Source organism: Oenococcus oeni (assembly GCF_020510245.1).
Classification (GTDB): domain Bacteria; phylum Bacillota; class Bacilli; order Lactobacillales; family Lactobacillaceae; genus Oenococcus; species Oenococcus oeni.
Genome location: NZ_CP084701.1, coordinates 230,686 through 288,356 on the forward strand (window position 1 = coordinate 230,686; position 57,671 = coordinate 288,356).

General features: G+C 37.9%; 55 protein-coding genes (2 of these 55 only partly in view). 35 read left to right on the forward strand and 20 right to left on the reverse strand.

Annotated elements, in window-relative coordinates:
* Together J3U91_RS01205 and J3U91_RS01210 are read left to right on the forward strand one after the other, a co-directional pair.
* On the forward strand, positions 1-484 hold the 3' portion of the coding sequence (locus J3U91_RS01205; RefSeq protein WP_002826792.1) for a dihydroorotate oxidase. The gene continues 455 nt to the left of window position 1, outside the view; the window shows 484 of its 939 coding nt (coding positions 456-939); its start codon lies beyond the left edge, outside the window; the stop codon is at positions 482-484.
* Between the two features lie 240 nt (positions 485-724).
* Positions 725-1,981 (forward strand): MFS transporter, encoded by a 1,257-nt coding sequence (locus J3U91_RS01210; RefSeq protein ID WP_002820201.1) that lies wholly within the window; start codon positions 725-727, stop codon positions 1,979-1,981.
* A 24-nt stretch (positions 1,982-2,005) separates the two neighbouring features.
* Here the strand turns inward: J3U91_RS01210 and J3U91_RS01215 are convergent, their stop codons facing one another.
* On the reverse strand, positions 2,006-2,875 hold the full coding sequence (locus J3U91_RS01215) for an NAD(P)-dependent oxidoreductase (protein ID WP_002817925.1): 870 nt from the start codon (positions 2,873-2,875) through the stop codon (positions 2,006-2,008).
* Positions 2,876-3,139: 264 nt separating this feature from the next.
* Between J3U91_RS01215 and trpX the strand changes: the two genes are divergently transcribed.
* From trpX to J3U91_RS01230, 3 genes are read left to right on the forward strand one after another with little or no spacing between them, the layout of a single operon-like run.
* Positions 3,140-4,159 carry a tryptophan ABC transporter substrate-binding protein gene (gene trpX, locus J3U91_RS01220; RefSeq protein WP_044888980.1) on the forward strand — a complete coding sequence of 340 codons (1,020 nt, stop codon included), beginning with the start codon at positions 3,140-3,142 and terminating at the stop codon, positions 4,157-4,159.
* Positions 4,156-5,049, forward strand: a complete 894-nt coding sequence (locus tag J3U91_RS01225; RefSeq protein WP_002820203.1) for an ABC transporter permease — start codon at positions 4,156-4,158, stop codon at positions 5,047-5,049. Before trpX ends, J3U91_RS01225 begins: the two co-directional genes overlap by 4 nt.
* Positions 5,042-5,812, forward strand: a complete 771-nt coding sequence (locus J3U91_RS01230) for an ABC transporter ATP-binding protein (RefSeq protein ID WP_002817922.1) — start codon at positions 5,042-5,044, stop codon at positions 5,810-5,812. Before J3U91_RS01225 ends, J3U91_RS01230 begins: the two co-directional genes overlap by 8 nt.
* A 127-nt stretch (positions 5,813-5,939) precedes the next feature.
* Here J3U91_RS01230 and J3U91_RS01235 read toward each other — a convergent pair whose 3' ends face one another.
* The 4 genes from J3U91_RS01235 to J3U91_RS01250 form a co-directional block, all read right to left on the reverse strand.
* Entirely contained in the window at positions 5,940-6,638 is a 699-nt protein-coding gene (locus J3U91_RS01235; protein ID WP_002820204.1) for an ATP-binding cassette domain-containing protein, read from the reverse strand.
* Between the two features lie 12 nt (positions 6,639-6,650).
* Entirely contained in the window at positions 6,651-6,986 is a 336-nt protein-coding gene (locus J3U91_RS01240) for a YxeA family protein (RefSeq protein WP_002820205.1), read from the reverse strand.
* 51 nt (positions 6,987-7,037) lie between these two features.
* Positions 7,038-8,966, reverse strand: coding sequence for a DUF1430 domain-containing protein (locus J3U91_RS01245; RefSeq protein ID WP_002820206.1), 1,929 nt, complete (start codon positions 8,964-8,966; stop codon positions 7,038-7,040).
* Between the two features lie 198 nt (positions 8,967-9,164).
* Complete coding sequence (locus tag J3U91_RS01250; RefSeq protein WP_002820208.1) at positions 9,165-10,034, reverse strand: Rgg/GadR/MutR family transcriptional regulator; 870 nt, start codon at positions 10,032-10,034, stop codon at positions 9,165-9,167.
* Between the two features lie 197 nt (positions 10,035-10,231).
* Here J3U91_RS01250 and J3U91_RS01255 point away from each other — a divergent pair, with 197 nt between their 5' ends.
* From J3U91_RS01255 to J3U91_RS01265, 3 genes are read left to right on the forward strand one after another with little or no spacing between them, the layout of a single operon-like run.
* Complete coding sequence (locus tag J3U91_RS01255) at positions 10,232-10,501, forward strand: hypothetical protein (protein ID WP_002820978.1); 270 nt, start codon at positions 10,232-10,234, stop codon at positions 10,499-10,501.
* A gap of 10 nt (positions 10,502-10,511) precedes the next feature.
* Positions 10,512-12,677: a hypothetical protein gene (locus tag J3U91_RS01260; protein WP_002826790.1), complete on the forward strand. Its 2,166-nt coding sequence runs from the start codon at positions 10,512-10,514 to the stop codon at positions 12,675-12,677.
* Positions 12,674-13,309 (forward strand): ATP-binding cassette domain-containing protein, encoded by a 636-nt coding sequence (locus J3U91_RS01265; RefSeq protein WP_002820211.1) that lies wholly within the window; start codon positions 12,674-12,676, stop codon positions 13,307-13,309. Before J3U91_RS01260 ends, J3U91_RS01265 begins: the two co-directional genes overlap by 4 nt.
* A gap of 74 nt (positions 13,310-13,383) precedes the next feature.
* Here the strand turns inward: J3U91_RS01265 and J3U91_RS01270 are convergent, their stop codons facing one another.
* Entirely contained in the window at positions 13,384-13,767 is a 384-nt protein-coding gene (locus J3U91_RS01270) for a PaaI family thioesterase (RefSeq protein WP_310944854.1), read from the reverse strand.
* Positions 13,768-13,804: 37 nt separating this feature from the next.
* Here J3U91_RS01270 and menB point away from each other — a divergent pair, with 37 nt between their 5' ends.
* Together menB and J3U91_RS01280 are read left to right on the forward strand one after the other, a co-directional pair.
* Complete coding sequence (menB, locus tag J3U91_RS01275) at positions 13,805-14,626, forward strand: 1,4-dihydroxy-2-naphthoyl-CoA synthase (protein WP_002820213.1); 822 nt, start codon at positions 13,805-13,807, stop codon at positions 14,624-14,626.
* A gap of 33 nt (positions 14,627-14,659) precedes the next feature.
* Complete coding sequence (locus J3U91_RS01280) at positions 14,660-16,114, forward strand: o-succinylbenzoate--CoA ligase (RefSeq protein WP_002820214.1); 1,455 nt, start codon at positions 14,660-14,662, stop codon at positions 16,112-16,114.
* Between the two features lie 73 nt (positions 16,115-16,187).
* Here the strand turns inward: J3U91_RS01280 and J3U91_RS01285 are convergent, their stop codons facing one another.
* Positions 16,188-17,990, reverse strand: a complete 1,803-nt coding sequence (locus J3U91_RS01285) for a M3 family oligoendopeptidase (RefSeq protein ID WP_002820215.1) — start codon at positions 17,988-17,990, stop codon at positions 16,188-16,190.
* 133 nt (positions 17,991-18,123) lie between these two features.
* On the opposite strand from J3U91_RS01285, the gene J3U91_RS01290 reads away from it, so the two are divergent.
* From J3U91_RS01290 to dltD, 7 genes are all read left to right on the forward strand, one after another.
* Positions 18,124-19,329 (forward strand): PTS sugar transporter subunit IIC, encoded by a 1,206-nt coding sequence (locus tag J3U91_RS01290; protein WP_002820218.1) that lies wholly within the window; start codon positions 18,124-18,126, stop codon positions 19,327-19,329.
* Positions 19,316-20,173 (forward strand): alpha/beta hydrolase, encoded by an 858-nt coding sequence (locus tag J3U91_RS01295; RefSeq protein ID WP_002820219.1) that lies wholly within the window; start codon positions 19,316-19,318, stop codon positions 20,171-20,173. Before J3U91_RS01290 ends, J3U91_RS01295 begins: the two co-directional genes overlap by 14 nt.
* Before the next feature lie 100 nt (positions 20,174-20,273).
* Complete coding sequence (locus J3U91_RS01300) at positions 20,274-20,420, forward strand: teichoic acid D-Ala incorporation-associated protein DltX (RefSeq protein WP_004164847.1); 147 nt, start codon at positions 20,274-20,276, stop codon at positions 20,418-20,420.
* The gene (gene dltA, locus J3U91_RS01305; RefSeq protein WP_002820222.1) at positions 20,410-21,957 is read left to right on the forward strand and encodes a D-alanine--poly(phosphoribitol) ligase subunit DltA; all 1,548 of its coding nucleotides are present in this window, start codon (positions 20,410-20,412) and stop codon (positions 21,955-21,957) included. The genes J3U91_RS01300 and dltA overlap by 11 nt, the downstream gene beginning before the upstream one ends.
* Positions 21,950-23,179, forward strand: coding sequence for a D-alanyl-lipoteichoic acid biosynthesis protein DltB (gene dltB / locus J3U91_RS01310; RefSeq protein WP_002820225.1), 1,230 nt, complete (start codon positions 21,950-21,952; stop codon positions 23,177-23,179). Before dltA ends, dltB begins: the two co-directional genes overlap by 8 nt.
* An 11-nt stretch (positions 23,180-23,190) precedes the next feature.
* A complete protein-coding gene (gene dltC, locus J3U91_RS01315) occupies positions 23,191-23,424 on the forward strand; it encodes a D-alanine--poly(phosphoribitol) ligase subunit DltC (protein WP_002820226.1) in 234 nt (77 codons plus the stop codon).
* Positions 23,424-24,707: a D-alanyl-lipoteichoic acid biosynthesis protein DltD gene (dltD, locus tag J3U91_RS01320; protein WP_002820228.1), complete on the forward strand. Its 1,284-nt coding sequence runs from the start codon at positions 23,424-23,426 to the stop codon at positions 24,705-24,707. Before dltC ends, dltD begins: the two co-directional genes overlap by 1 nt.
* Positions 24,708-24,769: 62 nt before the next feature.
* On the opposite strand, the gene J3U91_RS01325 is transcribed toward dltD, so the two are convergent.
* From J3U91_RS01325 to J3U91_RS01335, 3 genes are all read right to left on the reverse strand, one after another.
* On the reverse strand, positions 24,770-25,216 hold the full coding sequence (locus J3U91_RS01325; protein ID WP_002820229.1) for an Hsp20/alpha crystallin family protein: 447 nt from the start codon (positions 25,214-25,216) through the stop codon (positions 24,770-24,772).
* A 127-nt stretch (positions 25,217-25,343) separates the two neighbouring features.
* Positions 25,344-26,735, reverse strand: a complete 1,392-nt coding sequence (locus J3U91_RS01330; protein WP_004164848.1) for an MFS transporter — start codon at positions 26,733-26,735, stop codon at positions 25,344-25,346.
* Positions 26,736-26,991: 256 nt separating this feature from the next.
* Positions 26,992-27,855: a LysR family transcriptional regulator gene (locus J3U91_RS01335; protein ID WP_002820230.1), complete on the reverse strand. Its 864-nt coding sequence runs from the start codon at positions 27,853-27,855 to the stop codon at positions 26,992-26,994.
* Between the two features lie 236 nt (positions 27,856-28,091).
* Between J3U91_RS01335 and J3U91_RS01340 the strand changes: the two genes are divergently transcribed.
* From J3U91_RS01340 to J3U91_RS01365, 6 genes are all read left to right on the forward strand, one after another.
* Positions 28,092-29,117 carry an amidohydrolase family protein gene (locus J3U91_RS01340; protein ID WP_002820232.1) on the forward strand — a complete coding sequence of 342 codons (1,026 nt, stop codon included), beginning with the start codon at positions 28,092-28,094 and terminating at the stop codon, positions 29,115-29,117.
* Between the two features lie 22 nt (positions 29,118-29,139).
* Entirely contained in the window at positions 29,140-30,396 is a 1,257-nt protein-coding gene (locus tag J3U91_RS01345; RefSeq protein WP_002820983.1) for a hypothetical protein, read from the forward strand.
* Between the two features lie 49 nt (positions 30,397-30,445).
* Positions 30,446-31,678, forward strand: coding sequence for a neutral/alkaline non-lysosomal ceramidase N-terminal domain-containing protein (locus J3U91_RS01350; protein WP_002820236.1), 1,233 nt, complete (start codon positions 30,446-30,448; stop codon positions 31,676-31,678).
* Between the two features lie 73 nt (positions 31,679-31,751).
* On the forward strand, positions 31,752-32,261 hold the full coding sequence (locus tag J3U91_RS01355; RefSeq protein ID WP_002820239.1) for a PTS sugar transporter subunit IIA: 510 nt from the start codon (positions 31,752-31,754) through the stop codon (positions 32,259-32,261).
* Entirely contained in the window at positions 32,251-32,961 is a 711-nt protein-coding gene (locus J3U91_RS01360; RefSeq protein ID WP_002820240.1) for a PTS transporter subunit EIIB, read from the forward strand. The genes J3U91_RS01355 and J3U91_RS01360 overlap by 11 nt, the downstream gene beginning before the upstream one ends.
* 6 nt (positions 32,962-32,967) lie before the next feature.
* Positions 32,968-33,699, forward strand: coding sequence for a PTS transporter subunit EIIC (locus J3U91_RS01365; protein ID WP_004164849.1), 732 nt, complete (start codon positions 32,968-32,970; stop codon positions 33,697-33,699).
* Between the two features lie 103 nt (positions 33,700-33,802).
* On the opposite strand, the gene J3U91_RS01370 is transcribed toward J3U91_RS01365, so the two are convergent.
* The 8 genes from J3U91_RS01370 to J3U91_RS01405 all read right to left on the reverse strand — a co-directional run bounded on the left by J3U91_RS01370 (position 33,803) and on the right by J3U91_RS01405 (position 42,920).
* The gene (locus tag J3U91_RS01370; RefSeq protein WP_002820241.1) at positions 33,803-35,011 is read right to left on the reverse strand and encodes an MFS transporter; all 1,209 of its coding nucleotides are present in this window, start codon (positions 35,009-35,011) and stop codon (positions 33,803-33,805) included.
* A 384-nt stretch (positions 35,012-35,395) separates the two neighbouring features.
* Entirely contained in the window at positions 35,396-36,418 is a 1,023-nt protein-coding gene (locus J3U91_RS01375) for an aldose epimerase family protein (protein ID WP_002820242.1), read from the reverse strand.
* Positions 36,419-36,448: 30 nt separating this feature from the next.
* On the reverse strand, positions 36,449-37,450 hold the full coding sequence (locus J3U91_RS01380) for a LacI family DNA-binding transcriptional regulator (protein WP_002820243.1): 1,002 nt from the start codon (positions 37,448-37,450) through the stop codon (positions 36,449-36,451).
* A gap of 63 nt (positions 37,451-37,513) precedes the next feature.
* The gene (locus J3U91_RS01385) at positions 37,514-38,983 is read right to left on the reverse strand and encodes a UDP-glucose--hexose-1-phosphate uridylyltransferase (RefSeq protein WP_002820244.1); all 1,470 of its coding nucleotides are present in this window, start codon (positions 38,981-38,983) and stop codon (positions 37,514-37,516) included.
* Between the two features lie 30 nt (positions 38,984-39,013).
* Positions 39,014-40,192: a galactokinase gene (locus tag J3U91_RS01390; protein WP_002820246.1), complete on the reverse strand. Its 1,179-nt coding sequence runs from the start codon at positions 40,190-40,192 to the stop codon at positions 39,014-39,016.
* 26 nt (positions 40,193-40,218) lie between these two features.
* Complete coding sequence (locus J3U91_RS01395) at positions 40,219-41,658, reverse strand: glycoside-pentoside-hexuronide (GPH):cation symporter (RefSeq protein WP_002820247.1); 1,440 nt, start codon at positions 41,656-41,658, stop codon at positions 40,219-40,221.
* A 27-nt stretch (positions 41,659-41,685) separates the two neighbouring features.
* Positions 41,686-41,931, reverse strand: a complete 246-nt coding sequence (locus tag J3U91_RS01400; RefSeq protein ID WP_002820248.1) for a hypothetical protein — start codon at positions 41,929-41,931, stop codon at positions 41,686-41,688.
* A gap of 59 nt (positions 41,932-41,990) precedes the next feature.
* Positions 41,991-42,920, reverse strand: coding sequence for an IS30-like element ISLpl1 family transposase (locus tag J3U91_RS01405; RefSeq protein ID WP_002820722.1), 930 nt, complete (start codon positions 42,918-42,920; stop codon positions 41,991-41,993).
* Between the two features lie 294 nt (positions 42,921-43,214).
* Between J3U91_RS01405 and J3U91_RS01410 the strand changes: the two genes are divergently transcribed.
* The 5 genes from J3U91_RS01410 to J3U91_RS01430 all read left to right on the forward strand — a co-directional run bounded on the left by J3U91_RS01410 (position 43,215) and on the right by J3U91_RS01430 (position 52,069).
* The gene (locus J3U91_RS01410; protein ID WP_002818131.1) at positions 43,215-46,700 is read left to right on the forward strand and encodes a PD-(D/E)XK nuclease family protein; all 3,486 of its coding nucleotides are present in this window, start codon (positions 43,215-43,217) and stop codon (positions 46,698-46,700) included.
* Positions 46,700-50,260 (forward strand): helicase-exonuclease AddAB subunit AddA, encoded by a 3,561-nt coding sequence (gene addA, locus J3U91_RS01415; protein ID WP_002818132.1) that lies wholly within the window; start codon positions 46,700-46,702, stop codon positions 50,258-50,260. Before J3U91_RS01410 ends, addA begins: the two co-directional genes overlap by 1 nt.
* A 76-nt stretch (positions 50,261-50,336) precedes the next feature.
* Positions 50,337-51,005, forward strand: coding sequence for a 2,3-bisphosphoglycerate-dependent phosphoglycerate mutase (locus tag J3U91_RS01420; RefSeq protein ID WP_002818134.1), 669 nt, complete (start codon positions 50,337-50,339; stop codon positions 51,003-51,005).
* A gap of 174 nt (positions 51,006-51,179) precedes the next feature.
* A complete protein-coding gene (locus J3U91_RS01425; protein ID WP_002817904.1) occupies positions 51,180-51,458 on the forward strand; it encodes a hypothetical protein in 279 nt (92 codons plus the stop codon).
* 5 nt (positions 51,459-51,463) lie between these two features.
* Positions 51,464-52,069, forward strand: a complete 606-nt coding sequence (locus J3U91_RS01430; protein WP_002818135.1) for a DNA-3-methyladenine glycosylase I — start codon at positions 51,464-51,466, stop codon at positions 52,067-52,069.
* A 3-nt stretch (positions 52,070-52,072) separates the two neighbouring features.
* Here the strand turns inward: J3U91_RS01430 and J3U91_RS01435 are convergent, their stop codons facing one another.
* Together J3U91_RS01435 and J3U91_RS01440 are read right to left on the reverse strand one after the other, a co-directional pair.
* The gene (locus J3U91_RS01435) at positions 52,073-53,116 is read right to left on the reverse strand and encodes an AI-2E family transporter (RefSeq protein WP_002818136.1); all 1,044 of its coding nucleotides are present in this window, start codon (positions 53,114-53,116) and stop codon (positions 52,073-52,075) included.
* 90 nt (positions 53,117-53,206) lie between these two features.
* Positions 53,207-53,500, reverse strand: a complete 294-nt coding sequence (locus J3U91_RS01440) for a GNAT family N-acetyltransferase (RefSeq protein ID WP_002818137.1) — start codon at positions 53,498-53,500, stop codon at positions 53,207-53,209.
* A gap of 103 nt (positions 53,501-53,603) precedes the next feature.
* On the opposite strand from J3U91_RS01440, the gene J3U91_RS01445 reads away from it, so the two are divergent.
* The 7 genes from J3U91_RS01445 to gltX all read left to right on the forward strand — a co-directional run.
* Entirely contained in the window at positions 53,604-53,795 is a 192-nt protein-coding gene (locus J3U91_RS01445; RefSeq protein WP_002818138.1) for a hypothetical protein, read from the forward strand.
* 73 nt (positions 53,796-53,868) lie between these two features.
* On the forward strand, positions 53,869-54,324 hold the full coding sequence (locus J3U91_RS01450; protein ID WP_002818139.1) for a dCTP deaminase/dUTPase family protein: 456 nt from the start codon (positions 53,869-53,871) through the stop codon (positions 54,322-54,324).
* Positions 54,324-54,794 (forward strand): NUDIX hydrolase, encoded by a 471-nt coding sequence (locus tag J3U91_RS01455; protein WP_002818140.1) that lies wholly within the window; start codon positions 54,324-54,326, stop codon positions 54,792-54,794. Before J3U91_RS01450 ends, J3U91_RS01455 begins: the two co-directional genes overlap by 1 nt.
* A gap of 35 nt (positions 54,795-54,829) precedes the next feature.
* The gene (gene radA / locus J3U91_RS01460) at positions 54,830-56,242 is read left to right on the forward strand and encodes a DNA repair protein RadA (protein WP_002817898.1); all 1,413 of its coding nucleotides are present in this window, start codon (positions 54,830-54,832) and stop codon (positions 56,240-56,242) included.
* Positions 56,243-56,260: 18 nt separating this feature from the next.
* Positions 56,261-56,932 carry a beta-phosphoglucomutase gene (gene pgmB / locus J3U91_RS01465; protein WP_002818141.1) on the forward strand — a complete coding sequence of 224 codons (672 nt, stop codon included), beginning with the start codon at positions 56,261-56,263 and terminating at the stop codon, positions 56,930-56,932.
* 95 nt (positions 56,933-57,027) lie between these two features.
* The gene (gene rdgB / locus J3U91_RS01470) at positions 57,028-57,642 is read left to right on the forward strand and encodes an RdgB/HAM1 family non-canonical purine NTP pyrophosphatase (RefSeq protein WP_002818142.1); all 615 of its coding nucleotides are present in this window, start codon (positions 57,028-57,030) and stop codon (positions 57,640-57,642) included.
* Positions 57,643-57,664: 22 nt separating this feature from the next.
* Positions 57,665-57,671: the 5' portion of a glutamate--tRNA ligase gene (gltX, locus tag J3U91_RS01475; RefSeq protein ID WP_002818144.1), read on the forward strand. It continues 1,490 nt past the right edge of the window; 7 of the gene's 1,497 nt are visible here — the first part of the coding sequence; the start codon lies at positions 57,665-57,667; the stop codon falls past the right edge of the window.

A 57,671-nucleotide genomic window follows, 5' to 3' on the forward strand; every position in this document is an offset into this window, starting at 1 on the left:
CGTTTTTGCTTTTTATTCAAAGCCGCTTGGCATTAAACTTCCACCCTATTTCGATATTGCACATTTTGATCAAATTGCCGCTATCTTGAATGATTATCCCTTGGCTTACGTTAATGCGATTAATTCGGTTGGTAATGGACTTGTAATTGATCCAGAAACAGATACGGTTATGATTAAACCCAAAGATGGTTTTGGCGGATTAGGTGGGAAACAAATCAAAGCTACTGCTTTGGCAAATGTTAGGGCTTTGCGCCAACGCCTCCATCCACAGATTAAAATTATCGCTACCGGTGGAGTAACTAATGGTAGAGACGTTTATGATCATCTTTTATGCGGAGCCGACCTGGTTTCGGTTGGTTCTCAATTAGGAATCGAAGGACCGACGGTATTCGCTCGATTGGAAAAGGAACTTGAAGAAATTTTTGCTGATAAAGGAATTACTGATTTAAGACAAGTCAGGGGTAAACTGAAATTAATTGCATAAATTCTCGACAAGGACCAAATATCCTGCTATCATATTGATCAGTGTGATTTTTTAATAAGTTAGAAGGAGAAGAAAGTTTGCGTTTTTTCAAAAAACAACTGGATTTTTTCAAAAAAATTATCAGCCTTTCTTATTTCTTTTTTACTTTTCTGATTCACAGTTTAATAAATTGTTACTGCCCATCAAATACCTCAATTATTTCTAATTGAGGTATTTTTTTGGCTTTTTTTGGAGGGAAAATTGGAAAATTCATTGGTAAAAACAAAAGGTAATGTGTTGCAGCCAAGCGGCGTTGCGAGTTATCAAAAACAAACACTTTGGTCATCGATTATTGGTTATGCGATGGATGGGCTGGATATGATGCTGCTTTCCTTCGTCCTTCCTTTGATCATGGCTGATTTTCATTTAACGACTGCTCAGGCCGGAGGAATTTCGACAATTACAATGTTTGGTGTGGTTATAGGTGGAACTGTTTTTGGAATTCTAGCTGATCATTTTGGAAGGGTAAAAGTTTTCACCTGGACAATTTTGATTTTCTCTTTATTCACTGGCCTCTCGGCTCTTTCTCCATCGGATGGCGTTTTTATCGCGATGCGTTTTATGGCCGGTCTTGGTTTGGGTGGAGAATTCGGAATTGGAATGACACTTGTTTCTGAAAGCTGGCCAACAAAACTTCGTACAAAAGCAACTTCCTGGGTTGCACTTGGATATCAGGCGGGAACTTTATTAGCAACTCTTTTGGCTGGGTATGTTTCAACCAATTTTGGTTGGCGAGGTGTGTTTGCGATTGGAATTTTGCCGGCTGCTTTAGCTTGGTGGACACGCAGGAACTTGGAAGAACCAGCGATGTGGGTTGAAAACCGCAAGACCGTAAAAAATAATTTTGCGATCAAACAATTATTTATTAATAAAAAGATCACCCTAACCACAATTGGTTTGGTGATCTTAACTTCCGTTCAAAATCTTGGTTATTTTGCGATTATGAGTTGGATGCCGACAATGTTGGCTAGCCAACGCCATATCGCAATCAGTGGAACAATGTTCTGGACGCTTTCGACAATTAGCGGCATGGTAGTCGGGATTATTGTGTTTGCTTGGGCGGCGGATAAATTTGGTCGAAAACCGGCTTTTATTACTTTTCAAATTTCGGCAGCCGTTATTGCTTGGATTTATTTTCGGATTTCAAATCCTGTTCTTCTGGTCGCTTTAGGTTCAGTTCTTGGATTTTTCGTTAACGGAATGATGGGTGGCTATGGTGCTCTGCTTTCCGAACACTATCCAACCGAAATTCGTTCTACAGCGGAGAATTTGATCTTTAATTTTGGTCGTTTTGTCGGTGGCTTTGGCCCCTTGTTTATTGGCATCGTCGCTTTGCATAATTCTCTTTCAGCGGCTCTTGGCATGATTTCGGCAATCTATATTGTTGCTGCTTTGGCCATGTTGTTCCTTATTCCAGAAACCAAGGGTCTTGATTTAGCTTCTATCAAGGAGATTTAAATTTAAAAGTTTAGGCCTTTTTCGTTAGGACCACTGATCCCACAATTTTACAATTGCTTGTGTACCGAGGTTGCCAAGCTTTTTTTCGTCAGTCAGTTCTGCGTACATTTTTTCGGCTAATTTTGTTTCCGGTAAATCAAGTCCCATTTTATTAGCTTCGTCCAAAGCGATTCGCAGATCTTTTAAAATATGCTTTGCATAAAAACCCGGTTTAAAATCTTCTTTTAAAATTCTTGGCGCATAAGTATCCATCGACCAATTATCTGCCCCTCCGGCTGACAGGGTGTTCAACGTTTCCTGCAGGTCCAATCCGGCTGCTTTTGCATAGGTCATCCATTCGGCCAAGCCAAGCATCGTTGAAGCAATCATAATTTGGTTGGCCATTTTAGCGTGCTGGCCTTTGCCGGCCCCGCCAAAATAATTGACTTTTTTAGAAACAGATTTCAAAAGCGGCAGAGCTTTTTCAAAAGCATTTTTATCTCCGCCGACCATTGTTGTCAATTTTCCATCGCGAGCGCCGACATCTCCACCGGATACTGGAGCGTCGAGGACTCCGACTCCTTTTCTTTTGCCTTCGGCAGCAATTTTCTCCGCTAGAGTCGGTGTCGAAGTCGTCATATCGATTAATGTTTGTCCGGGTTTTACGGTCGAAAAAATTCCTTCTTCGCCAAAATAATTTTCCTCGACATCCTTTGGAAAACCAACCATTGTAAAAACAAAATCATTTCCTAAAGTTGCTTTGGCAGCCGAATCAGCCCACTTGGCCCCGTGATCCAAAACCCCTTGGGCATGTGCCTTAGTCCGATTATAGACAGTCACATCTTCGCCATTTTTTAAAAAGTTGTTAATAATGCCGGTTCCCATAACACCGGTTCCGATAAAGGCAATTTTCATCTTGAATCCTCCCTTAACTAAATTTTATTCCTAAAATCTATTGTAATTTTTTAAATTTCCTGTATAGTTTAAAGCAATTAGTTATGAATGATATTCAGGTTAACAATCAAGCATGGTGGTGGCTCGTCTAGGCGGGCTGTTTAATCGTGTAACGATTGTTCCGGCTCGCTGATTTGCGGGCCTTTTTTGTCTCTTTGGGAGAAAATGCTCGCTGATTTGCGAGCTTTTTTTATTCAACTAAAAAGAGAAAGAGGGAATCAATTTATGAAAAGGATGTATGGCTTGATCGTTTTATTGGCCGGTTTTCTGATTTTTGCGTTTTTTTACGGCGGCTCGTCAAGCGAAAAGACAGATGCCAGTACAAAAAGTAAAACTATCAAAACTTATAAAGTCGGAATTCTGCAGTTAATGACACAGCCGGCTTTGGACCAGATTCACAAAGGGATTGTTGCCGGCTTAAAAGCAGAAGGTTTCAAAGTCGGCACAAATCTCAAGATTGATTATCAAAATGCTCAGGGCGACCAGTCGAATTTACAAACAATGTCATCGAAGTTCGCTAATGAAAATGATGATCTGACAGTCGGAATCGCTACTCCGGCAGCTCAAGCTTTGGCAAAAGCAGCCAATGGTAAAACGCCGGTCATTTTGGCCGGGATTACCGATCCTGTCGGCGGCGGTTTAATTAAATCAAACGCAGTACCTGGAGGCAATATCACCGGTACTTCTGGTGAGTCGCCACTTAAGTCTCAACTGAATTTGATTAAAAAAATTCTTCCAAAAGCAAAAACGCTTGGAATTATTTATACGACTTCCGATCATGGCGGTACTTACAATGCCAAGAAGATGCAAAAAATTGCTGCAGCAGCTGGCTATACAGTCAAGATGTACACAATTTCGTCAACAAATGATATGCAGACGGTTGCCGAAAAAATGGCTTCCGAAGTCCAGGTTGTATATGCTCCTCAGGATAATGATGTCGCAAGTGCCATGAAGACTTTAGTCAGTGTCACGAATAAAGCAAAAGTTCCTGTTTTTCCGGCTGTCGACACAATGGTTAAAGATGGCAGAGTTGCCACGCTATCCGTTAACCAGTTCAATCTTGGCAAGACTTCCGGAGTAATTGCCGGTAAAGTTTTAAAGGGTAAAAAAACTTCGACTTATCCTTTGACTTTTATCACAAAAGGCGAGATGACAGTTAACACTACTGAAGCAAAATTATTAGGAATCAAATTACCGGCTTCGGTTCTTCACGAAGCAAAGACAAAGGGGGAAATTTTCAAATGAATATGATTGTATCTGCAATTGGACAGGGGCTGTTATGGGGAATACTTGGAATTGCCCTGTTCCTAACTTTTAGAATTTTGAATTTTCCCGATATGACTGTTGAAGGAACTTTTCCTTTAGGCGCGGCAACGGCTGTCAGTTTGATTACACGCGGCGTCAGTCCGATCTTGGCAACTTTAGCGGCTTTTATCGCTGGTGCCTTGGCAGGTGGAATTACCGGTCTGCTTTATACGAAAGGAAAAATTCCAATTCTATTATCCGGAATTTTAGTCATGACTGCTTGTCTATCGGTTAATTTACGAATTTTGGGTTCTTCCAATGTTTCTTTAATTGACAAACGGACGATTTTTTCACCCTTCGCCGGTTTGCCGGAATACTTTGATGCCGTTTTTATCGGTTTGACAATGGTTTTTATTGTCACATTGATAATGATTTATTTCCTGCAGAGTAATCTCGGCCAGGCCTTCATAGTTACCGGCGATAATCCGATTATGGCCCAATCGATTGGTATTAGAACTGATCAGATGACTAACATGGGTTTGATGTTTTCCAATGGTTTAATCGCGATTGCCGGAGCTGTAATTGCTCAAAACAACGGTTACGCGGATATTAATATGGGAATTGGAATTATTGTAATTGCTTTGGCATCGATCATTATTGGCGAAGTGGTTTTTGGAGAATTGACGATGAATCAGCGCCTGATTGCAATTACTTTAGGTTCGATTATATATCGTTTTGTTCTTTTAATTGTTTTGCAGTTTGGTTTTTCAACCAACGATCTGAATCTTTTATCAGCGATTATTTTGGCTTTCTGCCTGATGTTGCCACGATTCAGCCAGGCACTGCATTTGGATCGAGTAATGAAGAAGGGACTTTTTGTCAATGACTGAAGTAATTTTATCTTTAAAGGATGTCACCGTTACAGTTAATAAGAAACAAAATAACGAAACAAGAATTTTGAAATCTATCAATCTGGATGTTCACCCGGGCGATTTCATTACGATACTTGGTTCGAATGGAGCAGGTAAATCGACAGTTTTCAATGTGATCAGCGGTACCTTGCCGGTCGATTCCGGGAAAATTTTGCATGCCGGTCAGGATATCAGCAAAGAAAGTCCGGAAAAACGAGCCAAGTTTTTAAGCCGGGTTTTTCAGGATCCGAAGATGGGTACCAGCCCTAGAATGACAGTTGCCGAAAATTTGTTGCTGGCTTCCAAACGTGGCGAAAAAAGAAGCTTGGCTCCCCGACACATGAAAGCAAAAATAAACGAGTTCCGCCATTTGGCATCGAAAATGGGCAATAATTTGGATCATCGTTTAGATACGCCAACTGAAAATCTTTCCGGTGGCCAACGACAGGCGCTTAGTTTTTTAATGGCGACTTATAAGAAACCCGATGTTTTATTGCTTGATGAACACACGGCGGCACTTGATCCAAAGACAAGTGCCGATCTAATGGAAGCAACTGCCCAACGAATCGAAGCCGATCATTTGACTTGCTTGATGATCACACATCATATGGAAGATGCTTTAAAATATGGCAACCGCCTGATTGTGATCGAGAACGGAATCGTTTCACATGATTTCAATCGTCAGGAAAAAGCCGCTTTGACAAAAGAAAAACTGCTTTCTTTCTTTGATGTAATAGCATGATATCTTTTTTAAATAAAAACCATTTTCTATCTTTACAAAATTGCTTTTTAGACATTCTGTAAAAAATAAAAGATGGTTTTTAATTTGGCGATTTGTTTTAGTTTTTGTGGTCAGGATCAAAATTTTACTAACGATTTTGTTTGAAATAAATATTGCAAGGCAGTTCAAACTTGAGAAAACAAATTATATTTTGGCTTTTTTTGAAGTCCTCGATATTAATTCTTTGATCGCATTTTTCAGCGACTGCAGGATCATGAGTGGCAATGATGACGGTTGCGCCTTTGCCAGCCATTTTTAATAAATGAGTAATAATAACCAGACCGTTATCTTGATCCAAGGAGCCGGTTGGTTCGTCAGCCAAAACAACTTTAGGGTCTTTTAAAATCAGTCGTGCCAAAGCGACTCGCTGTTGCTCACCACCGCTTAAAGTCGATATGCGCCGATACAAATCTACTTTAAGATTCAAATCTTCTAGAACTTGTTTTTTGAGAGCTGATTTTTCTTTAGCAGGAATCTTTCGATAGGCAAGTCCGATATCAAGATTTTCTTTAACATTTTGGTTATCGATTAAACCATAATTCTGAAATAAATAGCCGAGTGTTTGCCGGAAATAATTTCTTTTATTAATCTTCGATAAAGGCTGGTCATCAACACGGATTTCACCCGAAAAATTTTCCAGGCTGCCGATACAATTCAGGAAAGTTGATTTACCGGATCCGCTGTGACCGACCAAAGCATAACTTTGGCTGGTTTGAAGAAGTAAATTCACATTGGAAAAGATTGTTTTTCCAGCGATAATTTTTGAGACATTTTCAACTTTAATCATTTAATCATTTAATCATCTAACCTTTCTTGGAGCGTTTTTTGCTTGGACGTAAATAACTCGTTTGACATATTTTCCTTTATGAGTGATTTTTACGTATTGTTCGTCGGGATCATAGCCACCAAAGTCGAGTGTGTAGGACAATTTGCGCCCTTGCTCTGTATAGGCTGTGACATTTCGATATTTCTGGGTTCCTTTCTTGACTTTGGCGTAAGACTGTTCGCTATTAAGAAAAGGATTGTAGCGATCAGTGAGTGGATTACGAAACGAAAATATCGTTGTCAGTATAAAAACTGGAATCAACAGCGCGATGATTTTCGTTAGTTTGAAATGGGATTTTTTATTTTTCATTCTTAGAGTTCCTTTACTTGAGTGATTGATTTACTATCCAGAAAATAAATATTAACCAGAGAAACCAGAAATTCGCCGATTAAAGAAATAACTGCAATTGAAAGTACTAAGTTGCCAGACAGGAGTAGAAATTAGCAAAGCGAACATTAATCCACTGGATCCTAATGAAAGTGACAGGTGCGTGCCATGCTGTTTTATCAACGAATATCCATGAAGTTTTCTAATTAAAATCAGTTTTTTATTTTGCTGAAAATATTCACCTATATCCATAATGATTGACAAGACCAGAACGAAAATGACCAAGATGATTGTAATTGTTAAAAGAAAAATCTCTTTATCCAAAGAAGAAATTTGATCAGCAACATCGTCTTTAAAACTTGTTATTCCGGAAATATAATGCGATAGACCATATTTATCCAAACTATTGCGCAGATGTTGATAGTCTTTGAAGATAATTCCTCCGTTAGTGGCCGCTGCATAATAAAAATATCTTTGAACCGACTGGTTTTGGATCAGCGCAATTAAAGGTGAATCCGCATAAGGCTGATCAATGGAAGCACGACTATTAAAAGCGAATATGTAATAGTCCTTGTTCATATTTTTGGCGGAAAAGGAAACTGCGGCTGATTGATTCGGATCGCCTTTTTCAAATTGAAACAAATCGATAAAATTTTTTTCGATCGCAGTTTTTTTACGCTGAGCCTTTGTTGGCAAAAACAGATTGATTGTTTTTTGCTGATTTATTCTCTTACCGGCAAAAATATTTTTATCGAATTTTCTATAAAGTGAAACGAAATTGTTATTGACGATTAAAACATTTCCGTTTGTAGGTTCAAAATTGTCTTTTTTTGGATTAGAAGCATTATTATTTTTAATTAAAATTGCGCCATATTTTTCTTCTTCTGCAAAAAGTCGGTTAAATTTTTCTGCTACGTCGCCATACTCTTTGTTTCCGGTAATAAACGGAGCGAAATAAAGCGAATAATAATTATCGACTTTCCGCCAGATTTCATTATGCTTCTGAATTTTCTTCAGGTCGGATAAACTAGCAACATTTTGTATCAGTAATAAGAAAACGATGAGGATCATCGCAAACTTGCTTCCCAAAGCGATTGACCTTAATATTTTATAAGGACGTTTGCCTTTGACCATTTGCGAGACATCGATCAGCGATAATGATGCATAAGACAAAAGATTAAGCATCAAAAGCAGAATAGTCAGAACCGAATATGCAATTATCAGCCATTTAAGAAAAAACAATAATTGTCCATGATAAGGGCTGATTAATAAAAACAAAAAAGTGACGATGGCAGCGCAACTTGGCAGCAACAAAAAATAGATTGTTGATTTCTTTAAGTCATCAATGAATATCTTAAAAATTGAATATCCGTGGAGTCTTTTAATTGCATATGCTTTGAAATTAGCGCTGCGTTCGTGTAAGAAGATCAAAAAACTAATTAACAGCAAGGCAAAGATTGAAAGCAGGATCCCTTCCTGGCACATATATGATGAAAAGAACCTTGGAAAATTCACGTTGATAAAGTTTCCACTCAGACCAAGTTTCTTTAAGATTTTCAAAAACTTTTGTTTGTTAACCTCGCCTCGAACAAAATATTCGCCTCGAATATCTCTTTTCTGCAACTGAGAAAAAGAAATAATTCGATTCTTTTTGGAAATATCGAAATTATGAAAATCGTTTTTAAGTTTTTTATCGCCGATAAAAGGATAAATATATTTAATTGTATTGGATTGGTCAACACTACTGGTTGATTTATAAAGATTAATTTTTTGTTTTTTGGTTTCTTGATCAAGGCCTTTAAAGATTGTTTTTTTATTGCTTTTCTGGTCCCAAGTCGATATCGTCAAAATTTGATCGGTATGGTACAAAAATTGTTGGTCGAGCTCTTTAAAGAAACCGACAAGCAGGAAAGATAAAAGCAAAAAACTTATTAAAGCAAAGAAATTTTTAATCAGTTTCATGGATCCCCTCAAAATTTATCGCAATAAAAAAGGAGCTGTCAGCAGCTCTTTTTTATCATGAATAAATAAATAGCTTTATGTAGATTTTTTTACAATGTTGGCTAAAGCTGAATTTAAGCGTAGCATGCCATTTCCGTTTTGGAGAAAAGTTGATTTTTATTCCCATTTTGGCCTTTTTTCCGCATTTTTCGGAATATATTACGAATTATCGGGGACCATATATTTGTCCATATAACTTTCATAGGAAGAAGCCAGATAATTTGAATCGATCGATCTTAGGCTTTTTATCAATTGCCGGTTGGCTCTTTTGGCTTTTTGATTAGTCAAAGTTAAAAGGTTTCTCATGAAAGAGATTTTGAATTTAATAACTAATTGATCCTGATTTAACGATATTTTTTCTAAACAAAAAAGCAGCTCTTTGGCGCTTTGGTAATCCTCTCTGCGATAGAGAATATCAACCATATTTGTGATAGCACTCAAAAAATTATCGGAACGATTCCGATCATTTAGTTGAGCGCTTAAATAAATCAGTTCTTTGGCAAGAACTTTAATCATTGGACAAGTCAAAATAATTAAACAGTTTTTTAAAATGACCAGTTCGAATGAATTCCAATATTCGACGCTCATTAAATATTGGCTTATTTTTTTTACTATCATATCTTCAACCAGATAATTTGAATCGATTTTCTTGATGAAGGAAATCAAGCTGGCTGTTTTTATCAAATTGATAAATTCCTCATTGTTTTTTGACGTTTCTTCTTTGGCGATTGCTTTTAATGTCAGCAAATCATTGCCTTGATAAATTGGTTCGATTTTATTCAGAAAATGGTTATAGGAATCTGATAATGTTTCCGATTCTATCTGCTCATAGTAATCATCCAAACTGATATCCATTCGTTTCAAAAGAGAGCCGAGCTTAAAAAAAGATAATTTTGTTTTTCCTGTCTCGAATTTGTTGACCGAAGAAACAGATAAAATTCCCTTAGCTAGTTTTTTCGTTGACAGGTGTCTTTGTTTTCTAAGTTTTTGAAAAACTATTCCGGCTTGATTGACTGTATTTTTATCCATCCAAGAAAATTATTGCATAAATATTGTTTAATGGTTGTCAAAAAATGGGTTTCTGAATTCTTAACAACAAAGGGGATTATTTGAATTTTTAAAATAATTTTTGCATACAATTGTTAAACGTTACAAATATATGTTACTTTTTTATAGGCTCTTAATAAATGAATTAAATCACTTATTGAGATTTGTTAATTTGTTTGATGTGTACTAATAATTTAAAGGAAGAGGAAAATGAAAAAATTTTGACCACTGCAAGTGCGTCAACAGTTAGAAACCCTGTTAACGGACACATTGCGTCATGGACACACGGCCATGACTGGAGAGTTATTGTGACTTATTCTGAAACAGCTTCAAGTTTCTATGCTCATTCAGCTTCTGTTGATAGCACTGAATCAGGATTGAAGAGAGCCGGTGTTACGGCTCATGCTGAAAAAATTGGTGGATCATGCTATTACTGGTATGTTAGATAACTGATTTTCTATGAAAATAGCAAAATATGTGTCATTAATTGTCGCGAGTATCACTTTAATGTTTGCGGCAATTTTATTAATACAATTTAATGATTCGGAAAAGTGGTCGATCGATGCCCACCAGTCGGGCCTATTTTCCCAAACAATCAATATTAATTCGAACGATCAACCGGCAACACAAAAGAAAATACTGACGGCTTTGGCAGAAACGGCTGATCATTATTCGCTCGGGGTAATTCGTGTCGATGACCAAGTTGGTGCCACTGGGGCTTATCGGATTGGTGTTTATGACCCAGAAGGCGTTATCAAATTCGTTAATCGCAAAAACCAGTTGAAGTCATCGGGAATCACGAGTTTATCTTCAAAAAGACTATGGTCAACCAAAAGTATGGATACCCGCCATCTTTCGTTATTTAATCTTATGAATTCCAGCTCGGTTGTTGTCACTTCTTTGGATAGTCTGCTAAACCACACGGAAACGATCAATGGTCAATACCAAATGGCCACCATCAAAAAAACGAATTTTCAGAATATGTTGGATTTTTTTTCCAAACGAAGTGGAATCAAGGAGAAACAACTTTTAGCCCAACATAGTTTTAAACAACATACTATTTCAATTGCTTTTAATCTTTCGTTGGTCTTGTTTGCCTTGCTTTCGGTCGTTTCGATTGTATTTGGTATTTTTTCTATTTATGATAAAAATCAGTTGGTTGGCGTTCAAAAACTATTGGGCTATTCAAGTTTTCGGATTGTCTGGTCACATGCGGTCAATAACTGGCTGGTTGTGTTTGCGGCTTTTTCCTTAGAAATTCTTATGTTGAGGATTGCCTTTTCCCAGTTGGGTAATTCGATTTATCCAATCCTGTTTTTATTTCAGCTGCCCTTACTGATCGTCCTGTCTTTGGATACGTTAATCCAGTTTTTGTTGGTTCATCGCCAGAAAGCCACCAATTTCATCAAGCAAAATCTTCGTTCAAGACTATTAATCTGTGTTGTTTGCGGCTTATTTATCTTTACCAGTGGTTTATGTGTCTATATGTTGAGAGTGATTGATTATCAATCGATTCAAATTTTTTTAAATGCCAAAAAGATGCAGCACTGGCAGCAGCGGAACGATAATTATGTTCTTTCGGAGATATCTGCCGGTAATGATTCAGCCAGTTTTACTTATCAGTCAAATAAAATCGATCACGATCTGCAAAATTTTTATACGCAAATTGCTGATAAAAAAGGCGTTTTCCTAGCCGCTTCGAGTCATTTTGATCAATCTAAAGCTCAAAGGCAGCTTTATCAATTCTGGGGTCTCCCTAATCTCCCCAGTTTTTCGCTTTTGCAGTTGTCACCCTCGGCTTTAAAGAAATATCATATTTCAAATAACCAGGGACAGTCGATTAAGATCTCGAACCAAGATAAGACCAAGTATTATCTGATTCCGGATAAATTTCGCAATAATTTAAAATACCAGCGTTTCTTTAAAAAATTCGCTTTGATCAACAGCACAGTGAACCCGTCCAACAAGGCTCAGGTTAAGCAATTTTTGGATAGTCATCCTGTTCAAATTGTTTATTATAAAAATACCCGCTCGTTTGCTTCATGGGACTCCAGCGATTCCCGCTCTTTGAAGCTGCCCATAATCGAAGTAATAACAGCGGCTGGTCTTGACACGGACAATACTTCGAATATGCGGGTGGTCGGTTTGGATAATCTTTTAAAATTAGATCGAAAGGTTGTCGCCTCTACTGCTTTTAAAAGAGCTATTGCTAACAGTGATTTAAGCGATAATCAATTGGTTTTTCGGAGTATCAAAGACAGTCTCCTGTCGGATCGAAGCAATTATTTTCAATTGTTGGCGGCTTGGGGAAGCTTTCTGTTTATTTTGCTATTGGCGATACTCCAATCGATTGTCTCTTTGAATCTAATTTGGCAGTCATCCCATGAAAAACAGCTTTTCGTGCAGCGCTTATTGGGTTATAGCAGCTGTCATAAATACCGCTTTATTTATTTGCTCATTAGTATTTCGGATCTGATTGCTTTTATTTTTGGAATTGCGTTTCGTTCGTCCTATATTTCATTTGGATTCGTTATCTTGTTTGCCCTCGAGATGCTGGTCATTTATCACAGCGTACGTAAGGTTGAATTTAAAAAAATTAGTGAAGAATTGAAGGGACTTTCATGAAGTTAGAACTGAATCATATTACCAAGTCATTTAGCGGCAAGAAAATTCTTCGGAATTTTAATCTCACTGTTCAATCCGGTGAATTCGTTGGAATAGTCGGCAAATCGGGATCCGGCAAATCGACCATTTTGAATTTGCTTGGTCTTTTTGATGATTATGAACAGGGCGAGTATTTTATTGATGGAAAAAAAGTTCCACGAATTAATACAAAGGCTGCAACCAAATTGATTCGTGAGAAGATTAATTACCTTTTTCAAAATTTTGCGCTCGTTAATGATTTGACAGTTGGAAAAAATTTGGGATTGGCTTTGAAATACACAGAAACTTCCAAAAAAGAAGCAGCCGATAAAATCGCCCTTGTTTTAAGGCAGGTCGGGCTGGCAAATCATGAAAAAGATATTGTTGCAACGCTTTCCGGTGGCGGACAACAACGGATTGCGATTGCCAGAGCGATGCTTAAACCCGGAGATTTACTTTTGGCCGATGAACCAACTGCGGCTTTGGATAAAGAAAATCGCGATCTGGTTTTTGCTCTTTTGATGGAACTCAATAAAAAGCACAAAACGATCGTTCTTGTTACTCATGATCTCGAACTGGCAAGTAAGATACCAAGGACGATTCAAATAAATTGATAAAATAAAAAATTCAAAGGATTTTAATATTTAAAACCGCTCCTGATTGGCAGCGGTTTTTATTTTGTTTAAGTTTATTTGTTCTTCAAAATAGTTGTGACATCGCTTGTGCTGATTATTTTTCTGCCTGGATATTGGAAAATTTCGACCTTCCATAGTTGGGTTGTATCAGAGATTGCAATCGGTTCGGCGAATGCCTTTAAAAGACCATTTTTAACCGTCATAAAATGATTTGTGTTTACGCTCACTCCGACTGCAATTTGGCCCTTTTTAGCAAGACAGTTGGCGGAAATACTGGCAGCCGTTTCGGCTAAAATACTAGTGAAACCATCGTGCAAAAAACCGGACAGATCTTTTAATCTATCGGTCACTAATATTGAAGCGAGTGTTTTTTGTTGACTGGCATACTCGATTTCAATGCCTAAGTTTTCCAGTAAGCTAATTTTTAAATCCTCAATAGTGTTATGTTCATTTTATCAGAAAGGAAACAAACTCATGGAAGCAGCTAGTTGGAAAAAAGTAAAAGATTATTCTGAAATCATTTTTGAAAGAAAAGAAAAAATAGCCAAATTAACGATTAATCGTCCGGAAAAAAGAAATTCCTTTACTCCGGTTACGATTAGCCAATTAATAGAGGCTTTTGCCATTTGTCGTGATGATAGTTCGATTGGCGTCATCATTTTAACCGGTGCCGGTGATGAGGCTTTTAGTTCCGGTGGTGATCAGGGAGTTCGCGGAAATGGCGGTTATGTCGGACCCGATCAAATCGCTCGCCTGAATGTTTTGGATCTTCAACACTTGATCAGAATTATTCCCAAGCCGGTGATTGCGATGGTTAAAGGATGGTCGGTCGGCGGCGGCAATGTTTTACAATTGGTTTGCGATTTAACGATTGCTGCCGATAATGCAAAGTTTGGCCAAACCGGACCGAAAGTCGGTAGTTTTGATGCCGGCTATGGCTCCGGATACTTGGCAAGAGTAATTGGCCATAAGCGTGCCAAAGAGGTTTGGTTTTTAAATCACTGGTATACGGCTGACGAAGCCTTGTCAATGAATTGGATTAATAAAGTTGTAGCTTTAGCAGACGTTGAAAAAGAAACACTGAAATGGTGCGATGAACTATTGACAAAATCTCCGACAGCCCTTCGTTTTATCAAAGCCGCTATGAATGCCGATACGGACGGATTGGCCGGTTTGCAGCAATTTGCCGGCGATGCGACGATGCTCTACTATACAACTGATGAAGCCAAAGAGGGTCGCGATGCTTTTAATGAAAAACGTCGTCCCGATTTCGACAAATTTCCTAAATTTCCGTAAAATCGTATTTTTTACTGATTGGGGGTAGAAAGAGTGCAGAATTGGTTGACTAAACAAGCTGATTTGTTTCCGGAGAGAATGGCATTATTTTATAGGGGACAAAGTTGGACTTTTGCCGAATTAAAAAAAGAAGTCGAAAGAATTTGCGGACATTTGGCAAGTCTTGAAATAAATTCTAATAAAAGAGTTGCTATTTTACCTGGAAATACAGCTGCCAGTTACATGACAATCCTGGCGATTCAACAAATCGGGTTGCAACCGGTTCTCTTGAATTTCCGTTTATCAAACGATGAACTTCAAAGTCAGCTTGTAGATGCCGGCCTGCAAAATGTTCTGATTGATGATTCTTTAAAGAGCCGTTTTAAAGAGGGACAAAAGCTGAATGTCTCTTGTCTTTTTATTTCGGAACTTGAATCCTTGAAGATTGTTCCTCCACAAATAGTTGAGGATTTCCCCAATCAGAAAATTGCTTCTATTATGTATACTTCCGGAACGACAGGAAAAGCTCATGGAGTATTGCAGACCTATGGCAACCATTTTTATTCAGCGGTCGGCTCGGCTTTTAATTTAGGATTCGATCCTGAAGACCAGTGGCTTTGCGTTGTCCCGATTTTTCATATCAGCGGTTTTTCAATTATGATGCGCAGTTTGGTTTATGGAATGGGAGTTGTCTTGCTTTCTCATTTCGATCCGGAAAATGTCACTAAGTTGTTGTCTTCTCATGCAATTTCATTGGTTTCTGTTGTACCGCTTATGCTCAAACAACTTTTGCGGCTTTATCCAAAAGATGGCTATCAAAATAGTTTCCGCGCCTTCTTACTCGGAGGGGAACCAATCGATCAAAATACGCTTGATATCTGTCTGCGAAAGGGAATTAAGGTCATTCAATCTTACGGGATGACGGAAACCTGTTCTCAAGTCGTAGCTTTGAACTTTCAGGATGCCACGCGAAAAATCGGTTCGGTTGGCAAAGCTCTTTTTCCAGTCCAATTGCGTATCGCGGATGATAAAACAAACGAAGTTCAATTAAAAGGTCCCAATCTTGCCAAAGGCTATCTTAACGATGATCAGCGATTCAAATCTAAATTTACCGGAGACGGTTGGTTTAAAACAGGTGATGTTGGTCTTATTGATGAAGAAGGATTTTTGTTTATTAAAGGTCGTTTGGACGAAATGTTCATTTCTGGTGGAGAAAATATTTTCCCTAATGAAATTGAAAATGTTTATGCAAAATTGACAGGAATTAAAGAAATTGGGATTATTGGAATTTCGGATCAGAAGTGGGGAAAAGTTCCTTGCGCTTTTATTGTTCCAGCTTCGAGCAAACTGCCCGATCAAGAAGAATTATTGTCTTATGGAAGAAGACACATGGCACATTACAAAGTTCCAAAAAAATTTATTTTCGTTGATAATTTACCACATACTGCCAGTGGAAAATTACAACATTCAAAGTTGCATACTATTTATTTAGAAAATTATAATCGATAATTTTTTCCTTGTTTTTAAAATAATGTTATATAAAAAAGGTGCTCTAATAGGCACCTTTTTTATATAATCCAATTTATAGCTTTTCGGTCAAACTCAAGAATTGATCGACATCTTTTTTGATCAGATCGGCACCGGACTGCCAGAAGTCGGGTTTGGTCAGATCGGCACCCAAGTGTTTCTTTGCTAATTCTTCGGAATTCATATTCGCTGTATCGCGTAGTAATGAAATATAGGCCGATTCAAAATCGGTTTGCTTTTGAGCCCAGTCGAAGATTCCCAAACTGAACAGATAGCCAAAGGTATAAGGAAAATTGTAAAAAGGAACATCGTCGATATAAAAATGCAGTTTGGAAGTCCAAAAATGGGGATGGGTACCATTTTCGGCCAAAGCTCCGGAAAAGGCTTCTTTTTGGGCTTCTGCCATCATTTTATTTAATTGTTGTGGTGTTAAAACACCCTTTTGCCGTTCTTTATAAAAATTGCTTTCAAAAATATAACGAGCACGGATATTCATGAACATTGCCGTAGCATTGGCAATTTTGGCGTCCAGCAAAGTAATTTTTTCAGCATCTGATTGAGCAGCTTCCACATTGGCAGTATTAATAATCGTTTCTGCAAAAGTTGAGGCGGTCTCGGCAACATTCATCGCATAATTTTGCCGCCATTGAGGCAAATCATACAAAACATGTGAATGAAAAGCATGACCCAATTCATGGGCGATTGTTGCGGCATCGTTAACCGAACCGGTGAAAGTCAGAAAAATCCTATCCTCTTTTAAAGTTGGAATCGATTCATCCCAACCGCCAGGTTGCTTTCCGGAACGGTCTTCGGATTCGATCCACTGATTTTCAAAAGCCTGTTGTGCGAAAGCTCCCATCTTTTTAGAATATTTGCTGAAATTTTTGACGATAAAATCGGCTGCTTGATCGTAATTTAAAGTCCGTGCTTTATAGCCGGGAACCCGAACCGGAGCGGTTTGATCCTGCCAGGAAATCTTATCGGAAGCAAGCCCCAGTAATTTTGCTTTTCTAGCAAAGAATTTAACGAGCATGTCTTCGTTTTTGGCAACTGTATTCCACATTGCATCCAAAGAAGCGCGCGATAAACGATTTAATTCCAGGGGTTTCTCCAAAAAATCGGTAATTCCGTGGGCTTTGTATTCGGTTAAACGAGCTCCGGCCAAATGATTTAAGGTATCAGATGAGAGCCTTTCGGCCTTGCCCCACATTTTTTCGTAGTTTTGCATTAAATTGGCTCGGGCGTTGTTATCACTGATTCCATCAAGCAAATTCAGAGCCTGTCCGGCGGAAACCTTTTGGATTCTGCCATTTTCATCGGTATAGCTGGTTGATAATCCGGATGAGATTGTGTCGTAATGTGCCGACCAGGCATGCAGGCCATCAACCTGGAATTCCTTAATTAGTTTCTCGGTTTTTTCGTCGAGCAACTTACCTGCCTGTTCCCTTGTTTCCTTTAAGATGAAGGCAATCGGTTGGGCTTTTTTATCAGATAAGAAATCGTTAAAACGATCTTCTGGCAGAGCAGCCAAAAATTTTCCCCATTTTTGTTCCTGAACACCGTAGTTAATTAAAATCTTCGATAGAAGGTCAAACTTTGGTCCGGCTTCTGCTTTTCCATAGTTAGTGGAACTCCAGGCTGTAAGATAAAAAGCAATTGTATCCAGTTTTGCTTCGGCCGTTTGCAAGGCATCGGCCGCTTCGATTATTTTTTCGTTACTTGAATTCTTTTTTAACGAGGCGAGGATTGCGGTCAAAGCCTGATTTTTGTTTTCGGTTTTTTTAAAAGCCGTTTTCAATTCCGGCGAATCAATTCCGGGAAAGACAACATCGATATTCCAATTTTGTGAATACTTCATTTTTTCTCCTTATAAAATTTATATTACAGTTCCTTACATAATCTCATTTTTGAACTCTATGTTTTAGAATTTTTTTAATGATTTCCAGAAATTTTGTCGATGTTGTAAGATAAAGGAAACTTGGGAGAGTTTTTTGGGAAAATTAGGGAATTTACAAAAACGAATGGAAAAAACTTTATTTTTTTCAAGTTTTTATATCAGCTTGAAGAATTTTCTGCCGATTATAGTTTTAAGTGTTTTCCTTCAGCTTTTTATCAATATTTTTTTAACGCCCAACAGTTTTTTTCTTACTGTTTTTCATTTAAAATTTTTCGCTTTTTTAGAGCCCCTGAATCGTCTTGCAACATTTGCCGACATTTCCTTTCGGCGCCTGTTGATGCCACTTTTTGCCTATTTTTTTTCAAACCAAATCGAGAATCAAAAGGGAACCAATCTGCCTCTAATTGCCTTGTCGAATTTTATTGTAATTTGGCTGTTTTCCAATAATCAGTTCCTTCTTCAAGGTTCCGGACAAAACCTTCTGCCGGTCAGTTTGATTGTTTTTGCTTTGACTATTTTGATGATTAAAATTTCCAATTGGCATAAAGCATCATCGATCAGTCAAAGATATCTGCTTTCTTTTTGTATCCTTATAATTGCCTGTGTTTTTGCGATAACGAATATCTTTTCGAATTTTCAATTTGTGAATGCTGGTCAGTGGCTTAATGACAATCTTATCAGCGATTTGTCGACTAATTTTTACGGTGTCGCACTGCTGACCGTTTGTGCCAGTCTGCTGCTTTGGATGGGTTTGCCGCTTCCATCGTGTTTAAGACAAACAAGCTTTTCTCTTCCAGCGGCGGTCAATAATTTGGGTGCCTCGCTCGACAAAAAAACTTCGACAATACCAAATCCATTGAGTTTGCATACCCTTTATGATTCATTTGCCATTTTTGGCGGTGTATCGATGAGTCTGGCCCTGATTATTGTTCTTTTAATTCGTTCCAAGAATTCGCAAAAAAAGCTTGCTCAAATTGCTTTGATCCCAAGCTTTTTGAATAATAATCAAATTCTTAATTTTGGCCTTCCTTTTTTCCTGAACCCCTTATTGCTGATACCGGCAATCTTGGCGCCTTTGTCAGGAATTCTGCTTTCCGGACTTGCTTTAAAGTTGAATTTGATCAATCCGGCTGTTTATCAATTGCCGAAAAATACTCCGAATATATTTACGGCTTTCTTATCCAGCAATGGTGACTGGAGAACTATCTTACTGGTTTTATTAATTTTGGGAATCAGTTTTTTGATATATCTTCCTTTTGTTAATCGTTTGTTAGAAGGGACCAAAAATGAGAATAATTAAAAATATAATTTTAATCAGTCTGTTATTTGCGATTATCCTTGTTTCTCTATTTTTCGGCGAAAAGTGGGTTAGGACCAACGTTAAAAACCAGGCAATCGTTTATAATTCTCAACTTAATCCAACGGTTATGATACCGGGGTCTTCTGCTAATAACCATCGTTTCGATAATCTGGTTGCGATTCTCAATCGTCAATCGACGACACATTCTTTATTAAGAGTTCAAGTGAATGAAGACAATTCGATCAGTTATTCCGGTCGAATCCGTCCTAACGACAGTCAGCCCTATATTGTAATCGGATTTCAAAACAACAGCGATGGCTACGCAAATATTAAACGGCAGGCAAAATGGCTTGAAATTGCCATGAAATTTTTGCAAAAACGTTATCATTTTAATCATTTCAACGCCTTCGGCCATTCCAATGGCGGCTTGGATTGGACAATTTATTTGGAAAAATATTTTAACCAGAAAAGTTCAACAATTGGAACTTTGATGACGGTTGGATCGCCTTTTAATTTTTCTGAAAAATCGGAAAGTAATCGCACACAAATGTTAACTGATTTAATTAAGAATCGAAGTAAATTGCCAAGGGATATGACAGTTTATTCGATTGCCGGTACAGAGACTTACAACGACGATGGAATTGTTCCAATCGAAAGCGTTTTGTTGGGGAAATATGTTTTTCAAAAGAATGTTCATTCCTATACGCAAATTACCGTTTCCGGCAATGATTCAGAGCATTCTGATCTTCCGACTAATCCGCAAATTGTTCAATTGATTCAACGAGACATTCTTGACGGCCGAGGTCAGAAGCAATCTTCGAATCCCGTTTTTAACAATCATTGAATAGAAAACAGAATCATTTGTGAACTTATTTTTTGCCACTAATTTGCAATAAAAATGTAACTAATGTAACATTATTTGAGATTTATGAAAGGGATGACGTATGAAGGCTTTTTTAATTTTGTTTCATAGCCCAACCGCTCATTTTATTGGTCGTACATTTTTTTATTTTGCGATCCTTGTAGTGCTGCTTTATTTATATAGCTATACAGGTGTCAGCGATGGCGGCTTTATTTATAATGGATTTTAAGTGGGTGAATATGATTAGAGATATACTTTCAAAGATTGATGAAAACGCAATTAATGATCCAAATGCGATTGTTTACGATAATTTAGGAAAACAGAATAATTACGCTGATTTAAAAGAATATTCAGATTCCCTGGCAGCTTATATAGACCAACTTGGAATCGCGACCGGCAGTCCGATCATGATTTTTGGTGGCCAGGAGTTTGAGATGATTGCCAGTTTTTTGGCCGCAGCAAAATCGGGCCATCCATATATTCCGGTTGATATAAATTCATCTGAGGAACGTATTGAGTCGATCATTAAGATTGCTAATCCGGCACTGATCATTGCAATTAAGGAATTACCGGTTAAAATTTCCAATCGTCCGATCGTCGAATTGAAGCAGCTACAGGATATTTTTACTGAAAATTCAAATTATCAAATTGAACATGCCGTTTCCGGGGAAGACACTTTTTATATTATTTTTACATCCGGAACAACCGGAGCACCAAAAGGCGTTCAGATCAGCAGCGATAATCTTTTGAGTTTCGTTAACTGGATAATTGGCAAGAAGTTTAATTTGCCCAAGCAGCCGATCACACTCTCGCAACCGCCATTTTCTTTTGATTTATCAGTGATGGATTGGGTACCTACTCTTGTTTTGGGTGGCCAGCTAAAAGCCGTTTCAAGGGAGCTCGCCGACGATTTTAAACGCTTGTTTCAAACACTGCCTGAATATAATCCCCAGGTTTTTGTTTCAACTCCTTCCTTTGTTGACTTATGTTTGATTGATCCTGATTTCAATGAGAAAAAAATGTCTAACGCCTGTTATTTTCTTTTTTGCGGTGAAGAATTAACAAAAAAGACCGCTTTAAAATTGATTGACAGATTTCCAAAGGCAAAAATCTTCAATACTTATGGGCCGACTGAAACGACTGTTGCGATTTCTCAAGTGGAGATTACGAAAAAAATTATCGAAAAATCGGATCGTCTGCCGATCGGTTATCCGAAGGAAGACACAGGAGTTGCGATTTTTGGTAACCAGCAGCAATTACTTCCGGAAGGGGAAACCGGCGAAATTGTTATATATGGTCAAAGCGTTTCAAAGGGTTATTTGAATAATCCCGAAAAAACCCAAGCTGCTTTTTTTTCTTATAAAGGTCAGCATGCTTATCGGACCGGCGATTTGGGGACGCTTGATGCCAAAGGACTATTGCATTATTGTGGACGAAAGGATTTTCAGATAAAACTTCACGGATATCGAATTGAGTTGGAAGAAGTTAATCACGCTTTGTTGAAGAGCAGATTTGTCAAACAGGCTGTTGCGGTTCCACGTTATGACGATGATCATAAGGTGAGCCAACTCTTGGCTTGGGTTGTTCCAAGAGAAAACGATTTTGCCAAGAAGATTGATTTAACCAAAGCACTTAAAGAAGATCTAAAAGAGGTGATGATGCCATATATGATTCCAAGCCGTTTTGTCTATAAAGAGAGTTTACCAATTTCGGCCAACGGAAAAATCGATGTGAAGAAAGCGGTTGCCGAGGTAAACAATGGTTAATTTTTTTGGGAATGCCATTCCAAATCTTCAACCTTATTCTGATCCCCAATACTTTGTATATCTATTAATTGCGGTTATGCCCTTAGCAATCGGCCTTTACTATGGAAAGCGTTTTAAGATTTATGAAACGATTTTCTCGATCGTTTTTATCGTCTTAATGTTCACTAATGACAAACTTGGCCAAGGAGTTGCTCTAATTGCTTATATAATCTGGCAATTGCTTGTCGTTGGGGTTTATCACCAATATCGAATTAGGAAAAACAATAGTTTAATTTTTTATCTGGCAACTTTTTTATCGATTGTTCCTCTAAGCATAGTCAAGATTATGCCGACAGTCGATCATGGAGCCCAGTCGATTATTGGTTTTCTTGGCATATCTTATTTAACTTTTCGAGCAGTCGGCATGATTATGGAAATGCGTGATGGCGTTCAAAAAGATTTTCATTGGTGGCCTTTTCTTAGGTTTATGGTTTTTATGCCAACGATTTCTTCTGGGCCGATTGACCGATATCGACGTTTTGAAAAAGATTATGATCATGTTCCTGATCGTGATAAATATGTCACGATGGTCGGAAAAGCGGTTCAATATATTTTTCTTGGATTTTTATATAAATTCATTTTGGCTTATTTCCTCGGTACGATCATGTTGCCGGAAGCAAAACAAATGGCAATTTCGGCTGGCAAAGGCCTTTCTTGGCCTTTACTTTATGTAATGTATACTTACGGTTTTGATCTCTTTTTTGATTTTGCTGGTTATTCATTGTTTGCCGTTGCAATTTCTTATTTAATGGGAATTGAGACGCCGATGAACTTTAAGCAACCTTTTAAATCAAAAAATTTAAAAGAATTTTGGAATCGTTGGCATATCAGTTTAAGTTTTTGGTTTCGGGATTTTGTTTTCATGCGGATGGTTTTCGTGATGAAAAAGAGGCGCTTGTTTAAAAAATCAACAACCTATTCAAGTGTTGCCTATGTTTTAAACATGTTGCTGATGGGATTTTGGCATGGCGTTACCTGGTATTACATTGCCTATGGTCTTTTTCACGGTTTGGGTCTCATGATCAACGACTGGTGGCTGCGCTTTAAAAGGAAACATTTGAAATGGCTCAAACCGAATTGGTTTACCCAGGGAATTGCAATTTTTTTAACTTTTCATGTTGTGATGATTAGTTTTCTGATATTTTCGGGATTCTTAAACGTTTTATGGTTTGTTAAAAAATAAGGAGATTAATAATGGAAAAAGAAGTTTTAGCAATTTTAGAAAATATTTTGGGTGAAGATTTATCAAATCAAATGGATGACAACTATTTTGATAACGGTTTGATGGATTCGATGGCAACGGTTGATTTGGTTTTGGCCTTACAGGATAAATTCGGAATCAATGTGCCGGTTTCGGAATTCGACCGTAGTAAATGGGATACGCCGAATAAAGTAATTGAGAGAGTTAAGGAGTTAGCTGACAACTAATGAAAAAAAGATTATGGCAAATTTTTGGACCCGTCATTGTCGCTTTTTTGGCTCTTTTGATTTTATTGTTTGCACCTCTTAATTATTCGCATTTTTCGGTTAAGGATGAAAAAAAAGCTGCGGTTGCGTTGAATTCCATTACTTTTAAGAACCAGCAACTAAAAAAGCAAGCTCTTTCTGATAAAAAAACGCGTTATGTGCCTTTTTTTGGATCATCGGAGTGGGAGAGGATGGATCAATTTCATCCTTCTGTTCTGGCGATTAAATATCACCGAAATTACCGGCCTTTTTTGCTTGGCCGGCGCGGAACACAATCTCTTACCCAGTATTTTGCAATGCAGACAATTTTGCCGGAATTAAAAAACAAACAGGCGGTTTTTGTTATTTCTCCGCAATGGTTTGTTAAAAAAGGTGTTGATCCGGCGGAATTCAATTATTATTTTTCCAATCTTCAAGGAACTGAATGGCTTGATTCCAATACTAATTCAAGGGCTGATCGTTATGCGGCCGATCGCCTTTTAAAACTTCAAGGTGAGGATAAAAAAGGTATTTTGACAAATATCTACAAACGGGTTGCCGAAGGAAAAAGTCTTACCAAACAGGAAAAATGGGAAATTTACCTTGAAAAGGTCGTTCTCGAACACGAGGATCAGCTTTTTAGCCGCTTTCAAGTCAATGACAATTATGACCGCCGCATTTTGCCGAAAACAAAATATCTACCAAGACAATTTAGCTATCGAAACTTGACTCGTTCTGCCAACAGAGTTGCTGCAAGGCAGACCACTAATAACCGTTTTGGTATTTTGAATAGTTTTTATAGCGGCAGAATCAAGCCCTTTGGCCTTAAACGCTTGAAAGGAGCACAAAGAAATATTAGTTATGTACAGTCCACGGAGTATTCCGATTTTCAACTTGTGCTTAATGAATTTGCCAAATTGAAGGTTAACGTGATGTTCGTTATTCCTCCTGTCAACCGTAAATGGGCAGCTTATACCGGCCTTGATTTGAATAACTATCAGGAAGCTGTTAAAAAGATTAAATATCAATTGAAATCTCAATCTTTTAATAACGTTGTCGATTTATCCAAAGATGGTGGCAAGCCGTATTTTATGCAGGACACGATTCATCTCGGCTGGTGTGGCTGGATCGCTTTTGATAAAAAAGTAAATCCTTTTTTGAGTCATCCGACTAAAGCACCAAAGTACAAGATTAATAATAATTTTCTTTCGAAAAAGTGGCAGCGATTAAAACCAAATAATGCCAATCTCAAGGAATTTAAATAATTTTTACTAAAAAATCCCCACTTTAAGAGAAGTGGGGATTTTATTTTATTCAAAGATTTTAATTATTGGATTTCAATATGATGAGTTTGACTTTCGTCAGATTTTGGTAGAATCAGGTTTAAAATACCATTTTCGTACTTGGCACTAATCTTGTTTTCATCTACGCCGGGTACGTAGTAACTGCGGGAGTAATTCCCATAGCGACGTTCGCTGCGAACGACATTATTTTTCTTGTCTTTTTCCTCGGCCTTGGAACTCAAAACTCCTGATACCGTTAGATTATCATTTGAATAATCAATTTTAATATCTTTCTTATCCAAGCCTGGAAGTTCGATTTTCAGGCCGTATTCTTTATCGTTTTCAGAAATATCAGTCCGCATAATCGAATTATTATGCCGGGCACTTTCCCACAAGCCATCGCGTGGTCCGAAGAAGTTGTTCATCAAGTTGCCCATCATATCGGAAACATCCATTAATCCATCATTTCTATCCATTAATTCATTTGCCATATCAAATACCTCCTATTAACTAAGTGATATTACATACCGCTTACAGTTATTATAATAGTCAGTATTGGTCAGAAAGTCAAGAAAGGTCAAATAAAAAAATAATTATTGTCAAAAGGCTTCGATTAATTTAATTGTATTTATTCTTTTTCCTTTGAATCGAAAATATTAAAATGACGACAATTGCGCAACTGATAAAATTCAAAATGAAAATGTGCCGACTGCCTGTGTAGTTGCTTTGTTTGCCATCTGTTCCAATACCATTCGCTAAAAGTGCCGAAGCAACAGATGTTCCCAGCGAACCCGCATATTGCTGAAGAGTATTAAAAACGGCATTTCCATCGGAAATTAATTTCAACGGCAGTTTTTGCAAGGCGTATGTTAGCGAGTTATTGAATACAAAACTAAAACCGATCATATAAATAACATACAGAGCTGCGATTAAAAAGACCGACAAATATCTTTGAAAAATTGTAAAAGAAATTGTCGATGTTATCAGAAAAAAAGCACCAATTACGAGTGGAATTTTTACGCTGAAGCTATCAAGCATACGGCCGGTCAAAGGCTGGAGGATAGCAGAAATCAAACTTCCGCAAAGCAGCATTATACCTGATATCGTTACGCCTTTTTTAAGAATTAATTGGGCGTAGTTTGGCAGAAGAAAAGTCAGAGACAATTGGATAAATTGGATCAGAAAATAAATTAAAAGAGGGCAGACGAATTCCCATTTTTTAAAGATCGAAATACTGATTAATGCTTGTCTGCTGTTTGTGGAAAGCTTGATAAATACAATTAACAAAATAACCGCTATTAAAAGGAAACCGTAGAATTTGATTGAAGTCCAACCATATATTCCAGCATTATTAACAGCAACTGTAATTGAAAGCAGGGCCAGGATCAAACTGATAAACTGTTTCCAAGCGAAAGGGATTTTGCTTGGCGAGCTTTTTTGTTCGATAAAAGAAAGCCCGATCAACCAAGCAATCAAACCGATCGGAAGTACAAACCGGAATATAAGTCTCCATGATAGGTCCTGAGTAATGACGCCTCCATAGGTTGGCCCGAGCGAAGATGCCAAAGCAATAACCATTCCACCAATTCCCATGTAACTTCCCTGTTTCTTTTGAGGTATTTGCTGCATTATCTCTGTAATTAAGAGTGGGATTGCCAGTCCGGTGCTCAGAGCTTGAATCAGCCTGCCGATGAGCAAAATTAAAAAATTTGGCGCAAGCGCCGAACAAATAACACCAATTATAAAAAGTAGCCCTGCCCAAAAGAAAATCTTTTTAAAAATAAATCTTTTTTCAATGAAGGCGGCAATTGAAATTGTTGCCGCGACAAGTAATAAATAAGCTGTTGTCAGCCATTGGACCTTATTGAGACTTATAGAGAATTGTTGCATGAGTGTTGGAAAAGTTACATTCATGGATGTTTCAATTAAAACATCGCAAAATGCTAATCCTGCTAAACCCAAAATTGCCAATTTGACATGAAGGGAGACTGGTTGATTATCTTTTTGCATAAAAAACTCCAATTTCTGATAATACTTCAATGACTATTGCATTTTTTAGACACAACAGTACTTTTTCTCAGAATCGGAGTTGACTTAATTTGGCTTAAATTCATTTTCTCTGGTTATTAAATAAGTTTCAACATTCCTAAGAATATACAAGTACAAAAGCCACTTGTTTATGGTTTCTAGTCACCTGAGTTGTTAATTTTATGATGTTCACATGGGATTATAACAGCAAAAGGAAGGATTTTGCAAACGAAATCGCTTACCTGTTTTTTATATAGGCAATGAATTTTCTCTTCAAATCGGTTAAATTTTCATCTGACATGTAGCATAGCGATATGCTTGTCGATACAGTTGGTTCGACTGGTATTGCAACGATTCTCGATGACTCCTTTGGAACAAGTTTACTCATTAATAGAGATATTCCCATTCCATCAGCTACCAGATCAACAATATTTTCGATCTGTCTATCGGTATATACAACATTTGGAAGAAAGCCGGAACTTTTGCATAAATTTACGCAAAGATTATAGGGACGCGATCCTTTCGGCTCCAATAGAAAGAACTCTTTTTCCAGTTGGGATATTGAAATTTTTCTTAAATTAGCTAAGTGATGATTTTTCGGTAAAACAGCCATCATTTGGTCTTTTGCATAAGGTATTCGCTTGAAATATTTTCGATCTTTAACTTCACGAATAAATGCAAAATCGCACTGATTGGAGTGAAGCAGATTTTCCAATTTTCCGGACGGCTCGGTAATTATTTTGATTTCAACTCCGGTATCTTTTATAAAGTTGGTAATTTCTTTAGAAATACCATACTGTCCAATTGAAGGAATCGAGCCGATGATTAAAGAGTTGTCATGGACGACTGCCTGATCGATTTTTTTAAGGCATTCTTGTTCTAATTGAAGAATTTTTTCGGCGTATTCTAAATATATATAACCGTACTTACTGAGTTCGACAGATTTCGTATTTCGATTGAACAAGTTAACGCCTAATTGCTTTTCGATTTTTTGAATTCTCTTTGTTATCGATGATTGCGAAATGTAAAGCGAATCCGCTACCTGTGTATAGTTTTTTTCTTTTGCCAAAGTTACAAATGTTTTCAGATATTCCGAATCCATTGATTCCCTCCGTAAAACATCTATTTCTTGTTAAAAATAATTATAGTCAAAAAAAGAAGGAAACATTTTTCCTGGATTATATATTAACCATTTAAAGGAATTGCTGATCTGCTTCATTTATTCGTCTCAGGAATAAGTATCGGATTAAACGGAAATGGGACGAATTCTTTTGCGACCTATAATATGTAGTGAAAGTAAGCGCTTACTTTCAATGTTTAGAATAGGAGATCCATATTTTGATTATTGATGCGAATATCTACTGGCTTCCAAATGAAATTTTTGTTTCAGAGGAAATGACCAATCATTTCCTTCGGGTGGTGCCAAGAGAATATGGTGTTTATGCTTATAAACGAGAAAAAAATAAAAATGAACGCGAGTTTGTAATAGAAAAGCCGGAAGGTTCGGAAAATCTCAATTATTTTCAAGGCGATTATGATTTATCAGTTCAATTGGAAAATATGGATCAGGCCGGAGTAGATACTGGCGTTATGAAGCTGCCGGGATGCCAAGAGTGGTTAGATTTGGATTTATGTATCCAGTTCAATAATCAAATGGCTGAAACCGTTAAAAAAAGCAAGGGTCGTTTTAGAGCTTTAGCTGTTGTACCACCATCCGGGGATGCTGATACCTTACGGGAATTGAAGCGCTGTATTAAAGAACTTCATATGAATGGTTTACAACTTTCCGCTCATTACGGTAATAAATATTTGGATGATCCGATGTTCAGACCTTTATTAAAATGTGCCAGCGATCTTAATATTCCTGTGTATGTGCACCATACACCCGTACCGGTTGAATATAATTCTTTGGCAGGCTACAACAATTTAAGAAGATCATATGGTCGCTGTGAGGATCAAACGATCGCTGTCACGCGAGAAATTTTCAGTGGGATGTTTAAGGAGTTGCCGAATTTAAAAATGATACATTCGATGCTCGGAGGTGGTTATTTTGCTTATAAGAACATGTTTTTCCCAAACGATTCGGGTCATGGCCGTTTCGATGCAAACACTTCCGATGTAGCACGGTCTTTAAAAGATAATATTTATTTTGAAATGTCTCATGCTCAGCCATGGGGAAAAGCCGAATTAAAATGTGCCGTTGAAGTTTTGGGAGCTGACCATATTATCTACGGTTCTTCCTATCCTGTAAAAAAGGATTGGCTAATCGGTGGACCACAATATGTTGGCGATTTGCCAATTAGTCAAGATGAAAAGGATATGCTTCTATTTAAAAATGCAGAAAGGATATATGGCATTAAATAAAAAATTGAAAGGAGATGGTGAAGTGCTGAAAGATTCTTTTCTAGCTGGTGCCGGAAAGGCCAAAATAGTTTTTTCTCAAGACGACTTTCCGATTAAACAGTTCACAGGAATTCATGACAATTTATATATCAGGGTACTTTTGATTGATAGCAATCAGCGTTTTGCATTCGTATCGATTGACCTGACTTCTTTAACAAAGGACAGAATTGATTTTTATAAAAGCTTGATTCATCAATTAACAAGTATTGACGAAGGAAACATTTGGGTTTCCGTTACTCATACCTTTTCTGCTCCACATATTCCTTTGGAATCGCAAAAGGATGATGAAGAGAAAATTATTTCCATGATGCTTTTTAAAACGTCGGCAGCTTTAAGAGAAGCAATCAATCAAGCGCTCTTGTCTATGAAACCAGCCGATATAGGTTTTTCCTATAGCTCCTGTCCCCTTAATATCAATAGGAATATACCAACACGACTAGGCTGGTGGCTTGGTCGCAATGATGATGGATATTCAAATCATGATGTAAGAACAGTCACTTTAAAACAAGAAAATAATGAGATTATTTCGATTCTTTATAATTTTGATGTTCAAGCATCTGTAATGGATAATGTTTCGACTAAAAGTGGAGAACTTTTAATTTCTTCGGACCTGGTTGGTAAGGCCTCCAGTGATATCGAAAATACTTTTGGTAAGAACTCAGTAGCAATTTTTCTGCCTGGTTCGGCCGGCGATCAAGCTCCAATTTTTAAGGGATCAAACTGGAAGATTACGAAGAATAATCGTCTTGTATGTTCGAGCATTCATGAAGAAGCGTATTCTTTGGTTGATCAGCTTGGGGTAAAACTTAGTCAAAGTGTTCAAAGGGCAGTGTTCAAAACAGAGAAATTTGCTGATAACTGTGAAATAAAAATTAATCATTATTCAGTTTATCTACCGGAACAAAGAGTCAAATATTCAACTAAAGCCTTGCGGCCTTCAAAAAAATATCAATTTGAAAAAACCGGTAATTCACTTTTTGTCCCTATTGATATTCTGTACTTGAATAATTTAGCAATGATTGGGACCATGCCTGAGCTCAACAGTTCTTTTGGCCAAAAGTTGCGAGAAAAGTTTAATAATCAAAATACATTTGTTTGTACCCTTGTAAATGGGGCAATGAAATATTTGCCGGAGGATGTCGATTTTATTCGTCGTACTTATACGGCTATGAATACTAGGCTTGGGCAGGGATCCGATCGACTTTTTCTCGATCAAATTGTAAAAGCCCTGCAATCATAAGAATTAAGCTCGATTATGTTTATAAAATATAAAAATAGAGGTCGTTAATATGAGAATTGGAACAGCACGTTACTGTATTTCGCCTGAATATTGTAAATTTTATTTATTAGGCTACAAAACTCCGGTTCGGAACAATCCAGCTGCCGGTATTCATGACGATATTTTCTGCAATGCATTGCTTTTCGATAATGACAATCATAATCGTGTTTTTCTTCTTTCTGCCGACTTATTGGAACTTGAAGATGACATGGTCGAAGAAGTTAAAAGCAAATTAAATGAGATTTACGGTATTTCACGTGATCAAATAATTATTTGTGTTACCCATGATCATAATTCTATTAGAGATTTTCATAAGCACTGGGAAACAGGCCAGTTCAATCAGCAATACTATGATTTTCTGATTGAAACAATTATTAAGGCTTTTGAAAAATGTTCAGAAAATCTTCAAGATGCAACTGCTAAATACGGTAAAAAAGTAATTACCGGTTATTACAGTAATCGCAATCATCCTGGAGAATTGGCCGACAACGAAATAACTGTCATCAAATTTTATAACAAGCAAAACAACGTTTTTGCCTGTTTGTTGAACTGGGCGACTCATTCTACTGTTCTTGGTCCGGATAATAATCAATTAACGGGTGATTTAGCCGGTCAAACCTGTCAGAAACTTGGAAATCGATGGGGTTGTTTTCCGGTAATGGTTGTTGGTGCTGCAGCAGATTCCAGTAATCGAAATAATCGGCAGGGAAAAGATTTTGCCGAGTTGGAGCGGGTTAGCTCCGGCCTTGCTGAGAAAATTATCGATATTCCTGTCACGAAAAAAGTTGAGTTCGGACCGGTGATTTTTCAGACCCTCAGTCATTCGATTCACCCGAATATGAAAAAATATCATCGTCAACTCCAGCAAACTATTGATGATATTAAATCCGGAGAACTCAATCTCGGGGAAAGCGTGCCGGCTGGAGCGCTAATCGGTAAATGCCAGGAGCAGTTGAAGCTCAATGATTACAATTTATTATTGCAATTTGAGGTTTTGGATATTGGCAATTTGCGTTTTTATATTTTCCCAGGCGAGCTCGGATCTAAATTTGGACTGTCTATGAAATCATCGACGAATAAAGTTGCGATTATTGCCGGTTATGCGAACGGATTTCATTATTACTTTTTGCCGAAAGAGGAATATGGACTTTCCTTTGAAACGATTGGTAATCCGGTTCCATCGGGAGAGGCTGAAAAAATCGTTGCTAAGTTAATTCGATCCGGCCAATTGATGGACAAGTAAATTTTTTTAAAGATAAATGAAAGCGCTTTAGTAAATTTGTTTTGAAAATTAATCTAAATTGAAAGGAAAAAATATGTTTGCCTTTTTAAATAAAAATAAACATCCCGATAAACGAATCCTTGCACCGGTTACAGGAAAATGTGTTGATTTGTCAAAAGTTCCTGATCCTCTATTCGCTAAAAAAGTTATGGGTGACGGAGCGGCTTTCATCTATGACGGAGATACAATTTTTTCACCGTGTCAGGGCAGTGTTTCGATGATCGCTTCCACAAAACACGCGATTGGTTTGATGAGCATTTCCGGGATTGAAATATTGCTTCATGTTGGTATAGACACAGTTAATTTGCATGGGGAAGGTTTTACGACTCTCGTTTCGAAAGATGAAATAGTTAAAATTGGCAGACCTTTGTTAAGAATTAATCGTAATTTGATGCAGGAAAAGAAAATAGATTTAATTACCTCGCTTGTTGTTACTAATGGTTCTTCTGTAGATATAAAGATTGAGAATATCGGTACGCAAGTCACGCAAGGATTATCCGAGATAATCGTTGAAAAAAATGGAGATAATAATTATGGACTATAAAGAATTAGCCACAAATATCTTGAAGAACGTGGGCGGAAAAGAGAATGTCAATGATGTAATTCATTGTGTTACTCGGTTACGTTTTCATTTAAAAGATGAAAGTAAAGCTAATGATACTGCGATTAAAAACATGGATGGCGTAATGGATGTTATTCATGCCGGCGGACAGTATCAAGTTGTCATCGGTCCCCAAGTCGATGATGTATATGATGCTTTAGTAAAAGTTGGTTGTTTTCAAAAGAAAGAAGAAGTTTCCCTTGACCAGGGACAGAATGATGAAAAAAAATATGGTGAAAAAGATCAAAAACAGGAAGGATTATTTTCTAGATTTTTAGGTCTGATTAGTTCGATTTTTCAACCGGTGCTGGGAATATTGATGGCAAGCGGTATGTTTAAGGCACTTGTTTCATTATTTACAGTTGCGGGAATTATGTCTAAAACAAGCGGAACATACGTTATTTTATATGCTCTTGGCGACGCTTTGTTCTATTTCTTCCCGGTTGCCCTAGGTTGGAGTGCTGCAAAACGATTTGGCATGAAAGAATTGTATGGAATAACCCTGGGAGGAATTCTGGTTTATCCGACATTAGTCAGCGCAGTAACTAGTAAAACCTTATATACTTTGTTTGCCGGAAGCGCATTTTCTCTACCAGTACGATTAACTTTTTTGGGAATTCCGGTTGTTACGCAAACATATTAGACTACCGTGATTCCGATTATTTTAATTGTTTGGGTAGCCAGCCATATTTATAAATGGTTGAATAAAAATTTGCCGGCTATTTTACGGGCATTTTTCGTTCCGTTCTTCACTTTGCTAATTGCAGCCCCTTTGGGACTTATTGTTATTGGACCAATCGCGATGGTTATACAGGATAGTTTGAGTAAATTGGTCATTGCAATGATTGGTTTGAATGCAGGTATTGCAGGTCTGTTCCTGGGAACATTTTGGAGTATTCTCGTTATGTTTGGTTTGCACTGGGCAATTATCCCGCTGTTTGCGATCGACATTGCACAACATGGATATGATGTTATTAATCCGTTAATATTTGCCGGTGCCTTAGCTTCGATGGGTTCTGTTCTAGGTGTTTTTCTTCGGACTAAATATCCTAAGGAACGCAGTATTGCCATACCGGCTTTTATTTCATCGTTCTTTGGTATTAATGAACCATCTCTTTATGGAGTTTTAATCCCACGTAAAAAGGTTATGATTTCCAGTTTTTTGTCTGCTGGGATAGGTGGCGCAATTGCCGGTTTTTCTGGTTCGAAATTGTATGCTTTCGGTGCCAGCGGACCATTAGGACTACCGTGTTTTATTAATCCTAAAGGCATTGATTTTGGATTCATCGGACTTTGTTTGAGTGGAATCGTAGCTTTTTTACTGGCTCTTATTTCCAGCATGTTCTTTGGAGCTAAAAAAGACGTTAAAGATATTAAGTAATTGAACCGGATGTTCAATTTATTCTCGTAAGCAATTGCCGTTTAAACACCGGTGATTGTTTTTTTATTTTATTTTTTAGTGGTTTAAGGATTTTTTATGCTCTTTAATTATCGATTCTTTTCAAAAGAGACATCAAGCAGGCTGCGATAAATACAATCGCTCCTGCCAAAAACCATGCATCTTTAATCGAAGCGTAACTAATGAAGTTTCCAATCACAAGCGGACTGACTACATATCCGGCTCCGGTGACTATCGGAATAATCGCGCTAATTCTTCCCCTATGAGAAAGCGGAGTATGATCAGCGATGAATACCGAAGAGTTAATTGAAATCAAAATTTCGCCAATCGTCATAATGAATAAATCAAGATAGAAGAGGAACAATATGTGAACAAAAGCCAGCGAACCAAAAGAAAGAACATAGCAGAAACCGCCAATCGACATCACTGTAATTGCAGGAATTTTTTTTGTGACTTTTGTTAATAAAGGCGTCAGGATAATTACGAGAATTCCGTTGAAACTGGCGAGAGTTCCGTATAGCGCAGCTCCGTTTTTACCAAACAAATCGGCAAGCTGTAAAGGAAGCGCAAAGCCCCACTGTGCGTAGACGAAATCGTAGCAAAATAGAATTAAAGCAAAGAAAATAAGTATTGGTCTTTGAAACAATATGTGAAAAACGGATCCTTCTTGACTAATTTCAAGCGGTCGTTTTTCGGAATTTATTTCCTGGTCTTTCTTTCCTTTGGTTTCCCCAATAAAAGTGGCCACCAATATCATAGATATCAGAGTTGCTACTCCATCACCGAAAAATAGGAAAGGCAAAGCATTTTTAAACAGCAATCCACCAAGTATCGGACCGATTGCATAACCTAAATTCCAGCCCATATAGGAAAGCGAATAAGAGGCTTGACGATTTTTCGGAACCGTTATATCAGCTAAAAGAGCATCATAGGCAGGTGAGGAAATTGAATAGAGGATCGAAGACAGAATTAATAAATAGACCAATAGCATCGACGAGCTTTTAATTGAAGCACAAAGCATCAAAACCAGCGCCCCAGGTATTTGTGATAAGAGAATAATTTTTTTACGACCGATCAAGTCAGTGAGTTTTCCGCCGATAATCATGCCCGGAGCGGATAAAGATCCTAGAATTGTAATATATAACCCCGATTCAGCAGCACTGAGACCTATTTTTTCAGTCAAAATCAAAGTCAAAAGAGGCTGAACAAAGGAGCCTGCTGCATCGATGATCCGAGAAATAAACAGAATGTATATTTCTCTGGGAAGATTGCGGTAATTACTAAAATAGTCCATTTTCCTCCCTTGATCCCTAGTTTTATTCCAGTTTCATCCCTGTGTTTTCACACTCTGCCCGGTTAAGTTCCAATCGATCTGCCTTTTGAAACATTTTAATAATAGGATATCACCTGTCGGGATGAACGGCCAATTATTGAAAACAGATCTGAAAAACAATTTTCCCATAGTTCTACCTGACTTGATATTGTTGTTGAAACTCTTGAAAATAATTTTTTATAATAATGGAATTGTATATATTTATCTACTTATGCTGCTGTTGCTTAAATTGATTGGTAATAATTTCTAGTTCTTCTAGTTCTGAAAACTTTTTACAAATGGCAATTTTAAATGTTTTTTTTGCTATAAAAAAGCACTGCTTTTCGCGGCGCTTTTTAAACTGTTTTAGTGCTCGTATTGATAAGCAATATTATAAACAGCTGTTTTGCCAGCTGATAAAATGATATCACCGAAGTTTTGATGGTGAATTGCATCAGGCAAAGTTTGGCATTCAATTGCTAACGCATTGAAATCGTGTTGCTTCTCACGCTCTGGATCGAGCGGATTAGTCGTGAAAACAACAACGGCATTTCTTTGCGAATAGATTTTAATTCTTCGTTTATCGGCAGAATCTCCAATCTCAGCAACTGGTTCCTGGCTGTTAGGAGTGACCAAAAAAATATCATCCAATTCAATAATGCTTTGATCTTTTTTTAGTTTATCCAAAACATCCTGAAGATTTTCTTTTTGCTGGAAATCATAATTGCTTCCCTTAACCGGCAGAAAATTTCCGGTAGGAATTTTGTTAGTATTCAATTCCAGTCTTTTACTACTATTTATTTTTAGCCATTGCTTTCTCAAGTCATGCTGGGAATCGGTTACATTGAAATAGGCATGCAGAGTTGGATTGAAGAGAGTTGTTTGGTCGGATTTTCCAAGAAATGTAACAGTTACGCGATCATTTTCAGTCAGGGTGTAAATGATTGTTGCTTCTAAATTCCCTGGATATTGGTCATCGCTTGATTTAATATAGTGCTTAAAAATCACGCTGGCCTGTTTTTCATCCACATGGCTTTCTGCTGACCAGTTGATAAAAGAAAAGCCATGGCTGCCGCCGTGCAAAGCGTAATCTTTTTCGTTGTTTTCAATATGATAATCTTTACCGGCGATTGAAAATTGAGCGCCGGTAATTCTTCCGGCAACTCGTCCAACTGCTTTGCACAAATAATAAGGGGTCTTGATGTAATCTTCCAAATTATCAAAATTAACTAATAGTTGGTGGCGTCCATCTGTTTCTTTAACCGAAAAGTCCTGCCATGTCGCTCCGAGAGTGATTAGAGATATTTTTGTTTCATGCTGGTTAATCAAAGTATATTTGGTTACCGTTTCTCCATTTATTTCTCCGAATTTTTTTGTTTCGATTTTCAAAATATTACCTCGATTCTTTTAAGTAATCGATCATAAAGTACTTTGGCGAAAAATTAAACGAGTTTCCAATTCGACTCTTTTTGCCAAGGGCTGTTTGCTGGCCGTCAGCTGGTCTTTTAGCATATTGATTGCTGCCATGCCCATTTCTTCGGTTCCAACAGCTACCGAACTCAGTTCCGGATAGACGTAACTGGCAAGCGAAGTATTGTTGAAGCTAAAAATACTGACTCTTTTGGGAATTTCGATTTTTGCTTCTCTGAGCGCTTTTAGGGCTCCGGCTGCCATTGGATCGTTGGAAATAAAGAAGGCATGCGGGAGACGGTCCTTTAATTTCCTGATTGCTTCTTTCATAACTTGATAGCCAGAGTCATTTGTAAAATCGCCCTTAAAAACCAGTTTTGGGTCGTAGGCATGTTTTTCGCTTAATTCTTTTTTAAAAGCTATATAGCGCCGGTCGATAATTTTTCTCAAATGGTCGGTTGTTTCTTCTTCACCGTATATTAAGCCGATATCGCGAATCTTTTCCTTCCAAAAAAAATCAACGATTTTTTTCATCGCCAGGGAAATGTTGGTTAATAAGCTGTCAAAACCCTTAGCGAATTGATCATCATCGACAAAAACAATTTTGTCGGTCACCAAGGCAAGGTCCTTTACTTGCTCGGGACTGAATTTACCAACTGCGATTATGCCGTCAATGTCGGTTTCTAAAGTACTGGTATCGTTTTTGAATATATTCATAACTTCGATACCCAATTGTTGACCGCGCTTCTCAACTCCTTTGCGGATCATTAAATAGTACAAATCATCCTGTTCTTTTTCCTCTGAATACCATTGAACCAAGGCGATTTTTTTTGTCGAAATAGACGATGAACGATGATGACTTTTAATATAATTTAATTTTTCCGCCACCGAGAAAATCTGATCCCGGGTTTCGTCGCTGACGGAAAGTGTTTTGTCGTAATTAAGGACTCGTGAAATAGTGGTTGGCGAGAGGCCGGTTTTTTCTGCAATATCTTTTAATGTTGTTGCCATTTGCCATCCTAACTGTGTTTAATCAGTCCCTGAGGAATAAATACGATTTGATCTCTTTAACCATTATATAGACTTTAGGTTTTTTACAAAACGATCGAAAGCCAATTGTCCTCGTTGGTTCCATTTGAAAACGCCGGCATCTTCGAGGACTCTAGCAAATGTCAGTCCGACTTCTTTATTCAAAATTGTATCGACATTGTCTTTTTTGAAACTATATTGTTTTTTTAAATTATCGGCCCATTTGCGATGATAGTCAGCTATTTTATTCGGCTCTTCAAGCAGGTACGAAGAAACTTCTTTTAGTTCCTTCTTTAGGCGAGCTGGTAAAATTGCTCTTCCCATAACTTCAATCAGGCCGATATTTTCCTTTTTAATGTGCTGAACATCCTGGTGAGGATGAAAAATCCCATCTGGATATTCAGCCGAGGTCTGATTATCTCGTAATACGATATCAAAGATATATTTTCCATTTTCAAAATGAACGATTGGCGTTACTGTGTGGTGACGCACACCTTTTGTATATGCTCTAAGGTCGACTGTTTCATCCGAGTAGTTCATCCATTTTTCATGGATCAAGTTAACAGTTTTGGCTAACTGTTCCTGATTTTCACTGATTAATCGAATTGTCGACATAGGCCATTTAACAATTCCAGCGGTTATACCGCTAATTCCCAGATCGATTGGACGATCGATTTTAGCCTTCATCATCGGGAAAAGATGCCTCCCCCCTTGGTAATGATCGTGGCTTAGCATTGATCCACCAACGATTGGCAGGTCGGCATTACTGCCGACAAAATATTCCGGAAAAATGTGAACAATTTCCAGTAAGTTGCTGAAAGTGTGTCGATTAATCACCATTGGACGGTGAATTTTTGAAAGAAAAATCGAGTGTTCCTGGAAATAGGCGTAAGGAGAATATTGGAATCCCCAGGTTTCTCCACCAAGAGTCAAACGGATTATCCGATGATTACTGCGGGCTGGATAATCCAAGCGACCTAAATAACCTTCATTTTCAAGGCAGAGCTGGTCTAGCGGGTAACTGCTCCGGTTTTTTTGTTTGGCAGCGGCAGCAATTACTTTTGGGTCTTTTTCCGGTTTCGACAAATTGATTGTAATTTCTAAATCCCCATAGTCACTTTTAACCGGAAAGGAAATATTTTTCGCGATTGCCTGCGTTTTGATATAGTCATTTTCGCGACTAACCTTATAAAAGTAATCTGTTGCTGTTTTGGGACTCTTCTGATAAAGATTCCAAAAGGTTGCGTTGATAACGGAGGGCAAAGGAGTCAGCAGGTCCATTAGCTCTGCGTCCAAAATGTCGCGATCTGATAGGCTGTTTTCGATTTTGCCGTTCCTGATTGCTGTCTCAATCAAAGCAGTTCTCAAGTTTAGTAACTGATCGTCTTTTTCTTTTACCGTATTACCGTCTCCGATTAATGCATGAATTCTGTTTTCAACATAAATACGGTCCAATTCTTGATAATTTGAATCAGATTGGATCACTGCAGTAACAAATTTGTCCAATGCCGACATTAATTTTTTGCCTCCTCCAATACTTAAATATTACTCGACTATTTCTTTCGGCCCATCCGAAATCTTGGCGATATAGAAATCAGCCGGGTAACCAATTTTTTCTTGATAACTTTTACCGACTTTTGTCTTGAAGTCATCGACATAATCTTTTCCGACAATTGCTATTGCACAACCGCCGAAACCGGCACCGATCATTCGAGCACCGAGGACCCCGGGCTGTTTCCAAGCCGCCTCTACCAAAGTGTCCAATTCCTTACCGGTCACTTCATAGTCGAAATGCAGTGAAACATGCGAGGCATCAACTAATTGGCCAAAAGTTGTCAGATCATTGTTTTTTAACGCATCGAAAGCTCTTAAAGTCCGCTGATTTTCAAAGACGGCATGGCGCGCCCGGCGAATCAATATATCGTCATTAATTAAATAAGATGCTTGGTCAAATGCTTCAATTGAAAGATCGCCAAGTGATTTAATCGCTAATTTTGTTTGGAGGCGTTTTAAAGCTTCTTCGCACTGTGAACGACGTTCGTTGTATTTGGAATCCTGGAGTTCGCGGCGCTTATTAGTACTCATGATGACAATTACATTGTCTCCGAGTTTAACCGGGGCATATTCATATTTCATTGTATTTGTATCAAGCAGAATAGCTTGCTCAGCTCTTCCCATGCCAACGGCAAACTGATCCATAATTCCCGAATTAACGCCGATATATTTGTTTTCAACTTCTTGGCCGATCTTGACAAGATCTAATTGCGAAACATCCAGGGAAAAAACATTCTTTAAAATCGTTCCCATCAGAAGTTCGATTGACGCTGATGAAGAAAGGCCAGCGCCATCAGGCAAATTTCCGTGGATAAAAAGGTCGAAACCGTGATTAATTTTATAGTCACGTGAAACCAAACTAGCTAAAACGCCCCTTAAATAATTAGTCCAGCCGTCTTCTTTATGATATTCAAGATCGTTTAACTGAAAGCTGACGACTCCCTGGTCGGGAATATTAGCAGAGTACATTCTGATCGTTTGGTCATCGCGGGATCCATAAACACCAAAAGTACCGATACTGATTGCGCAAGAAAAAACATTGCCTCCATTGTAATCGGTATGCTCGCCGATTAGGTTTATTCGTCCCGGTGAAAAGAAAACTTTTTCTGCGGTCTTTTTGAATTGCTCTTTAAATTCTTTTAATAAAGAATTCTTGTCTAAAGTTTCCAAAATATTACTCCTTTTATTAATATTTACTAAATTCCTTTGGTTGTAATTTTTTTATCATCCTCATGGGACAACTTATTTTCCAGTTCGGCAATTACTTTATCGTGTTCTTTTTCTGTCAAAGTGATTTTGAAGAAATAGACTAATGCAGCAATAATCAAAAGTACCATCGGACCGTAAAACATATAGAACTTAAAATTAAATAATTCGTGAGCACTGATACTACTTGGCTTGGCGTTACCGGTCATACCGGAGAAGATTGCAGTAATACCAACGATTCCATTCGCGAAAGCTCCACCGAGTTTATCAAGCAAAGGACGAACAACTAAAGTAACCGATTCATTTCGATTACCACTCTTTAACTGGCCGTATTCAACACTGTCGGCAATTGTCATTAAAGCGGCCAAGAAGATCAATGGATAAGGGAAATAAAGCAGAGAAATTCCAATCAAAACAGCAACGACATTGGTACCGGAAAAAATAAAGATTGTGTATCCAATCAGCATCATGACAATTCCACCAACGTAAATTGCCTTTCGGTGAATTAGTTTTTCCAGAGCCGGGAAAAGCGAAACGGAAATGATTCCCAGAATCGCAGTGATAATGCCGACAATGTAGAAGGAACCGGATTTTCCCATGACATATTTGAAGTAGTAAATGAAAAGAGAGTTTGTAACAGTGTAAGAAAAGGCAAGCATGAAGTAGGACAAAGCCAGCCACATTAATTGATCGTTTTTAAAAATTACTTTGAAAACATCGACAAGATGAATTTTCTCGGTATTTTCACGAATAATATTGTGTTCCTCTTTGGTACCAACCGAAGTTGCCAAAGCTCCAAGGAAGGAAATCAAACCAATTACGATCGCAAAACCCAACCAACCGGCTTGGTTCTCTTGACCACTTTTCGCTCCAAACATTCCCGAAAGAATTGTAACCAAGGGAACAATAACGATAATGACACCCTGTGAACCAAGGGTCGATCCCAAACGAGCGATACTACTGAATTTCGCCCGTTTTGAAGAACTCAATGTAAATGCCGGAAGCATTGACCAAAAAGCGGTGTCTTTGAACGAGTAAAAAACATCCAAAATAACAAAAACAATTCCAAAAAGAATTAGATACAAAATTGGATTACTGTAGTTTAATCCACCAAAATTTGTAAATATAAGAATTAAACCAATCGAACTGATCGTCGCTCCAATCATAATCCAAGGCTTGAATTTTCCCCAACGCGTTCGGGTATTGTCAACAACTCCTCCGATCAGGGGATCAAAAGCGATTTCTACTAAACGAATCACAACTATCATTGTTGTGATATAGCCAATCATTTTGTCATCAAGCGAATGATTACTCGACGAGAAGAGTTGGCTGGTCACGAAAATCATGAAATAGGTACTTAATGTCGCATAGAATGCATCGTGTCCGAATGCACCAAAGGCATAGGATATATATTGTTTGATTTGTTTCATTTATTTTTCTCCTATTTTTATTTTTGCTTAGTGGTAGCGATGCTCGATAACTTTTTCAAGAATTTCGTCACGCTGGGTAGCCTTCGATAAAGCGAATTGGTTCTTTTCCAAGTCGTTGAAGTCCTGAACTAAGAATAGCGCTTCGAGGTATAAAGTTAATTGACGCTTGATATACTTTTTGTTTTCCTCGTCCGGTAATTTTTGATTCCCACCAATAACATTTAGAGCGAACTGTTGAGGATTAATAATTATCTTTTTATTTTTATCTACCATACGTTTGTCTCCAAATCATTTTATTCATATTTTTACTAATAAAAAGGTAGATTGCAAATTTAATCCGAATTTTTGGACAAATTTGTCAGCATGACCTGATAAGGTGTTTGCCAGTCAAGTATTTTAAGTGGTCTCTGATTAATTTCGAGTAAGGTGGTTTTCAAGCCTTGAGCACTAATGTGCTCAAAATAAGTCCCTTTAGGATAAAAATAACGTAAATTCCGATTAAAGCGTTCATTACTACCACGTTCAGCTGGCGTATAAGCATGGCAGTAATAGGTCTTAATACCATATTGTGATTCAAGTGATACTAGCCCACTAAACTCAGTGCCACGGTCCACAGTAAAGCTGTGCACCGGACCATTAAAAGTGGTTAGGAACTTAGTTAGTGCTTCATTAACAGTCGCTGTCGTCCGATCTTTTAACCGGTATGCCCAAAGGAACCGTGATTTTCGATCGATTAAAGTTAATAAAACTGCCTTACTATGCCCACGAGGACCAACGACTGTATCTAGTTCAAAATCGCCGATGCGATTACGTTGATTAATCATCATGGGACGCTGTTCAATTGATCGCCCCAAAGATTGATTATATTTGGATTGTTGGTCAACGTTACGCCGTTGGCGTACGCCATGTTCAGGTAGATCATTCAAGGAGAAACCAATTCTCCCCTGATTTAGCCAATTATAAATAGATTTAGTAGCTAGTTTAAATTCGTGAGCAATCATTCCTGGTGACCAGCTTAGACGTAAATGGTTGAGAATTTTTTGCTTTAACTCATCGCTCAGCTTAGTTTTCCGACCACATCGTGATCGCTTGTATTCGGCATCTGTTTGTGCTAATTCAGCCTGATAAGGTTGACATCGAGATAATTCATAAGAAATTGTTGACGGTGATCGGTTCAGCCGAACGCCCATTTGGATATTGGACAGCCCTAGTTCACAAAAAGTTTCGATTTTAATTCGTTCGGAATAGGTTATACTAGACAAAAGATCAGCTCCTAAAAGATGGGTTTGTGGTAAACACCATTTTAAAGGAAGCTGATCTTTTTTGTCCGAACAGCGTTCGGATTAATTTTACAATCTACCAAAATAGTTATTGAAAATGTTGGAACTGCTTTAATTTATTTCCACCACTTTCTTTAATAAATGTTACAGCAGAAAATACTAAATAGAAAGCGATTTCAGTAATAAATTTACTAAAATCTTTACTAAAATATTTTTTTAATTTTTAAAGCTTCAACTTATTCAACAAGCAGTTTTTTACGATGATAAAATTGATTTATGACTTTAGAAATCGTCAGGGGTTTTGCTGATAGGGATTTTCGCAGTGAATTATTAGAACGAATTTATGAAAAATACCGGATCGATCCCCAGGCGCGTTTTTTTTATATTGTTCCAAACCATATTAAGTTCTCTGCCGAAGTGGACGTTTTAAAGAAATTTGGTTCTTTGTTGGGGAAAAATGATCAAGAAGCCCAAGCTTTTTCTCGTCTACAGGTTTATTCGTTATCCCGTCTCGCCTGGGCTTTGACCAAAGAACGCGACCAAAAAACAATTATCTCCAACCAGTCTGTTTCAATTCTGGTTGGACAGGTTTTAAGAGAACTTCCGATTGAAAAACTGAATATTTTCGCCCGTTCGGCACGAATGCCTGGTTTTGTTGCTAATGTTGCCGAGCAATTGTTGGAGATTTGGCGTTCGGGCCTGACAGCAAGCGAAATTTTGCCCCTTCATCAATTTGATGATCGTTTATCGGAAAAAATTAAAGTACTTGCGTTAATTGAAACAAAAATATTGCCGAGTTTGAAAGATTATTCTTTACCTGACGATGCTCTCAGAAATTTTGCCACTCAAATCAGCAAGATTGATTTAAAAAATTGCAATTTTTACTTCGAGGGCTTTTCCGGTTTCACAGCAAGTGAATTATCACTCGTCAAGGCTTTGATTTCAGCAGATAGAAAAACACAATTGGGCAAAAAGTCCGAAATTGTTTTTTCATTGACAGGGGAACAGCAGAGCGATCAATATGGGGAAGGGAATTTATTTTATAGAGCCAATCAACTCTTTAAAAACGAATTTTCTTCAGCACGAGTCTGGATCGTTTCCAACATCCGCCCACTATCCGAGTCGCAGCTGAATTTTGAGCAGAGTTGGCGCGAGTTGGAAACACAGGGTTTTACAAGTCAAAAGCGTTCTTTCCCACAGACTAAGATTGTTGTCAGCAGCGATCAGGAACATGAAATCGACTTTGTTGCTCGCTCGATCAGACAACGGTTAGTTGATAACCCGAAATTACGTGCAAAAGACATTCTCGTACTTGCTCAAAGACTTGACGGATATAAAAATATTATTCCAAAAATTTTTGATCGTTATGATTTGCCTTATTTTCTTGATAAAGATACGCGTATGTCTGATCATCCGCTTGCTTCTTTAGCCGAGAACTTATTGGGGTCTTCTAATGAGTTTGCCTATGAACGAATTATGAAAATTTTCCGAACCGGTCTTTTGTCTTGGCAGCTAGAGGACAATTTTCAAACGGCTTTGGATTATTTGGAAAATTATTTATTGGCCAACAATCCAAAAGAAAAAAATTGGCGCCAAGAAGAATTCCAGCTGATTCAGATTTCAGATGAGCAGGATTTAAATGACGATCACAAAATCGACCGGCAAATTAATGCATTGATTAATCGAATGCGTCTTTTTATAATTAAGATTCTTGACGATTTTCAAGAAAAATTCGCAAAAGTCGAAAATTATCATCAAGCCGTTAAAACACTTTATAACTGGCTGACCGATCAACAAGTTGACCAAGTTTTGCTCAATCAAGCTAATGATGGAGACGATCGCGGCCAGCAAACCTGGAAATTGCTTCTTTCGACTTTAGACGAAGTAGATCAACTAATCGGTGATAAAAAATACAGCCAAAAAGATTTTTTGCAAATTCTAAAAGACGGTTTTGCCGCTGCCAGTTTCTCCGGTATTCCTGCCAGCCTTGATCAAATTACCGTTTCCGAAAGTGGAATTGTTCAAAGAAATGATTTTAAAGCGCTTTATTTTATTGATGCCAGCGATGCTAGTCTTCCCGCTCAAACTAATTCCAGCAGTTTAATCGATGATTTCGATCGTTTGCAATTAATCGATGATTTCTCAAAAGCACAAAAACCTTACTATCTTCAGGATACTAGCCGGCAGGAAATGACTGCTGAAAATTTCCGTTTTTACTCTTCTGTTTTGTCGGCGACTGATTCGGTTACTTTCTCCTATTCGAAACTGAGACTTGACGGAAAGCAAAATGAGTTATCACCTTATTTAAGGCGCCTTTCTTTGAAAAATGTTTCTGACCTTAAGATTGAAAAAATTCCCGATCTGCCTCAATCACAAGCCGATTTGGTCGATTATTTGGGAACAGCAAATAGTTCGGCTGCCATTTTGAGTCAAACTGCGCAAAATTTTGGTGAAGATTTTATTGACGGTCTGACAGATTTGCTGATTAAACGCAATCCCTATTTTCAAAGGATACTTCAGGCCCTTCATTACAACAACCAGCCGGTTACTTTGCGGCCGGAATTAATTAAAAAGTTATTCGGTGAGGATTTAAGACTTTCTATTTCCCAAATTGAAAAATATTACAGCAATCCTTATGAATATTTTCTCCAATACGGTCTGCGACTGAAGAAGCGTAATCAGTTCACAGTCGATGCCGCTTTGTCCGGTACTTATTATCATTCAATCTTCGAACAGGTTATTAACCGTTTAATAGGTAAAAGGACCGATTTTCATGATTTAAGCGATCAGGAATTGAAAAAACTCAGCCAAGAAAGTGCCCAGAATTTGATCGAATTGCCTGATTTTCAAATTTTGCAGTCCGATGATCATTTTCGCGCAGTTGCTCGGAGCCTCACTGGTGACGTTTTGTTAACACTGAAATTAATGCACAGGGCCAATCGATTAAACAACTCTCGTCCAATTAAAACAGAAGCCGTTTTTGGAAAATTGTCTTCTGACCAACAGCGGGAGCAATCTTTATCCGGTCTTGATTTTACGTTGGCAAATGGTCGCAAGATTTATTTGCGCGGAAAGGTTGACCGAATTGATCAACAGGATCTGGAACATATATTTGGCACGATTATTGATTACAAATCGAATGGAAAAGTATTTGATTTTCGCGATGCTTATGTAGGCACAGAATTGCAGTTATTGACCTACTGGCTTGCTTTGTCAAAGAATAGTTCACGCATTGGAATCAATCAGCCTGGCGGAGCCGTTTTTGTACAGATAAGAAACAAACCGGCTGACATTTCCCAAGCGTTGGCTCATCAGATCCAACTAGATCAACTTATCGGTGATCGGGCCAAACAACAGGTGCCGGATTTCCAATTTCATGGTATTTTACTTGATGATCAGAATTATTTAGCTAATTTGCAAACGGTCTTGGCCGGTCAAAAAGCCAAATATTATAATTTCGGTTTAACCAAAAAAGGTCAAAAAACGGCACGAAGCGATTTGGTTTCCAAAGAAGATTTGACCGTCTTACTGAAACATGACGAAAAAAAATTAGTGGAAGCCGGTAACAAAATCATTCATGGAGAATTTCCGTTATACCCGATTAAAAAGAATGAACAAAGAAGCGCTTTAACATATTCTGATTACACGGAAATTATGAATTTTGATAGAAATTTCGGTAATCAATATAATAACTTGACTCGTTATCCAAAAAATAAAAGTGAATTGATTTCAAAAATGCGCGAGGAAGAAGGCGAAAATTAATGAATTTTTCTAAGAATCAACGGGCTGTTATTGCGCATATTCCTGATCATAACTTACTGGTAGCAGCCTCAGCCGGTTCCGGTAAAACAACTGTATTGATTGAACATGTTTATCAACAACTGCTCTCCGGAAAAAGCATTGATCGATTCTTAATTTCAACTTTTACCGATGCAGCAGCTTTAGAAATGAAGAATCGTTTGGAAAAACGGATTCGGGCTGGAATCACCGAAGAAGAAGGTCAACTTAAAAGACATTTGCAGGAACAATTGTTGTTGCTTAATTCTGCTGCAATTGGCACTTTGGATTCTTTTTCTTTAAGAATTATCGAGCGTTATTATTCAGTAATTGGACTTGATCCGCGATATCGTATGTTGGCTGATCAAACTGAAAAAAATCTTCTTGTCAAAGATGTTTTGGACGACACCTTTGATGAAATGTATCATGATGAAAAATTTCTAAGGCTCTTGAATAATTTTTCTTCCGCCAGCCATGATCAGGATTTAAAAAATTTGGTCATCAAATTGAATACGATGGCCGAAACTCGTGCCAACCCTGATTTTTGGCTTGATTCGATCGCTGAAAATTATCGTCTAAGCGGCGGCCTGACGAAAGGTTCTTTTTGGAAAGAATTATTACAACCACAAATTGTTAATCGCGCTTCGGCCGCCCTTTATCAGCTTCTTTCGGCCAAAAAAGGAGTTGAAGATCTCGAAGATTATCACAGTTACATAGCTTATTTAGCTGATGCAGTTGGTCTGGTTCGCGGTTTTATCGAAGTTTGCTCTCAAAATAATTGGCAGCAAATGAGCGATTACTTTGTTAATAATTCCTGGCCGAAATCGGCTCGCAAATCAGGAAAAAACGAACAAGAAGCCGATTATTTTGATAACTGGATCAAGCCCTGGATTAAAGAGGCTAAAGATTCTTACCGTTCAATTGAAAGTGATTTTTTGTTTTTGAATGAATCTCAATGGCTTGATATCAGTGAAAAATCTCTAGGTGTTGTTGAAGAATTAATCCGATTAACGAAAGTTTTCCGCAAAAAATTTGCTTTAAAAAAAAGAGAATTATCGCTACTCGATTTTTCCGACGGTGAACAGTTTGCTTATCAAATTCTCCAAAATCAGACCGTTCGTGAAGAAATTCAATCACTTTTTGATGAAGTACTTGTTGACGAGTATCAGGATATTAACGATCTTCAGGAAAATATTCTTACGGACGTTTCCAATGGATCGAATTTCTTTATGGTCGGAGATTTAAAACAAAGCATCTATGGTTTTCGACAAGCAGATCCAGTCAATTTTTCAAATAAATACATTCAATATAAAGAGGGAAACGGCGGCGAATTAATAGAGCTATCTGAAAATTATCGTTCGCAACACAACGTCGCCGATTTTACGAATGCTGTTTTTCGCAAATTAATGGACCGCAAACTTGGTGGAATCGATTATCGGGGGGATGTCGAATTAAAAGCAGCCAATCGGGATTACCCAAAGAATCTGAAGAACGTTGCCGACATCTCGATTTTCGATATTGACGAAGAGAGCAACGAAGATGAAGATTTTAATAGTCGTCAAGCGCAAATCGAAATCATTGCTGCAAAAATTCAGGCGTTGGTTGGACAGTCTGAAATTTATGATCGCCAGAGTGGAAAAATGCGACCGCTTGTTTATCGGGATATTACTATTCTTGAGCGTTCTCACAGCTGGGAAAATGATATTCAAACAATTTTTAAAAAGTATCACATTCCAATTAATGTTGCTGCGGGTAATTTTTTGCAAGAATTTGAAGTATCGATTGTTTTGAGTTTTTTAAAAATTATTGATAATCCTCATCAGGATATTCCTTTGGTGGCTGTCTTACGGTCTCCGATTTATGGACTGGATGAGAATCAATTAGCCGAAATCAGGACAGCCGATATGAAACATGACTATTTTTCGGCCCTGCAGGCTTACGCTAAAACAGGTCAGGATTTAGATTTACAAAAAAAAATGGCGGCTTTTTTGGTTCAACTGGAAAATTATCGAGAAATAGCTGCTGATAATCAAATCGTTGATTTGATTTGGCAAATTTATAACGATACTAATTGGCCGGAGTATGTTGCCGGAATGGTTGGAGGGAGTCAAAGACAGGCTAATTTGCATGCACTTTATCAATATGCCCAGCAGCTTTCCGATAATCATTTCGTTGGCTTGTTTTCTTTTATTCGTTACGTCGAGCAGCTGATGGATTCGGTCGAAGACTTTGCCCAGGCACCGGTCAATATGGGTCAGGAGGCTGTATCCGTAATGACAATTCATGCCGCGAAGGGGCTTGAATTTCCGATTGTTTTTCTCTTGAATTTGGATAAGCAAATTGATAACCGTGATTCCAATGGAGCGATGGTTGTTGATTTCGATAATGGAATTGGAATTGATTTCGTTCATCCAACTTCCCAGGTAAAAATTCCGACAATTCAAAAGATTGCTGTTGCCGAGAAAATTAAAGAGAAAAATTGGGCCGAAGAAATGAGACTTTTGTATGTTGCTTTAACAAGAGCCGAACAGAGATTATATTTAGTTGGCTCAAGTAAAAGAATGAGTGATTTAATTCATAATTGGGGCACTCCGGTTTCAATCGGAAAAAAGGTAATTGCTTTTCAAGATCGAATGCGGGCAAAAAGTTATCAAAGTTGGATTGGCATGTCTTTGGCAAACAGCGGATATATTAAATTGGACAAGGTTGAGGGGAATTATTCAAAAAAGGACCTTACTTTTAAAATTGAAAGTTACAATGCACAAACAATTCCGAAAATTGTTGAAAATAAAGCAAAAATCAAACAGAACGAACAAGAGGAGACCGGGATCGATCTTGCGCGAAGCAAGAAAATTCTCGATTACAATTATCCTTATAAAATCGAAAGCGAACTGGCGGCTTATCATAATGTCAGTGAATTAAAACGTGTTTTTGAGGATCCTGATTCCTTATTGATGCCCGAAATGAATTCCGATCGTCAGCCACAAATTACCGAACTTCCCGAACCAAAATTCATTGGTGGCAACGATCAAGAACAAGTAAGTTCTACCGACAAAGGAACGGCTACCCATTTGATTTTGGAAAAGATCGACTGGAAAAAAGAAATCGACAAGGATTATCTTCAACAACTGATCAAAGAGAATATTCCCGATCAAAAAACCCGTCAATCAATCGAACTTGATCGAATTATCTGGTTTGCTAATTCGAAGTTTGGTACAGAAATAAAAAAATCCGCGTCGACTTTAAAACGCGAACAGACTTTTGCAATGCTTATTCCGGCAAAACAAATTTATCAGCAGGTCGAGACAAGTGATCCGGTTTTGGTTCATGGAATTATTGACGGTTATTTTATCAGCGATGGTCTAATTACTTTGTTTGACTATAAAACAGACCGTTTTGGCAAGGACTACGTTTCCAAATTAAAGGAGAGATACTCTGGCCAGTTGAATCTATATGCGGCAGCCTTATCCAGTATTTACCCGAATTTAAAGGTCGAAAGAAAAGTAGTTGTTGGTCTTCAAGGAAAACGCCTGATATATTTATAAAAAATAAATTAAGTAAATCTATTTTTTGTTTTAGAAATAAGACGCAAAGATTATTGAATATCGTTAAGATTTATGTATGAGTAAACTTGTATTAATCCGTCATGGGGAATCGACTGCTAATCACGATAATATTTTTACCGGCTGGACCGATGTTCCGTTAACTGAAAAAGGGATCTCTCAAGCACATGTTGCTGGAAAACAGTTGTCACACTCTGGAATTGATTTTGATATCGTTTATACTTCAATGCTCCAAAGAGCGATTGTAACCAGCTATATTATTTTGAATGAAATCAATCAGGCCTGGCTCCCGATAGTCAAGTCCTGGCGTCTAAACGAACGGCATTATGGAGCTTTACGCGGCCTTAATAAAGCCGAAACCGCACAAAAGTATGGAGATACTCAGGTCAGAGAGTGGCGCCGCAGTTATACGACCGTTCCACCACTTTTGGGTCACGAAGAATCTTCCGAGCGTTATTTAAAACTGGGAATTAAAGAACCTCTTGGCGAGTCGGCCGAAATGTCTTGGAAACGTGTTCAACCTTTTTGGGAAGATCAAATTGCCAAACAGCTTCGAAGTGAAAAGAATGTTTTGTTGGTTGCCCACGGTTCTTCTATTAGAGTTTTATTAAAGTTTTTGGATCGCATATCTGACGATAATTTTATGAAAGTTGAAGTTGGCAACGGGGAACCGATTATTTATAATTTTGATCAGCAGCTAAAAGTTATTTCCAAAAGTAATCTTTAGTATGGCTGCATAAAAAAATAAAGAATTAATAATTGGACACGAATAAAGTACTGGTTTAGGTATACAAAAATAAGAATGATTGATTTTGCTTCGGCTTTTGATTGATCAAAAGCCTATGTTTTAGCGCATTTTCATGCAATACTAGGCAGTATAGAATTAACTGAGGAGGAAATTATGGACGATCAAACATTGATGAAGAAGGCACTGTTATCGACAGCCAGGCATTTTGATTACAAAAATCTCAATTTGCCGGTCTGGATTTCAGCGATTAATGGTGAATTTATCTCAGCCGCCGAATCTTACGATGCTGATGTTACTGATATTCAGCTTTATTTTAGCGGTACAAAAAATGGCGACGTTTATCATGCCTCTGGAACCTTTGAGTTTGCTGGCGGAACACAAACTGATGAAAGCGATATTCAGTTGGACGCAGATACGGATTATGAGGTTTGATTTATATGCGCAATCAACAGCCTGCTCTTTTATTAAACGATCAAAAAAAGCGTTGCGCCTGGGCCTCTGAAATTAATAAACCATCGCCGGAAATGATTTTATATCATGATCTGGAATGGGGGCGCCCAAGCCATGACGACCGCTATTTATTTGAGTTACTTTGTTTAGAGACCTATCAGGCCGGTTTGAGTTGGGCAATTGTTTTAAAAAAGCGCGATGCTTTTCGTCGGGCTTTTTTTAATTTCGAAATCAAAAGAGTCGCAGAAGTTACCTCGATTGAAAATCTTTTATTGAACAAAGATATTATTAGAAATCGGATGAAACTGTCGGCTACGGTCAATAACGCAAAAATTTTCTTGAAGATTGAAAAGGAATATGGTTCCTTTGCTGATTATCTTTGGCATTTTACTAACGGAAAAACTATTGATAATCACGTTCTTAATCACGCAGATATTCCCTCTGAGAACCAATTATCAATTAATATTTCCAAACAAATGAAAAAGACCGGTTTTAAGTTTACCGGCCCCGTGACAATTTATTCCTATTTACAGGCTGTTGGCATCATTAATGATCATCAGATAGATTGTCAATTTAACCCCGACAATATTTAGTGATCATTTTTTTTTGACTGTTTTTGGCATTTTTTTCTTTTTTTCTGAACTATGGACGCCTAAAATATCCAAGAAGAAAGAAACAATCGGTAAACCGACAATTAATCCCCAACCCCCGAGCAGTTCGCTCATGATGATTAAAGTAATAAAAGCGACAAATACCGGCAGATCTGTCCGACCGGCCATTAGACGAGGATGGAGAAAATACGATTCAAATAAATGAATTACGACTACTAGGACAGTTACTTCCGCTACTCGAATCAAACCGCCACTGGCGAAAGCAATCAAACCGAGCGGTATGATTGAAATCAAAACCCCGGCAACCGGAACCAGACCAAAAATAAAAATAATAATCGTTAATAGAAGTAAGCTTGGCATCTTTAAAAGTGACAGTCCGATTGCCATTAAGAGTGTATTAATCGAACAAATCAGCAATTGCGTTTCAATTATTTTGCCGAGAATCAGTACAAATTTGCGAGCCAGGTAATAAATGTTTTTAAAGAATTCGCGATAAGGAGACTTAAGGAACTCGTGGCCGAATTTCAAGAGTCTATTGTGGCTGATACTATAAACGAAACTTAAGAAAATTGCCAATACAACGTGCGTGAACCCGGTACCGACATGACCGACTTCTCGCAAACCGGTAATTAGAACATTTTTGCTATTGGAAACAATTTCACTGCTGTGGATAGCCTGATTAATCAATTTATCAATATTTTTGTTTAAATAGGGATGATCGACAATTGCTTTGGATATCATATTCGGAATCACTTTTAACTGTTCCACTAAAAGCGGTGCAGCATAAGTGATTGCACTGATAAAAAGGCCCAATCCAAAAACGTACATAAGAATCACCGCCAGCAGATAAGGAACCTTGAATTGCTTCTTGAAAAATAAGCTGGCTTTAATTGCTAAATAAGAAAAAATCGTCGTTAACAGAATCACGCCAATAAAGTTTCTTAGAGTGTATATAACGATAATTAAAAAAATTAATGTCAAATAAAGTTGGGCATCTTTACGTTTTAAAAAATTTCCGATGTAATTCATTGAATAACCTAGCTTTCATGATACATAATATCGGTTTATTTTGTATATTTTATTTTATCAACGTTCAGCAATCATGTTTAACAAAAATAATTAGTTTTCTTTGTATTCGTATTTTTGGTAGTTTTTGTTTTGCAAAAATGCCTTTTTAGAGAAGGAACAAACCGCTTTTATTAGCTGACCGTTTTTTACTGCATCGTCAACTGCTTTTTTCAGCAATTTTCCAGCGATGCCGCGATTTCTAAAAAGCGGGTCAACTCTGACTTGGTTGATGCTGATTACTTTTCCCTGCTTGATTTTCGAGTATAAAAGTTCGCTAATTACCTTACCTGCGTTGTTTTCGGCATAGTAACAATCTTCTTTAAACTTAATCTGATATTCATTCATACTTTAATTTTACAAACTCCCATAGCTTTTTATAATGGAAGTGTAAGAGGATTGACTAATTTTATAAAAATCCTTAACCAAAAATAATCTAATAAGGAGAAGCATGGACCGAGAAAAATTTAGAAAGCAGGATCATTACACAGCCGAAGAATGGCGCAATATTCATTCCGGGACTGCGCAACAAATGGACTACCTTAATCAACATATCGAAAGTATGGAACATGCTTATGAAAGGCATATGGCTTCTGGTGAACATATGCTTGATGAATACACGACCACTGATGATAAAAAATAGTAAAGTCGAATGTTTTTTCGGCTTTTCTTTTATCTTTTTTTATTAGAAATCTCATATTCGTATAATGGTATGTATGACTAAAGATCGAGGTTTTGAAATTGTAACAAGGTTCAAAGATGCCGGCATAAAATTTCCTAGCCGGGGAACTGCGCATGCGGCCGGCTATGATATAAGAGCAGCTGAGGATACAGAAATACCTGGTGACGGTACGATTAAATTGGTTCCGACCGGGATTAAAGCTTATATGCCGCATGATAATGTCTTATTTTTGGTTAATCGTTCTTCGGGGCCTTACAAACGTGGATTGGTCCTGCCTAATTCGGTCGGTGTAATCGATGCCGACTATTACAATAATGAGAAAAACGAAGGCGAGATTTTTGTTCAATTACAGTCGATATCCGGTAAAACTGTCGATGTTAAAAAAGGAGACCGGATCGTTCAAGCGATTTTTGTTCCCTTTCTGCTTGCCGATAATGACCGTGCTGGAGGTCTTCGACATGGCGGCTTTGGTTCGACGGGAGATAATTAATGTCTGATGAAGCAAATGATATCGTTTTTCGAAACGAAACACACGATTTCAAGGTTCGGGTTACTGGAGTTTTGTTTAATGAAAAAAATCAACTAGCTCTTAATCCGGATAAGATAAGTTCTCAGCATTCTTATGTTACGCTGCCGGGCGGTAAATTAAAGTTTGGTGAAAGCAGTGATCAGGCGATTATTCGTGAATTTACCGAGGAAATGGGCATAAAAATTAAAACAGTTCGTTTATTGGCTGTGACGGAAAATTTGTATAGTTATCAAAATAAACATAACAGTGAAATCAATTTCACTTGGTTGGTTAAAAGAGTCGGCCAAGAGAATTTTTTTGCAAAAGACAACAATGAACAAACTGTTATTTGGCGTGATCCTCATCAATTGGAAGATTTTTTGCCAAAAAAACTAAGGTTGGTAATAATTGATTTGCCAAAAACACCGGTTCATATTGTCAATCATGGCTAAAATAGTGGTCTAAACAGTTTAATATATAGGAAAAAATGGCAAAAGCAAAAACACAATTTGTTTGTTCCAACTGTGGCTATACCAGTGCTCGCTATCTTGGGCGCTGTCCGAATTGCGGCCAATGGAATACATTAATAGAGGAAAAAATTGTTCCCGAAGCAGTTGTAAACCGAAAAGCTCGAATCAGTTTCGACGGGCGGGTTGCCAAACCGAAAAAGATTTCTGAAATCTCCGGTAATGAATTACCTAGAACAAGGACTGGATTAAGGGAATTAAATCGCGTCCTTGGCGGTGGGATCGTCCCGGGAAGCTTAATTTTGATTGGCGGCGATCCAGGAATCGGGAAATCGACTTTAATGCTTCAGGTTTCTGGTCAGTTGGCCGAAAATGGCGGAAGTGTTCTTTATGTTTCCGGAGAAGAGTCGGATAATCAGATTAAATTGCGTGCTGATCGACTTGGAGTTGGTTCGGATTCTTTTATTGTTTATCCGGAAACGGATATGGAACAAATTAAATCAATTGTCCAACAGATCGAACCGGATTATTTGGTAATTGATTCGGTTCAGACGATGCAGGAACCTGATCTGCAGTCGCCAATTGGCTCGGTTGCCCAAATACGAGAAGTGACGGCCGACTTAATGCAGATCGCCAAAACGAATGCAATTACGGTTTTCATTGTCGGGCATGTTACTAAAGATGGATCGATCGCCGGTCCGAAAATTCTCGAGCACATGGTTGATACGGTTCTGTATTTTGAAGGGGATGCCAATTACAAGTACCGGATCCTCCGAACTGTTAAAAATCGTTTTGGATCGACCAATGAACTTGGTATCTTTGAAATGCGTGATCATGGTTTACGAGAAGTAGCCAATCCTTCGGAGATCTTTCTCGAAGAGCGTTTGGCCGGCGCAACCGGATCGGCAATTACAGCCAGTATGGAGGGCAGTCGTCCGATTTTAGTCGAAGTGCAGGCTTTGGTCGCACCAACGGTTTTCGGTAACGCTCAGCGTGTGACAACCGGCGTTGATCGAAATCGCGTTGCTCAGATTTTAGCCGTTTTGGAAAAACATGCCAATCTGCTTTTACAAAATCAGGATGCCCATGTTCGAATTACCGGAGGCGTTAAAATCGACGAGCCGGCAGCTGATTTGGCAATTGCTTTAGCCGTTGCCAGTTCTTACCATGAAAAAGCAACTAATGCTTCCGATGTTTTTCTTGGTGAAGTAGGTTTGGGAGGAGAAGTCCGTTCAATTTCTCTGATTGAGGATCGTTTGAAAGAGATTGCCAAGCTTGGATTTAAACGGGCAATTGTTTCAAAAAATAATTTGGCAGGAATCGATTTGCCAAAAGGTCTGCAGGTGATTGGTGTTTCTACTTTGGAAGAAGCATTGAAATTAGGCCTTGATTTGAATAGGGCTTCCAAACAGAAAGGTTTTGCTGATTTATAATTAAAAAGGGAAATTATAATGGCAAAATTTTCGGATATTAAAGGTTTTACTTTTGATTTGGATGGTGTCATTACCGATACGGCCAAATTTCATGAGCAGGCTTGGAAACAAACAGCTGAAGAGGTTAAAACACCCTGGAGTGACCAGCTCGCAGCCGATCTAAAGGGCATTTCGCGGATGGATTCTTTGGAAATGATTCTAAAAGCCGGCAATCATGAAAAAAGTTACAGTCATGAAGAAAAAGTAGCTTTAGCCGATCAGAAAAACAAAAAATATCAGCAATTGATAAAACGGTTAACGCCTGCTGATATTTTGCCCGGCATGGAGAAATTGCTTAATGATTTGAAAAGCGCCGGTTATCAAATGAGTCTTGCCAGTGCCTCAAAGAACGCTCCTGGAATACTTAAACAATTAGGAATCAGCGATTATTTCAAAGGAATTGTTGATCCGGCGACTTTGCATGCCGGAAAACCGGATCCGGAGATTTTTGTTCGGGCCGGTGAGATTCTCGGTTTTAGAGCTGAAGAGATGATCGGTTTGGAAGACGCTCCAGCCGGAATTAAATCGATTAAAGGAGCCGGCCAAACTGCTCTTGGGATTGGGCCGGCAACGAAGACTGCTGTTCCGGATCTTTATTTTGATAATACAGCCGAAGTGAGTTTGGCTGCGATTAAAGAGCGGATGGCTTAGAAAACGCTTAAGATCGTTTTTTGTTTTAGCTTTTTAAGATAATTGTTTCGCTGATATTAAAAGTTCAATTAACTTTAAATTAAAAAAATAAAGGCTTGTTTTTTGATTATTTTTCTTATTATGTTAATATGCAAAGAATTATATTCGCCACAAAAAACAGAGGGAAAAGTCAAGAAGCGGCTTCAATTCTGAACGGCCGTTTTGACTTAATTGATTTAAATCATCTATCAAATATTCCGGAAATTGTTGAAAATGGTTCAAGTTTTCTGGAAAACGCTGAAATTAAGGCGAAAACAACTGCACAATTGTATCCGAACGATTTGGTAATGGCTGAAGATACCGGACTTTGTATTGATGCTTTGAACGGACGCCCTGGCATTTATTCAGCTCGATATGCCGGTGATCATAACGATCAGGCGAACGTTGAAAAGGTACTAAAAGAATTGAAGGGCCTTCCAACGGAAAAACGATCAGCCCACTTTACAACCATTATTGTTTTGCTTGGTTTAAAAAAAGAGATTATTGCCAAAGGTATTAGTGAAGGGACTATTTTGGATCATCAAGAAGGATTGGATGGTTTTGGTTACGATCCGATTTTTTATTCACACGATCTTGGAAAAAGTTTTGGTCAGGCAAGTGAAAAAGAAAAGGATTCAATTTCCCATCGGGCCAAGGCTTTAAAAGATTTAATCTCGCAAATTAAGGCTTAAACACTTACACTATACTAATGTTATGACTG

Coding starts and splice junctions, on each gene's coding strand:
- J3U91_RS01265 (WP_002820211.1), top strand. CDS start 12,674: ATGAAGTTAGAACTGAATCATATTACCAAGTCATTTAGCGGCAAGAAA.
- J3U91_RS01335 (WP_002820230.1), bottom strand. CDS start 27,855: ATGGATTCGGAATATCTGAAAACATTTGTAACTTTGGCAAAAGAAAAA.
- J3U91_RS01400 (WP_002820248.1), bottom strand. CDS start 41,931: ATGGTAGATAAAAATAAAAAGATAATTATTAATCCTCAACAGTTCGCT.
- J3U91_RS01215 (WP_002817925.1), bottom strand. CDS start 2,875: ATGAAAATTGCCTTTATCGGAACCGGTGTTATGGGAACCGGCATTATT.
- J3U91_RS01450 (WP_002818139.1), top strand. CDS start 53,869: ATGACTAAAGATCGAGGTTTTGAAATTGTAACAAGGTTCAAAGATGCC.
- J3U91_RS01420 (WP_002818134.1), top strand. CDS start 50,337: ATGAGTAAACTTGTATTAATCCGTCATGGGGAATCGACTGCTAATCAC.
- J3U91_RS01260 (WP_002826790.1), top strand. CDS start 10,512: ATGAAAATAGCAAAATATGTGTCATTAATTGTCGCGAGTATCACTTTA.
- J3U91_RS01295 (WP_002820219.1), top strand. CDS start 19,316: ATGAGAATAATTAAAAATATAATTTTAATCAGTCTGTTATTTGCGATT.
- J3U91_RS01385 (WP_002820244.1), bottom strand. CDS start 38,983: ATGTCGGCATTGGACAAATTTGTTACTGCAGTGATCCAATCTGATTCA.
- J3U91_RS01370 (WP_002820241.1), bottom strand. CDS start 35,011: ATGGACTATTTTAGTAATTACCGCAATCTTCCCAGAGAAATATACATT.
- dltA (WP_002820222.1), top strand. CDS start 20,410: ATGGATTTTAAGTGGGTGAATATGATTAGAGATATACTTTCAAAGATT.
- J3U91_RS01380 (WP_002820243.1), bottom strand. CDS start 37,450: ATGGCAACAACATTAAAAGATATTGCAGAAAAAACCGGCCTCTCGCCA.
- menB (WP_002820213.1), top strand. CDS start 13,805: ATGGAAGCAGCTAGTTGGAAAAAAGTAAAAGATTATTCTGAAATCATT.
- J3U91_RS01425 (WP_002817904.1), top strand. CDS start 51,180: ATGGACGATCAAACATTGATGAAGAAGGCACTGTTATCGACAGCCAGG.
- J3U91_RS01225 (WP_002820203.1), top strand. CDS start 4,156: ATGAATATGATTGTATCTGCAATTGGACAGGGGCTGTTATGGGGAATA.
- J3U91_RS01300 (WP_004164847.1), top strand. CDS start 20,274: ATGAAGGCTTTTTTAATTTTGTTTCATAGCCCAACCGCTCATTTTATT.
- J3U91_RS01410 (WP_002818131.1), top strand. CDS start 43,215: ATGACTTTAGAAATCGTCAGGGGTTTTGCTGATAGGGATTTTCGCAGT.
- J3U91_RS01240 (WP_002820205.1), bottom strand. CDS start 6,986: ATGAAAAATAAAAAATCCCATTTCAAACTAACGAAAATCATCGCGCTG.
- J3U91_RS01395 (WP_002820247.1), bottom strand. CDS start 41,658: ATGAAACAAATCAAACAATATATATCCTATGCCTTTGGTGCATTCGGA.
- J3U91_RS01350 (WP_002820236.1), top strand. CDS start 30,446: ATGAGAATTGGAACAGCACGTTACTGTATTTCGCCTGAATATTGTAAA.
- trpX (WP_044888980.1), top strand. CDS start 3,140: ATGAAAAGGATGTATGGCTTGATCGTTTTATTGGCCGGTTTTCTGATT.
- J3U91_RS01245 (WP_002820206.1), bottom strand. CDS start 8,966: ATGAAACTGATTAAAAATTTCTTTGCTTTAATAAGTTTTTTGCTTTTA.
- pgmB (WP_002818141.1), top strand. CDS start 56,261: ATGGCAAAATTTTCGGATATTAAAGGTTTTACTTTTGATTTGGATGGT.
- J3U91_RS01250 (WP_002820208.1), bottom strand. CDS start 10,034: ATGGATAAAAATACAGTCAATCAAGCCGGAATAGTTTTTCAAAAACTT.
- J3U91_RS01430 (WP_002818135.1), top strand. CDS start 51,464: ATGCGCAATCAACAGCCTGCTCTTTTATTAAACGATCAAAAAAAGCGT.
- J3U91_RS01230 (WP_002817922.1), top strand. CDS start 5,042: ATGACTGAAGTAATTTTATCTTTAAAGGATGTCACCGTTACAGTTAAT.
- J3U91_RS01355 (WP_002820239.1), top strand. CDS start 31,752: ATGTTTGCCTTTTTAAATAAAAATAAACATCCCGATAAACGAATCCTT.
- J3U91_RS01285 (WP_002820215.1), bottom strand. CDS start 17,990: ATGAAGTATTCACAAAATTGGAATATCGATGTTGTCTTTCCCGGAATT.
- dltB (WP_002820225.1), top strand. CDS start 21,950: ATGGTTAATTTTTTTGGGAATGCCATTCCAAATCTTCAACCTTATTCT.
- J3U91_RS01235 (WP_002820204.1), bottom strand. CDS start 6,638: ATGATTAAAGTTGAAAATGTCTCAAAAATTATCGCTGGAAAAACAATC.
- J3U91_RS01330 (WP_004164848.1), bottom strand. CDS start 26,735: ATGCAAAAAGATAATCAACCAGTCTCCCTTCATGTCAAATTGGCAATT.
- J3U91_RS01455 (WP_002818140.1), top strand. CDS start 54,324: ATGTCTGATGAAGCAAATGATATCGTTTTTCGAAACGAAACACACGAT.
- J3U91_RS01445 (WP_002818138.1), top strand. CDS start 53,604: ATGGACCGAGAAAAATTTAGAAAGCAGGATCATTACACAGCCGAAGAA.
- J3U91_RS01435 (WP_002818136.1), bottom strand. CDS start 53,116: ATGAATTACATCGGAAATTTTTTAAAACGTAAAGATGCCCAACTTTAT.
- J3U91_RS01325 (WP_002820229.1), bottom strand. CDS start 25,216: ATGGCAAATGAATTAATGGATAGAAATGATGGATTAATGGATGTTTCC.
- J3U91_RS01440 (WP_002818137.1), bottom strand. CDS start 53,500: ATGAATGAATATCAGATTAAGTTTAAAGAAGATTGTTACTATGCCGAA.
- dltC (WP_002820226.1), top strand. CDS start 23,191: ATGGAAAAAGAAGTTTTAGCAATTTTAGAAAATATTTTGGGTGAAGAT.
- addA (WP_002818132.1), top strand. CDS start 46,700: ATGAATTTTTCTAAGAATCAACGGGCTGTTATTGCGCATATTCCTGAT.
- J3U91_RS01255 (WP_002820978.1), top strand. CDS start 10,232: ATGTGTACTAATAATTTAAAGGAAGAGGAAAATGAAAAAATTTTGACC.
- J3U91_RS01360 (WP_002820240.1), top strand. CDS start 32,251: ATGGACTATAAAGAATTAGCCACAAATATCTTGAAGAACGTGGGCGGA.
- radA (WP_002817898.1), top strand. CDS start 54,830: ATGGCAAAAGCAAAAACACAATTTGTTTGTTCCAACTGTGGCTATACC.
- dltD (WP_002820228.1), top strand. CDS start 23,424: ATGAAAAAAAGATTATGGCAAATTTTTGGACCCGTCATTGTCGCTTTT.